This window comes from Streptomyces sp. NPDC029041 (genome assembly GCF_040637515.1).
Lineage (GTDB): Bacteria > Actinomycetota > Actinomycetes > Streptomycetales > Streptomycetaceae > Streptomyces.
This window is the reverse complement of the sequence record NZ_JBEZWO010000016.1, coordinates 1-56,014: the sequence shown is the minus strand read 5'-3', so window position 1 is coordinate 56,014 and position 56,014 is coordinate 1. Positions and strand designations below refer to the sequence as shown.

50 protein-coding genes, 2 tRNA genes and 7 pseudogenes (1 of these 59 cut by a window edge) are annotated in these 56,014 nt (G+C 69.1%); 23 read left to right on the top strand and 36 right to left on the bottom strand.

Annotated features, from left to right (window positions below):
• Positions 1 to 419: the 3' end of a prephenate dehydrogenase/arogenate dehydrogenase family protein gene (locus AB0F04_RS32600; protein WP_362048243.1), read on the top strand. It extends 448 nt beyond the left edge of the window; 419 of the gene's 867 nt are visible here — the last part of the coding sequence; its start codon lies beyond the left edge, outside the window; it ends in the stop codon at positions 417 to 419.
• Positions 420 to 454: 35 nt separating this feature from the next.
• On the opposite strand, the gene pabB is transcribed toward AB0F04_RS32600, so the two are convergent.
• Genes pabB through AB0F04_RS32585 form a run of 3 tightly spaced genes read right to left on the bottom strand, consistent with a single transcriptional unit; the run spans position 455 to position 4,948 of the window.
• Positions 455 to 2,602 (bottom strand): aminodeoxychorismate synthase component I, encoded by a 2,148-nt coding sequence (gene pabB / locus AB0F04_RS32595; RefSeq protein WP_362048240.1) that lies wholly within the window; start codon positions 2,600 to 2,602, stop codon positions 455 to 457.
• 16 nt (positions 2,603 to 2,618) lie between these two features.
• Positions 2,619 to 3,830 (bottom strand): cytochrome P450, encoded by a 1,212-nt coding sequence (locus AB0F04_RS32590; protein ID WP_362048237.1) that lies wholly within the window; start codon positions 3,828 to 3,830, stop codon positions 2,619 to 2,621.
• 53 nt (positions 3,831 to 3,883) lie between these two features.
• Positions 3,884 to 4,948 carry an ornithine cyclodeaminase family protein gene (locus AB0F04_RS32585; RefSeq protein ID WP_362048234.1) on the bottom strand — a complete coding sequence of 355 codons (1,065 nt, stop codon included), beginning with the start codon at positions 4,946 to 4,948 and terminating at the stop codon, positions 3,884 to 3,886.
• Between the two features lie 190 nt (positions 4,949 to 5,138).
• Here AB0F04_RS32585 and AB0F04_RS32580 point away from each other — a divergent pair, with 190 nt between their 5' ends.
• The 3 genes from AB0F04_RS32580 to AB0F04_RS32570 are packed head-to-tail and all read left to right on the top strand — an operon-like array spanning position 5,139 to position 8,286.
• Entirely contained in the window at positions 5,139 to 6,788 is a 1,650-nt protein-coding gene (locus tag AB0F04_RS32580) for an AMP-binding protein (RefSeq protein WP_362048232.1), read from the top strand.
• The gene (locus tag AB0F04_RS32575; protein WP_362048229.1) at positions 6,785 to 8,047 is read left to right on the top strand and encodes a DegT/DnrJ/EryC1/StrS family aminotransferase; all 1,263 of its coding nucleotides are present in this window, start codon (positions 6,785 to 6,787) and stop codon (positions 8,045 to 8,047) included. The genes AB0F04_RS32580 and AB0F04_RS32575 overlap by 4 nt, the downstream gene beginning before the upstream one ends.
• A 53-nt stretch (positions 8,048 to 8,100) precedes the next feature.
• Entirely contained in the window at positions 8,101 to 8,286 is a 186-nt protein-coding gene (locus AB0F04_RS32570) for a 4-oxalocrotonate tautomerase family protein (protein ID WP_362048226.1), read from the top strand.
• Between the two features lie 91 nt (positions 8,287 to 8,377).
• Here AB0F04_RS32570 and AB0F04_RS32565 read toward each other — a convergent pair whose 3' ends face one another.
• From AB0F04_RS32565 to AB0F04_RS32550, 4 genes are all read right to left on the bottom strand, one after another.
• Positions 8,378 to 9,919 (bottom strand): MFS transporter, encoded by a 1,542-nt coding sequence (locus AB0F04_RS32565; protein WP_362048411.1) that lies wholly within the window; start codon positions 9,917 to 9,919, stop codon positions 8,378 to 8,380.
• Between the two features lie 94 nt (positions 9,920 to 10,013).
• Positions 10,014 to 10,673, bottom strand: coding sequence for a ScbR family autoregulator-binding transcription factor (locus AB0F04_RS32560; RefSeq protein WP_362048223.1), 660 nt, complete (start codon positions 10,671 to 10,673; stop codon positions 10,014 to 10,016).
• 12 nt (positions 10,674 to 10,685) lie between these two features.
• Positions 10,686 to 12,272 carry an acyl-CoA carboxylase subunit beta gene (locus tag AB0F04_RS32555; RefSeq protein ID WP_362048220.1) on the bottom strand — a complete coding sequence of 529 codons (1,587 nt, stop codon included), beginning with the start codon at positions 12,270 to 12,272 and terminating at the stop codon, positions 10,686 to 10,688.
• Between the two features lie 123 nt (positions 12,273 to 12,395).
• Positions 12,396 to 12,584, bottom strand: coding sequence for an acyl-CoA carboxylase epsilon subunit (locus AB0F04_RS32550; protein WP_362048408.1), 189 nt, complete (start codon positions 12,582 to 12,584; stop codon positions 12,396 to 12,398).
• Positions 12,585 to 12,939: 355 nt separating this feature from the next.
• Between AB0F04_RS32550 and AB0F04_RS32545 the strand changes: the two genes are divergently transcribed.
• The 4 genes and pseudogenes from AB0F04_RS32545 to AB0F04_RS32530 all read left to right on the top strand — a co-directional run.
• Positions 12,940 to 13,155, top strand: a complete 216-nt coding sequence (locus tag AB0F04_RS32545; RefSeq protein ID WP_362048218.1) for a hypothetical protein — start codon at positions 12,940 to 12,942, stop codon at positions 13,153 to 13,155.
• Between the two features lie 127 nt (positions 13,156 to 13,282).
• A complete protein-coding gene (locus AB0F04_RS32540) occupies positions 13,283 to 14,281 on the top strand; it encodes a ScbA/BarX family gamma-butyrolactone biosynthesis protein (RefSeq protein WP_362048215.1) in 999 nt (332 codons plus the stop codon).
• Between the two features lie 208 nt (positions 14,282 to 14,489).
• On the top strand, positions 14,490 to 15,161 hold the full coding sequence (locus AB0F04_RS32535) for a ScbR family autoregulator-binding transcription factor (protein ID WP_362048212.1): 672 nt from the start codon (positions 14,490 to 14,492) through the stop codon (positions 15,159 to 15,161).
• A gap of 101 nt (positions 15,162 to 15,262) precedes the next feature.
• Positions 15,263 to 15,469, top strand: a pseudogene (locus AB0F04_RS32530) (leucine zipper domain-containing protein); the annotation flags it as partial.
• Between the two features lie 334 nt (positions 15,470 to 15,803).
• Here the strand turns inward: AB0F04_RS32530 and AB0F04_RS32525 are convergent.
• A complete protein-coding gene (locus AB0F04_RS32525) occupies positions 15,804 to 16,091 on the bottom strand; it encodes a hypothetical protein (RefSeq protein ID WP_362048209.1) in 288 nt (95 codons plus the stop codon).
• 71 nt (positions 16,092 to 16,162) lie between these two features.
• Positions 16,163 to 17,179, bottom strand: coding sequence for an NAD-dependent epimerase/dehydratase family protein (locus tag AB0F04_RS32520; protein ID WP_362048206.1), 1,017 nt, complete (start codon positions 17,177 to 17,179; stop codon positions 16,163 to 16,165).
• Positions 17,180 to 17,618: 439 nt separating this feature from the next.
• Here AB0F04_RS32520 and AB0F04_RS32515 point away from each other — a divergent pair, with 439 nt between their 5' ends.
• Positions 17,619 to 18,455, top strand: a complete 837-nt coding sequence (locus AB0F04_RS32515) for a hypothetical protein (protein WP_362048203.1) — start codon at positions 17,619 to 17,621, stop codon at positions 18,453 to 18,455.
• Positions 18,456 to 18,716: 261 nt separating this feature from the next.
• Here the strand turns inward: AB0F04_RS32515 and AB0F04_RS32510 are convergent, their stop codons facing one another.
• The 5 genes from AB0F04_RS32510 to AB0F04_RS32490 form a co-directional block, all read right to left on the bottom strand.
• Positions 18,717 to 19,094 carry a DUF6009 family protein gene (locus tag AB0F04_RS32510; protein ID WP_362048200.1) on the bottom strand — a complete coding sequence of 126 codons (378 nt, stop codon included), beginning with the start codon at positions 19,092 to 19,094 and terminating at the stop codon, positions 18,717 to 18,719.
• Positions 19,091 to 20,605, bottom strand: coding sequence for a phage/plasmid primase, P4 family (locus AB0F04_RS32505; protein ID WP_362048197.1), 1,515 nt, complete (start codon positions 20,603 to 20,605; stop codon positions 19,091 to 19,093). Before AB0F04_RS32505 ends, AB0F04_RS32510 begins: the two co-directional genes overlap by 4 nt.
• The gene (locus AB0F04_RS32500) at positions 20,602 to 21,633 is read right to left on the bottom strand and encodes a bifunctional DNA primase/polymerase (RefSeq protein WP_362048405.1); all 1,032 of its coding nucleotides are present in this window, start codon (positions 21,631 to 21,633) and stop codon (positions 20,602 to 20,604) included. Before AB0F04_RS32500 ends, AB0F04_RS32505 begins: the two co-directional genes overlap by 4 nt.
• A gap of 695 nt (positions 21,634 to 22,328) precedes the next feature.
• Entirely contained in the window at positions 22,329 to 22,640 is a 312-nt protein-coding gene (locus AB0F04_RS32495) for a replication initiation protein, RepL2 (RefSeq protein WP_361311843.1), read from the bottom strand.
• Complete coding sequence (locus tag AB0F04_RS32490; protein ID WP_362048194.1) at positions 22,640 to 23,092, bottom strand: MarR family transcriptional regulator; 453 nt, start codon at positions 23,090 to 23,092, stop codon at positions 22,640 to 22,642. The genes AB0F04_RS32495 and AB0F04_RS32490 overlap by 1 nt, the downstream gene beginning before the upstream one ends.
• A gap of 2,253 nt (positions 23,093 to 25,345) precedes the next feature.
• Between AB0F04_RS32490 and AB0F04_RS32485 the strand changes: the two genes are divergently transcribed.
• From AB0F04_RS32485 to AB0F04_RS32475, 3 genes are all read left to right on the top strand, one after another.
• Complete coding sequence (locus tag AB0F04_RS32485; RefSeq protein WP_362048191.1) at positions 25,346 to 25,921, top strand: hypothetical protein; 576 nt, start codon at positions 25,346 to 25,348, stop codon at positions 25,919 to 25,921.
• Positions 25,922 to 26,066: 145 nt separating this feature from the next.
• Entirely contained in the window at positions 26,067 to 26,390 is a 324-nt protein-coding gene (locus AB0F04_RS32480) for a hypothetical protein (RefSeq protein ID WP_362048188.1), read from the top strand.
• 11 nt (positions 26,391 to 26,401) lie between these two features.
• A complete protein-coding gene (locus AB0F04_RS32475; protein ID WP_362048185.1) occupies positions 26,402 to 26,572 on the top strand; it encodes a hypothetical protein in 171 nt (56 codons plus the stop codon).
• Between the two features lie 249 nt (positions 26,573 to 26,821).
• On the opposite strand, the pseudogene AB0F04_RS32470 reads toward AB0F04_RS32475, so the two are convergent.
• Positions 26,822 to 27,039 (bottom strand): annotated as a pseudogene (locus AB0F04_RS32470) (HNH endonuclease); the annotation flags it as partial.
• A gap of 1,218 nt (positions 27,040 to 28,257) precedes the next feature.
• Between AB0F04_RS32470 and AB0F04_RS32465 the strand changes: the two are divergent.
• From AB0F04_RS32465 to AB0F04_RS32455, 3 genes are all read left to right on the top strand, one after another.
• On the top strand, positions 28,258 to 29,514 hold the full coding sequence (locus AB0F04_RS32465; RefSeq protein WP_362048182.1) for a ParA family protein: 1,257 nt from the start codon (positions 28,258 to 28,260) through the stop codon (positions 29,512 to 29,514).
• Positions 29,511 to 30,596: a ParB/RepB/Spo0J family partition protein gene (locus AB0F04_RS32460; RefSeq protein WP_362048179.1), complete on the top strand. Its 1,086-nt coding sequence runs from the start codon at positions 29,511 to 29,513 to the stop codon at positions 30,594 to 30,596. The genes AB0F04_RS32465 and AB0F04_RS32460 overlap by 4 nt, the downstream gene beginning before the upstream one ends.
• Positions 30,597 to 30,877: 281 nt before the next feature.
• Entirely contained in the window at positions 30,878 to 31,705 is an 828-nt protein-coding gene (locus AB0F04_RS32455) for an SAM-dependent methyltransferase (protein ID WP_362048176.1), read from the top strand.
• Positions 31,706 to 32,246: 541 nt separating this feature from the next.
• Here AB0F04_RS32455 and AB0F04_RS32450 read toward each other — a convergent pair.
• Together AB0F04_RS32450 and AB0F04_RS32445 are read right to left on the bottom strand one after the other, a co-directional pair.
• Entirely contained in the window at positions 32,247 to 33,116 is an 870-nt protein-coding gene (locus tag AB0F04_RS32450; protein WP_362048173.1) for an alpha/beta hydrolase, read from the bottom strand.
• Between the two features lie 101 nt (positions 33,117 to 33,217).
• Positions 33,218 to 33,373 carry a hypothetical protein gene (locus tag AB0F04_RS32445; protein ID WP_362048170.1) on the bottom strand — a complete coding sequence of 52 codons (156 nt, stop codon included), beginning with the start codon at positions 33,371 to 33,373 and terminating at the stop codon, positions 33,218 to 33,220.
• Positions 33,374 to 33,855: 482 nt separating this feature from the next.
• On the opposite strand from AB0F04_RS32445, the gene AB0F04_RS32440 reads away from it, so the two are divergent.
• Both AB0F04_RS32440 and AB0F04_RS32435 read left to right on the top strand, forming a co-directional pair.
• On the top strand, positions 33,856 to 34,527 hold the full coding sequence (locus AB0F04_RS32440) for an aminoglycoside phosphotransferase family protein (RefSeq protein WP_362048167.1): 672 nt from the start codon (positions 33,856 to 33,858) through the stop codon (positions 34,525 to 34,527).
• Positions 34,528 to 34,766: 239 nt separating this feature from the next.
• Positions 34,767 to 34,840 (top strand) — tRNA-Ala (locus AB0F04_RS32435).
• Positions 34,841 to 34,852: 12 nt separating this feature from the next.
• On the opposite strand, the gene AB0F04_RS32430 is transcribed toward AB0F04_RS32435, so the two are convergent.
• From AB0F04_RS32430 to AB0F04_RS32375, 12 genes and pseudogenes are all read right to left on the bottom strand, one after another.
• A complete protein-coding gene (locus AB0F04_RS32430) occupies positions 34,853 to 35,764 on the bottom strand; it encodes a transposase (RefSeq protein WP_362048402.1) in 912 nt (303 codons plus the stop codon).
• 59 nt (positions 35,765 to 35,823) lie between these two features.
• Positions 35,824 to 36,351 (bottom strand): annotated as a pseudogene (locus tag AB0F04_RS32425) (transposase family protein); the annotation flags it as partial.
• Between the two features lie 781 nt (positions 36,352 to 37,132).
• Positions 37,133 to 37,516, bottom strand: coding sequence for a DUF6009 family protein (locus tag AB0F04_RS32420; protein WP_362048164.1), 384 nt, complete (start codon positions 37,514 to 37,516; stop codon positions 37,133 to 37,135).
• Between the two features lie 190 nt (positions 37,517 to 37,706).
• Complete coding sequence (locus AB0F04_RS32415) at positions 37,707 to 39,236, bottom strand: phage/plasmid primase, P4 family (protein WP_362048161.1); 1,530 nt, start codon at positions 39,234 to 39,236, stop codon at positions 37,707 to 37,709.
• Positions 39,233 to 40,291 carry a bifunctional DNA primase/polymerase gene (locus tag AB0F04_RS32410; protein ID WP_362048399.1) on the bottom strand — a complete coding sequence of 353 codons (1,059 nt, stop codon included), beginning with the start codon at positions 40,289 to 40,291 and terminating at the stop codon, positions 39,233 to 39,235. The genes AB0F04_RS32415 and AB0F04_RS32410 overlap by 4 nt, the downstream gene beginning before the upstream one ends.
• An 865-nt stretch (positions 40,292 to 41,156) precedes the next feature.
• Positions 41,157 to 41,379 (bottom strand): annotated as a pseudogene (locus tag AB0F04_RS32405) (transposase); the annotation flags it as partial.
• 273 nt (positions 41,380 to 41,652) lie between these two features.
• Positions 41,653 to 41,754: pseudogene (locus tag AB0F04_RS32400) on the bottom strand (DUF397 domain-containing protein); the annotation flags it as partial.
• Between the two features lie 14 nt (positions 41,755 to 41,768).
• Positions 41,769 to 41,876, bottom strand: a pseudogene (locus tag AB0F04_RS32395) (IS5/IS1182 family transposase); the annotation flags it as partial.
• 108 nt (positions 41,877 to 41,984) lie between these two features.
• The gene (locus tag AB0F04_RS32390) at positions 41,985 to 42,146 is read right to left on the bottom strand and encodes a hypothetical protein (RefSeq protein ID WP_362048158.1); all 162 of its coding nucleotides are present in this window, start codon (positions 42,144 to 42,146) and stop codon (positions 41,985 to 41,987) included.
• Positions 42,147 to 42,549: 403 nt separating this feature from the next.
• Positions 42,550 to 43,665 (bottom strand): amidohydrolase family protein, encoded by a 1,116-nt coding sequence (locus tag AB0F04_RS32385; protein WP_362048155.1) that lies wholly within the window; start codon positions 43,663 to 43,665, stop codon positions 42,550 to 42,552.
• A gap of 602 nt (positions 43,666 to 44,267) precedes the next feature.
• Positions 44,268 to 44,405, bottom strand: a pseudogene (locus tag AB0F04_RS32380) (IS5/IS1182 family transposase); the annotation flags it as partial.
• Between the two features lie 63 nt (positions 44,406 to 44,468).
• Positions 44,469 to 45,407, bottom strand: a complete 939-nt coding sequence (locus AB0F04_RS32375) for a LysR substrate-binding domain-containing protein (RefSeq protein WP_362048152.1) — start codon at positions 45,405 to 45,407, stop codon at positions 44,469 to 44,471.
• Positions 45,408 to 45,478: 71 nt separating this feature from the next.
• Here AB0F04_RS32375 and dapA point away from each other — a divergent pair, with 71 nt between their 5' ends.
• On the top strand, positions 45,479 to 46,405 hold the full coding sequence (gene dapA, locus AB0F04_RS32370) for a 4-hydroxy-tetrahydrodipicolinate synthase (RefSeq protein ID WP_362048149.1): 927 nt from the start codon (positions 45,479 to 45,481) through the stop codon (positions 46,403 to 46,405).
• A gap of 179 nt (positions 46,406 to 46,584) precedes the next feature.
• Entirely contained in the window at positions 46,585 to 47,226 is a 642-nt protein-coding gene (locus AB0F04_RS32365; RefSeq protein ID WP_362048146.1) for a maleylpyruvate isomerase N-terminal domain-containing protein, read from the top strand.
• 383 nt (positions 47,227 to 47,609) lie between these two features.
• Here AB0F04_RS32365 and AB0F04_RS32360 read toward each other — a convergent pair whose 3' ends face one another.
• Positions 47,610 to 47,975, bottom strand: coding sequence for a hypothetical protein (locus AB0F04_RS32360; RefSeq protein WP_362048144.1), 366 nt, complete (start codon positions 47,973 to 47,975; stop codon positions 47,610 to 47,612).
• 223 nt (positions 47,976 to 48,198) lie between these two features.
• Here AB0F04_RS32360 and AB0F04_RS32355 point away from each other — a divergent pair, with 223 nt between their 5' ends.
• The 3 genes from AB0F04_RS32355 (at position 48,199) to AB0F04_RS32345 (ending at position 50,349) form a co-directional block, all read left to right on the top strand.
• Complete coding sequence (locus tag AB0F04_RS32355) at positions 48,199 to 49,092, top strand: alpha/beta hydrolase (protein ID WP_362048141.1); 894 nt, start codon at positions 48,199 to 48,201, stop codon at positions 49,090 to 49,092.
• Between the two features lie 475 nt (positions 49,093 to 49,567).
• Positions 49,568 to 50,131, top strand: coding sequence for a hypothetical protein (locus AB0F04_RS32350; RefSeq protein WP_362048139.1), 564 nt, complete (start codon positions 49,568 to 49,570; stop codon positions 50,129 to 50,131).
• 20 nt (positions 50,132 to 50,151) lie between these two features.
• Positions 50,152 to 50,349, top strand: coding sequence for a hypothetical protein (locus tag AB0F04_RS32345; RefSeq protein ID WP_362048137.1), 198 nt, complete (start codon positions 50,152 to 50,154; stop codon positions 50,347 to 50,349).
• Here the strand turns inward: AB0F04_RS32345 and AB0F04_RS32340 are convergent.
• The 3 genes from AB0F04_RS32340 to AB0F04_RS32330 form a co-directional block, all read right to left on the bottom strand.
• On the bottom strand, positions 50,331 to 50,915 hold the full coding sequence (locus tag AB0F04_RS32340) for a YrhB domain-containing protein (protein WP_362048134.1): 585 nt from the start codon (positions 50,913 to 50,915) through the stop codon (positions 50,331 to 50,333). The two genes, AB0F04_RS32345 and AB0F04_RS32340, sit on opposite strands and share 19 nt — an antisense overlap.
• 167 nt (positions 50,916 to 51,082) lie before the next feature.
• Positions 51,083 to 51,155, bottom strand: a tRNA-Gln gene (locus AB0F04_RS32335).
• A gap of 78 nt (positions 51,156 to 51,233) precedes the next feature.
• Complete coding sequence (locus AB0F04_RS32330) at positions 51,234 to 52,607, bottom strand: hypothetical protein (RefSeq protein WP_362048131.1); 1,374 nt, start codon at positions 52,605 to 52,607, stop codon at positions 51,234 to 51,236.
• 321 nt (positions 52,608 to 52,928) lie between these two features.
• On the opposite strand from AB0F04_RS32330, the gene AB0F04_RS32325 reads away from it, so the two are divergent.
• Positions 52,929 to 53,558, top strand: a complete 630-nt coding sequence (locus AB0F04_RS32325; RefSeq protein WP_055607563.1) for a class I SAM-dependent methyltransferase — start codon at positions 52,929 to 52,931, stop codon at positions 53,556 to 53,558.
• A gap of 116 nt (positions 53,559 to 53,674) precedes the next feature.
• Here AB0F04_RS32325 and AB0F04_RS32320 read toward each other — a convergent pair whose 3' ends face one another.
• The 3 genes from AB0F04_RS32320 to AB0F04_RS32310 all read right to left on the bottom strand — a co-directional run bounded on the left by AB0F04_RS32320 (position 53,675) and on the right by AB0F04_RS32310 (position 55,940).
• Positions 53,675 to 53,869 (bottom strand): hypothetical protein, encoded by a 195-nt coding sequence (locus AB0F04_RS32320; protein ID WP_362048128.1) that lies wholly within the window; start codon positions 53,867 to 53,869, stop codon positions 53,675 to 53,677.
• 62 nt (positions 53,870 to 53,931) lie between these two features.
• Complete coding sequence (locus tag AB0F04_RS32315; protein WP_362048125.1) at positions 53,932 to 54,657, bottom strand: site-specific integrase; 726 nt, start codon at positions 54,655 to 54,657, stop codon at positions 53,932 to 53,934.
• A gap of 134 nt (positions 54,658 to 54,791) precedes the next feature.
• Positions 54,792 to 55,940, bottom strand: coding sequence for a hypothetical protein (locus AB0F04_RS32310; protein ID WP_362048122.1), 1,149 nt, complete (start codon positions 55,938 to 55,940; stop codon positions 54,792 to 54,794).
• Between the last annotated feature and the right edge of the window lie 74 nt (positions 55,941 to 56,014).

The window sequence follows — 56,014 nt, the reverse complement described above, 5'->3', positions numbered from 1 at the left end:
GGTGGGGCGCCCGGGTGGTGGAGATGCCCGCGCCGGAGCACGACAGGCTGACCGCGGCGCAGCAGGCGGCGACGCACACGGCCGTCCTCGCCTTCGGTCTGGCGCTGGGCACGCTGGGCGTCGACGTCGGGGCGCTGCGCGCCACGGCGCCGCCCCCGCACCGCACGCTGCTCCAGCTCCTCGCCCGCATCTCGTCGGGCTCTGCGGAGGTGTACTGGGACGTCCAGGCGGGCAATCCGCACGCGCTCGCCGCCCGTGAGGCGGTGGGCCACGGCCTGGAGCGGCTGGGGCGGGCCGTGGCGAGCGGTGACGCGGCGGCGTTCGAGACCCTGTTCGCGGAGCTGCGGGCCACGCTCGGGGACCGGCACCGGACCGAACTGGCCGAGGCCTGCGCCGAGGCCTTCGCCGGGCCGCGCTGAACGCGAGGGCGGCCGGGCCCGCGCCCCGGAAGCGGTCACCGCACGCTGCCGGCCAGCAGCTTGCGCGCCCCGGCCGGGGCGGCGGCCTGTGCCTGGCGCAGCGCGCGCAGCGTGGTGCGGGCCTTGAGCAGCATCTCCTGCACCTCGTCGTCCGGGTCGGACAGCGCGATGACCGCCCCGCCGACGCCGATCGTGGCGGCTTCCTCGGTGGCGACGATCGTCCGGATGACGATGCTGAGGTCGACCGCCCCACTCAGGGCGAAGTAGCCCAGAGCGCCGGAGTAGACGCCGCGCGGCCCGCCTTCGAGACGGTCGATGAACTGCATGGTGCGCACCTTCGGTGCCCCGGTCATCGACCCGCCGGGGAACGCGGCGCGCACGGCCGCGGGCCGCGACACCCCATCCGCCAGTCGCCCCCGTACGGTGCTCACCAGCTGGTGCACGGTCGCGTACGACTCGACGTCGAACAGCTTGGGCACACGGACGCTGCCGATCTCGCAGACCTGCCCGAGGTCGTTGCGGACCAGGTCCACGATCATCAGGTTCTCCGAGCGGTCCTTCTCCGCCGTGGCCAGTCCCCGGGCGACGGCCGCGTCCTCGGCCGGGGTCGCCCCACGGGGCCGGGTGCCCTTGATCGGCTTGGACTCCGCGGTGCCCGCCGCGTCGATGCGCAGGAACCGCTCGGGCGAGGAGGAGAGCACGGCGCCCTCGGGGAACTGGAGGTACGCGGCGTACGGCGCCGGGCTGATGGCACGCAGCGCCCGGTAGGCGGTGAGCGGGTCGATCCGGCCGGGCACGCGCAGCAGGTTGGTCAGACACACCTCGTAGGTCTCGCCGTCGCGGATGAGTCGCCGGCATTCCTCGACCAGCTCCCGGTACTCGGCCGGCTCGTGCCGGAACTCCACGTCCAGGGGCAGCAGTTCCGCGTCGGGCAGCAGCCGGACGGGCGGGCGGGGCACGGCGGTGGCGAGGGCAGCGGCCGCGTCGGCGAGCCAGTCCTCGGCCGCGCGGGCGCTCGCCGGGTGCCCCGGGCCGCTCAACGCGAGCAGCCAAGCGCGGTCGTCGGCGTGGTCGATGGCGACCATCCGGTCCGCGAACACAAAGGCCCCGTCGGGCAGCTGGGCCGAGTGGGCGTGGTCGCCGCCGGCGTCGGCCTTGGCCTCGTACCCCAGGTAGCCGACGTATCCGAGGTTGAACTCGAAGGGCAGGTCCGGTGCCGGGGTGCGGCGCGCCGCCAGCTCCCGCTCCAGGTACTCGAAGAGCGTGCCGGTTCGGCGCCGCACCGCGCCCGCGTGGTCGCGTATCCGTACGAGTCCTTCGGCCACGTCGTAGGTGAGCGTCTCGCCGAGGGGGCCCCGGGGCGCGCCCAGGAAGGTGAAGCGGGACAGGCCCGGGTCGACCCGGCTGCTGTCCAGCCAGAAGCGGGCCGGAGCGTCACCGAACAGTTCCTCGAACGCGGCGTCGGCGTCCGGAACCTCGGCCAACTCCCGTACGTGCAGACGCAGTTCCGCAGGGCCACCGGTCAGGTCCCGGCCGGGGGCCGCGGGCGCACCGGCCACGCCCGGCACCTCCACGCCCAGCGGCGCCTGGTTGCGGGCTCGCAGGCTCAGGTCGCGGAAGTTGGCGAGCAGCCGGTGGCCGTACTCGCTGCTGATGGATTCCGGGTGGAACTGCACGCCCCAGCGCGGCGCCCGGCGATGCCGTACCGCCATCAGCAGGCCGTCCCCTGTGGTGGCGGTGGCCTCCAGGTCCGCGGGCGGGGCGTGGACGGTGAGCGAGTGGTAGCGCACCACGCGCAGCGGCGAGGGGATCCCGGCGAACAGGTCGCGCCCGTCGTGCTCGATCATGCTGGTCCGGCCGTGCACGGGTTCGGGGGCGTGTCCGACTTCGCCGCCGCCGAGCAGGCACAGCGCCTGGTGCCCGAGACACACGCCGAGCAGCGGCAGGTCCCAGGCCTCGATGACGCGCCGGCTGAGTCCGAGGTCGGTGTCGGTGCCGGGGTGGCCGGGGCCGGGCGAGACGACCACGTTGTCGAAGTCCCGCGGGTCGAGCGCCGTGAACCCGGCGTGGTCGTCGTTCTTGACGACCACGGGCGGGCAGGCGTTCACCTCGGCCAGCATCTGGAAGAGGTTGTAGGTGAACGAGTCGTAGTTGTCGATCAGCAGGGTTCGTACGGTGCGCACGGCTGCCCCCTCGGTCTCAGGCTCGGCGTACGGTCAGCGGGAGGTTCCGCACACCGAGCAGCCCGTCGCGGTGGTAGCGCAGGCGCGCGCCCTCGGTGACGCGCACGTCGGCGAAGCGGTCGAGCAGTGCCTCCAGCGCGATCCGGCCCTCCAGGCGGGCGAGCGGGGCGCCGAGGCAGTAGTGGATGCCGTGGCCGAAGGCGATCTGCCGTCGGGCGTCGCGTGCGGGGTCGAAGCGCTCGGGCTCCGGGAAGAAGCGCTCGTCGTGGTTGGCCGACAGGAGCGAGGGGACGACCATGCGGCCGGCGGGGACGGTGACGCCCGCGATCTCGGTCTCGCGGGTGGTGACCCGGGCCATGACGGTGATCGGCGGGCGAAGCCGCATGACCTCCTCGATGACGGCGGGGACGAGTGTGCGGTCGGCCCGCACCCGGGCGGCGACCTGAGGGTTCTCCTCCAGGCACAGCACCGTGTTGCCCAGCATCATGGACGTCGAGACGTGCCCGGCCATCAGCAGCAGGCCACCGAACTCGATGATCTGCCGGTCCGTCAGAGTAGTGCCGTCGACCTCGGCGGCCACCAGCTTGGAGATCAGGTCGTCGCCCGGGTTCCTCCTGCGGTCCTCGACGTGCCCGAGCAGATACTCGTGCATCGCCTTCATCGGTTCCTTGACGAGCTTCTCGTAGTCCTCACCCGCCCCGTCGCCGAACTGCATGTCCGCCGGGTCGTCGACCTGCATCGACAGCATCCGGTCCGACCAGGAACGGAACAGGGCACGGTCCTCGGCCGGCACGCCGAGCAGCTCGGCGATCACGATGACCGGCAGGGGGTAGGCGAAGTCCGCCACCAGGTCGAACGAGTCGCCCTCGATCCCGTCGAGCAGCTGCCCGGCGAGTTCCACGATCCGCGGCTCCAGTTCCGCGACCGTGCGGGGGGTGAACGCCTTGCTGACCAGCTGGCGCAGCGTGCGGTGCACCGGCGGGTCGATCACCGAGAGGATCTCCTCGGTCAGCGCCTCGGAGCCGGGGCGCAGCCGGTGCAGCTCGGAGGAGAAGACCTCCGGGTCGGATGCGACGCCGAGCACGTCGGCGTGCCGGTAGACGTGGAAGACCCCGTATTCGTCCTCGTGAACGGGGTGCTCGTCGCGCATCCGGCGCAGCCAGCCGAAGAGTCGGTGTCCGCCGTCCTCGATGGTCGGCCGGGGGGCGGGCAGGGTCTTCTGGGCCATCGAGCGGTTTCCTTCGCGGGGGGAGTCGAATCGTGGTGCGGGAGGGGTCCGGTTCAGTGCCCGACCGGGGCGGCGACGGGCAGCGAGTGCAGCGCGTACGGGTCGAGGGCGTCGGCCGGGTGGTGCTCGATCTGGAGGCGGCGGCCGAGGCCGTGCTCGGCCGCCGCCTCCAGGAAGACCTCCATGGCCAGCGCGTCCTCGAAGGCGAATCCGGTCGAATCGAACACGGTCAGCGCGCCGCGGTGCTCGTGGGCGAGGGCCGGCTCGGCCACCAGCCGGGTCAGGCCCGGGCCGGTCAGGTGCGCGGCGAGCTGCTGGCACTCGCCTTCCCGGTGGGCCTGTTCGGGGTGGTCGGCGGTGACGAAGGCCCGGCGCAGCAGGGACAGCGGCAGTTCGGTCTTGCCCACGAGGTCGGCGCCGACGGCGTTGACGTGCAGATGCTCGCGGTAGCTCCCCTCCGGCAGCACCGGACCGCAGCCGACGGGGACCGCGGTGGCGGTGGTGATGATGTCCGCCTCGGCAGCGATCGCTGCGGGGTCGGCGCACTCCACCGCGAGGCCGGTGAACGCGGCGCGGCGCGCGAAACTCTCGCGGTGCGCCGGGTCCGTGTCCCACACCAGGACCCGCTCCAGCGGAAACACCAGCGACAGCGCGTGAAGCTGGGTGACCGCCTGGGCACCGGCGCCGATGAGGCCGAGGGTCCGGCTCCCGGGAAGGGCCAGCAGCCGGCTGGCGACGGCCGAGGCGGCGCCGGTACGGATCGCGGTGAGCAGCACGCCGTCCATCAGGGCGGTGAGGGCACCGGTGCTGTCGTCGTAGCGGGCCACGGTGCCGATGATGGTGGGCAGGCCGAAGTGCCCGGGGTTGCCGGGGCTGTAGCCGACGGTCTTGAGGGTGATGCTGTCGCCCGGGTCGCGGTGCGGCATCCACTCGAAGATGCCGGGCACCGGCTCCGTGCGCTCGAACCCGCCTCGCGGGGGCGACAGTTCACGGTCGCCGCGGCCGATCTCCGCGAAGCCCTCGGCGAGCCGGTCGATGACCCGGACCATCAGGGCGTCGCGTCCGACCGCGGTCACGATCTCCGCGATGTCGTGCCTGCTCAGGACCCAGGTCTCCATGGGGTGCTTCCCTCTTCCCGCGCGCTCGGCATGGCTTTCCCTCAGCCCGTACGTCCGCATCGTGGCCGTACGGGCTGACGCCGGGCTGATCGCCGCCTGACGCGCCGGGCCGCCGCGGCACCCGCGCATCAGCGGCGTGTCAACGCCCCTGCGGACACTGGCCGGGACCCGAACGGCGGAAGGACGGACGATGCTGGACGGATGCGTGCCCTGGCCCGAGGAGCTGGCCTCGCGTTATCGCGAGGCCGGGTACTGGCGGGGCGAGACGCTCGGTGCGCTGCTGCGGCGGTGGGCCCACGAGTACCGCGACCGGGAGGCCCTGGTGGGTGCGGACGGGCGGCGCCGCATCACCTATCGCGCCCTGGACGAGTGGTGCGACCGCCTCGCCGCGGGGTTCGCGGCCCGTGGCATCGCCCCCGGCGACCGGGTCCTGGTGCAACTGCCCAACACCCCGGACTTCGTGGCGGTCTGCTTCGCGCTGTTCCGCCTGGGAGCCCTCCCGGTGTTCGCGCTGCCCGCGTACCGCGACAACGAGATCCGGCACCTGGCCGAGCTGTCCGGCGCGAGCGCGTACATCGTGCCGGACACCTGCAACGGTTTCGACCACCGGGAACTGGCCCGCTCGGTCCGCGACACACTCCCGCAGATCTCCCAGGTGTTCGTCGCCGGCGACCCGGGCGGGGCCGAGGGCTGTGTCGCACTGGCCGACGTGGACGCCGAGCCGGTGGACCTTCCCGAGCCGGACGCCTCGGACGTCGCGTTCTTCCTGCTGTCCGGGGGGACGACAGCGCTGCCGAAGCTGATCCCGCGCACCCACGACGACTACGCGTACCAGACGCGGATCACGCGCGAGATCTGCGGCCTGGACGGCGACACCGTCTATCTGGCGGTCCTGCCGGTCGCCTTCAACTTCCCCTGGGGCTGCCCCGGCATCATCGGGACGCTGGGGGCCGGCGGGCGTGTCGTCTTCGCCGAGACGCCCCAGCCACTGGCCTGCTTCCCGTTGATCGAGCGGGAGCGCGTCACGCTCACCTCGGTGATCCCCACGATCGTCCATCTGTGGCTGGCCGCCGTCGAGGAGGGACACGACCACGACCTCGGCAGCCTGCAGGTTCTCCAGGTGGGCAGCGCCAAGCTGCAGGACGAGGTGGCGGCCCGCATCGAGCCGCTGCTGGGGGTGCGGCTCCAGCAGGTCTTCGGCATGGCCGAGGGCCTGCTGACGTTCACCCGGTACGACGACCCGCAGCAGACGATCCTGACGACACAGGGCCGCCCGGTCTCCCCCGCCGACGAGATCCGCGTGGTGGACGCCGACGGCGCGGACGTCCCGGACGGCGGGATCGGAGAACTGCTCACCCGGGGCCCGTACACACTGCGCGGCTACTACCGGGCACCCGAGCACAACGCCCGGGCCTTCACCGAGGACGGCTTCTACCGCTCCGGCGACCTGGTGCGGCGCACCCGCGACGGGAACATCGTGATCGAGGGCCGGGTCAAGGACGTCGTCATCCGGGGCGGCGACAAGGTCTCGGCCACCGAGGTCGAAGGTCATCTCACGGCTCACCCGGACGTACAGCAGGCGGCGGTGGTGGCGATGCCCGATCCGGTGCTGGGCGAGAAGGTGTGCGCGTACGTGATCGCGGCGCCGGGACGGCCGGCCCCCCGGCTGCCGGTGCTGCGTGAACTGCTGCGATCCAGGGGCCTGGCCGCGTACAAGCTGCCGGACCGCGTCGAGGTCGTCGACTCCTTCCCGCTGACCGGCCTGCACAAGGTCGACAAGAAGGTGCTGCGGGCCCGGATCGCGGACAAGCTGGGGCGGCTCGCGGAGGTGGCGGCATGAGCGCCGTGGCCCTGCAAGGGGGCAGCTACCGCGTGCCGTTCGCCCGCCGGGGCAGCGTCCTCGGCGAGGCCGATCTCGCGGCCCTGACGCAATTGGTGCAGGCCGAGGGAACGTTGACGTCCGGTGTGTGGCGCGACCGGTTCGAGGAGCGCTTCCGCGAGCGGATCGGCGCCCGGCACGCGCTGACCGTCACCAGCGGAACGGTCGCCCTGGAACTGGCCACCCGCCTTCTGGACCTCGCCCCGGGCGACGAGGTGATCGTGACCCCGCAGACCTTCCAGGCCACGATCCAGCCCCTGCTGGACCATGACGTACGGGTCCGCTTCTGCGACGTGGACCCCGACACCCTGAACATGGATCCCGACGTCCTGGAGACGCTGGTCACGGAGCGCACCCGCGCGATCTTCCTGGTCCACTACGGCGGCAACCCGGCCGACATGGACCGGATCACGGCGATCGCCCGGCGGCACGGGGCGATCGTGGTGGAGGACAGTGCCCACGGCCTGGGCGCCCTGTACAAGGGGCGCCACCCGGGCGCCCTCGCCGACATCGGCTGCTTCAGCTTCCACTCCACCAAGAACATCACCACGCTCGGCGAGGGCGGCATGATCACCCTGGCTCGCGACGAGTGGGCCGAGCGAGTGCTGCGCATCCGCGACAACGAGGTGGACGGCGTGTACACGCCCCGCACCACGGCGGAGGGCGAGCGTCCCGCGCTGCTGCCGTGGATGAAGTTCGCCGACTCCGTCTACCGGCACACGGCGGTCGGTATCCGCGGTGCGGGCACCAACGCCACCATGTCCGAGGCCGCGGCCGCCGTGGGGGTGGTGCAACTGGGCTCGCTGGACCGCTTCGTGGCCCGGCGCCGGTGGATCGCGAGCCGCTTCGACGAGGCACTGTCGGCGTTCCCCGGTGTGCGCCTGCACCGCGCGGAGCCGGACAGCAGGCACGCCTACCACCTCTACACGTTCTTCCTGTCCGGAGGGCGGGAGCTGCGCGAGCACTTCGTGCGGGCGGTGGACCAGCTGGGCGTGGAGATCCAGCTGCGCTACTTCCCGCTCCACCTGTCGCCGGAGTGGCGGCTGCGCGGGCACGGCCCGGGCGAGTGCCCGCAAGCCGAACGCGTGTGGTTCGAGGAGCATATGAACCTGCCGTGCCACCCGGGTCTGACCGACGACCAGGTCGAGTACGTGGTCGCGTCGGTGACGCGGGCGCTGCGGGAGGCGTACGAGAAGGCGAGCCTGGCCCGGATCGCGTGACCCGGCCGCGTCCGCCCCGACAAGACCTCCGAGCGAGAGGAAAGCAGCCGGACATGCCCTTCATCGATGTCAAGATCTACGACCGCCGACTGACACCCGAGTCCGAGCGTGCCCTGATCGAGCGGCTCACGCAGGCCACGGTGGACGTCCTGGGCGAGGAGGTGCGCGAGCAGACCTGGATCACGCTCACCGGGATCCCCCCGCAGCACTGGGGCATCGCGGGGAAGCCGGGGACGTAGCATCCGGCGCGAGCCGGACACGACGAACGCGCGAGGCCCCGGGGTGATGGACCCCGAAGCCTCGCGCGTTCGTCGTGTCCGGCCGGTGCGGCTATCCGACAGCGGCCGGGGTCTTTGCCGCTTCGTGCCGGCCGGCGGCCCGGTCGGCCACGTGCAGCAGGGTGCCGGCCAGCAGGCCCCCGGCGAAGACCGCCGCCGCGCCGATGAGCTGACTGGTGCTCACCGCGTCCGCGAACGCGTCGTGGACCTGCCCGACGAGCCGGGGGTCGTCGCCGGCGTCCGTGAGCGCCACCGCCAGCGACCCCGACGCGCCCACGCCCGCGGGGAGCAACGCCGCGAACCGGGAGCCCAGGACGGCGCCGAGCACCGCCACCCCGAGCCCGCCGCCGAACTCGGTGAGCGTGCCCTGCACACCCGCCCCGACACCGGCCTTGGCGGGCGGGATCGACGACATGATCGAGACGGCCATCGCGGGCATGGCCAGGGCGATACCGCAGCCCATCAGGACGAGACCGACGAGCATCCCGCCGTAGCCCGCGTCGGAGCCCGAACCGAGCACCGCCACCGCGCTCAGCCCGGCCGCGAGCAGCGTCATCCCGAGCGCGATCGAGCGCGCCGCGCCCAGCTTGGCGAGCAGCTTGGCGCCGATGCCCGCGAGGTTGAGGCAGACGATGGTCAGGGCGAGCGGCGCGGTCCGCAGACCGGCCTGGAGGGCGTCGTAGCCGAGCACGAGCTGCAGGTGCTGGGTGAGCAGGAACAGCGAACCGGCCATGCCGAGCGCCACGAGCAGCCCGCCCGCCATCGCCCCGTTGAAGCGGCGGCTGCGGAAGAAGCTCATGTCCAGCATCGGGTGAGGCACCCGCAACTCCCAGCGTACGAAGGCCAGCAGCGCGAGCACCCCCACCGCCGCGGGCACCAGGACCCGAGCGGAGCTCCAGCCGTGCTCGGGCCCGGAGATGATCGCGTACACCACGCCCACCATGCCGATCGTGGACAGCAGCGCGCCGACGAGGTCGGGCCGGTCGCCCTGCGGGTTCTTGGTCTCCGGCACGAGCCGGGCGGCGGCCAGCAGGCCGAACAGCGCGACGGGGATGTTGATGAGGAAGATCGAGCCCCACCAGAAGTGGTCGAGGAGGGCCCCGCCGATCAGGGGCCCGGCGGCGAAGCCGAGCGAACTGACCGCGCCCCACAGGCCGATGGCCCGCGGCCGCTCCTCGTCGTCGAACACCTGCATGATCACCGCGAGGGTGGTGGTCGCGAGCAGCGCGCCGCCGATGCCCATGCCGGCACGGGCTGCGATGAGCTGCCCGGAGCTCTGGGCGAGGGCCGCCACGGCGGAAGCGAGGCCGAACAGGACGAGTCCGGTGAGCAGCATCAGCCTGCGGCCGTAGCGGTCGGCGACGCTGCCCGCGGTGAGCAGGAGTCCGGACTGCACCAGGGCGTAGGCGTTGACCATCCACTGGACGTCGGCCGTGCTCGCGCCCAGGTCCTCGGTGAGCACCGGGATGGCGACGTTGAGGACCGTGTTGTCGAGCAGGACGACGAGTTGGGCCAGGCAGATCACCCCCAGGACGACCCAGCGCCTCGGGTCACGTTGTGCCGATGTCTCCGGCTGGGTGCTGTGCAAGGAAATACCTCCTGGGGGGATGGGGTTCGCCGGTCGGCACGGGTCCGTGGTGGACGGGTGCGACCGGACCTGTGGCCCGGTGTTCCGGGCCGGCCGGGCGTCAGGCCTTCTGATCCGCCGCTTCGGTGCGGGCGGCGTCCTTGGTTCGCGCAGGGTGGGCGCCCTCCGCCGTGAGCGTCCCGAGCGTCGCCGGGGCGGCGAGCAGGGGCAGGAGCAGCTGCCAGAACCGGGTGAGGGTGCGGCGCGAGAGCCACTCCGCGTCCCGCACCCCCAGCACCTCGAACCCCACGGTCGCGGCCACGACGGCGAGCGTCACGTCCCGCGGGGGCACGGCGGCCAGGACGCCCTCGTCATCGGCCCGCCTGACGGTGCCCTCGACCCACCGGCTCCACGCGCGTCTCAGATTCCGCCCGTCCGCGTGCAAGGACTCACCGCTCAGGCCGAAGCCGGCTCTCAGGACCACGTCCTCGCGCAGCGCGCGCGCCAGTTCGTGGGTGGCGTCCACCAGGGTCTGCAGGGCGTTGGGCCGGCCGGCGCAGCGCTGGGTGACACGGTCCAGCCGGTTCCCGGCGTTCTCCTCGACGGCTCCCGCGAGCGCCGCCTTGCTGGCGAAGTGGAAGTGCAGTGCCCCGTTGCTCACACCCGCCCGGCTGCTGATCGCGGTGAGGGATGCCACGGTGAAACCCTCGCGGTCGAAGACCTCGGCGGCCGACTCGATCAGTGCCTCGCGCGTGCGCAGGGCACGTTCCTGTTTGACCATCACGGTGCTCCGTTACTGCGGCGGGTTGCCGTGCTTGCGGGACGGCAGGTCGGCGTGCTTGGTGCGCAGCATCGCCAGTGACTTGATCAGCACCTCGCGGGTCTCGGCGGGGTCGATGACGTCGTCGACCAGACCGCGTTCAGCCGCGTAGTAGGGGTGCATCAGCTCGGACTTGTACTCCTTGACCATGCGCGCCCGCATGGCCTCGGGGTCCTCGGCCTCGGCGATCTGCCGGCGGAAGACGACGTTGGCCGCGCCCTCGGCGCCCATCACGGCGATCTCGTTCGTCGGCCAGGCGTAGGTGAGGTCGGCACCGATGGACTGGCTGTCCATGACGATGTAGGCACCGCCGTACGCCTTCCTGAGGATCAGCGAGATGCGCGGCACGGTCGCGTTGCAGTACGCGTACAGCAGCTTCGCCCCGTGCCGGATGACCCCGCCGTGCTCCTGGTCCACACCCGGCAGGAAGCCCGGCACGTCCACCAGCGTCACGAGCGGGATGTTGAAGGCGTCGCACATCTGGACGAAGCGGGCCGCCTTCTCGGAGGCCTCGATGTCCAGCACACCGGCGAGCGTCTGGGGCTGGTTGGCGACGATGCCGACCACGTGGCCGTCCAGGCGCGCCAGCGCGCAGATGACGTTGCGCGCCCAGTGCTCGTGGACCTCCAGGTACTCGCCGTCGTCGACGATCTCCTCGATGACCGCGGCCATGTCGTACGGGCGTTGGCCGTCCGCCGGCACCATGTCGAGCAGGCCGTCCGAGCGCCGGTCCGCGGGGTCCGAGCCGCGCAGTCGGGGCGGGGTCTCGCGGTTGTTCTGCGGCAGCAGCGACAGCAGGTAGCGGACCTCGGCGATGCAGGTCTCCTCGTCGTCGTAGGCGAAGTGGCACACGCCGGACGTCTCCGCATGCACGTCCGCTCCGCCCAGGCCGTTCTGCGTGATCTCCTCGCCGGTCACCGCCTTGACCACGTCCGGGCCCGTGATGAACATCTGCGAGGTCTCACGGACCATGAAGACGAAGTCGGTCAGGGCAGGGCTGTAGGCCGCGCCGCCGGCACACGGGCCGAGCATCACGCTGATCTGCGGGATGACACCGCTCGCCTTGGTGTTGCGCTGGAAGATGCCGCCGTAGCCGGCGAGCGCGGAGACGCCCTCCTGGATACGGGCGCCCGCACCGTCGTTGAGGGAGACCAGCGGGGCACCGGCCGCGATGGCCATGTCCATGATCTTGTGGATCTTCGTGGCGTGGGCCTCGCCCAGGGCGCCGCCGAAGATGCGGAAGTCGTGCGCGTAGACGAAGACCGTGCGGCCCTCCACCGTGCCCCAGCCGGTGATCACACCGTCGGTGTACGGCTTCCTGGCCTCCAGGCCGAACCCGGTGGCCCGGTGCCGGCGCAGCTGCTCGACCTCCCGGAACGAGCCCGCGTCCAGGAGGAGTTCGATGCGCTCCCGCGCGGTCAGCTTGCCCTTGGCGTGCTGCGCGCTGGTCGCCTTCTCGCCCGGCCCGGCCAGCGCCCGCTCACGGATCTCGTTGAGCTCGGCCACGCGCCCGCGAGCGCCGGCCGACCCCGTCCTGCTCGGCACGGGGGCAGTCGTCATCGACATATCTGGTCCCTCCCCGGGACAAGCCGAAGCGGCCCCCGCCCGGCTCATGGGAATAGTAACAAACCGAATGCGCGGTTTATATCCAGCCCGGAGGAATGCTCCGGCCAGGGCCCGGCCTCAGCGCCAGCCACCGGGCGCCGCATAGCCCGCCGGCCGGTCCCACCAGGCGGCGGGTACGGCCACGGGCTCCTCGCCCACCTCTCGGCAGCTCCTGCGCAACGCGCCCAACACCGCTGCTAGAGCGGCCAGTTCCTCCTCGCTCGCATGTCCGCGCTCCACCCGAAGCAGCACCTCTGCCCGCTCCATCCGGCCGCCCCCTTCCAGGGTTTGAGGCAAGGGTGGGCCCGGACACTCAAGAACGGCTCCGGATCCGCTTGAGAGCACTCCCCCCTCCGGCCACCACCCCGCCACCCGGCCGAAAACATGCGCCGCACGACTGCGCGGCATCCACCGTCCGCCCCACCCGGCCCGGTGAAAGGCCTGGTAGGACCCCCTCGGTGGACACACGAGGCGGAAGTGCCCTACGGGGAGAACAAGCCGTTCGACAGGGCCCGTAGCCGGAATGGCTCCTACCGCTAGAAACTAAACCGGCTGGTATGTATCTTCTCGGCCTGAGGACGCACACAAAAACTTCGCACACCGCAGCCCAGGGGGAACCGACATGTCTGCGAGCACGTTCCGCGTCGAACACCCGATACCCGGCGCACGCCGCACCGAGGACGACAGCACAACGTGGGCGCGGATCGTCGTGCCGCGTTTCCCTTCCCCGACCACCACGGTTCCCGGGGAACCGGTCCACCTCGCCGGCGTCACCGAAGCGCTGCTCACCGACTGGGAGCGTGCGGACGACACCCACTTCACCGTGGCCGCCCCGTGAAGCCGCCGGCACGGCTTCTTCACCACGAGTTCGGCGTCCCGCTCGGCCACCGGTTCCTGATGTGGCACCTCGAACTCGACGCCAGACCCGCCCACCACTCGAATTTCCGTCTCGTCCAGGGGGAGCGATGACGATCACGAGCACGCTTCGGATCGAAAACCCACTCGTCGACCAGCGTCCGGTGCAAGCCACCTCCTCACCTTTCAGGATCGACACCCTCCGCCACGCCGGTCTGACGACCACGGTGCCCAGGGAACTGGTGCACCGTGCGGCCAACGCCGAGGTCATGCTCACCGGCTGGGACCGCCTGGACGACACACGGTTCAACGTGCGCGCCCAATGGCCGCGCAGCCACAGCTTCTTCACCCCCATCAACGGGGTCTACTACGACCCGCTGATGGCTGCTGAAACGATCAGGCAGATCGCTCCCCTGCTCTGCCACGCGGAGTTCGGTGTTCCTTTCGGCCACCAGTTCCTGCTGGAGCAGCTCGACCTCACCGTGCACCCCGAGCAGCTCCCGATGTACCAGGTACCCGCCTCGCTGGATCTCGAGGTGACGTGCACCGACGTCAAGATGCGAGGCCGCCGCCTGAGCGGTCTGTGCTACGAGACCGCGGTGCTGCGCGAGGGGCAGCTGGTGGCGACGGGGCGGCTCTCCCTGACTCTCATCGCTCCCTCGGTCTACCGCCGTCTGCGTCCGGAGCGGGTGTTCAGCAGCGAACACCGCCCCCTGCCGCTGACGGCCCCGGTGGCACCGCAGAGCGTGGGGCGCACATCGCCGGCCGATGTGGTCCTCTCGCCCACCGAGGAGACAGACCTCTGGCAGCTGAGGGTGGACACCCGGCACCCCGTGCTCTTCGACCACCCGGTCGACCACGTCCCGGGAATGGTGCTCCTCGAAGCCGTCCGCCAGGGCGCGACCGCTGTCCTGGGAGACTCCTCCTTCCTCCCGCTCAGCATCACCAGCGAGTTCAGCAGTTACGTGGAGCTGGACGAGCCCTGCCTGATCGGGGCACGCCGCCTGCCCGCGGACGCGCCCGGCGGCGCCGAGGCCGTGGAGGTGACGGGGCATCAGCACGGTGAGCGGGCGTTCATCGCCACCGTGACCGCGGCGACGCACGGCTGAATGAGGTGAGGCGGAGGTCCCTGCACCCCCGAGGGGTGCAGGGACCTCCGGGCTCCCCCCTTCCGCAGACACTCACGACCTTCATCGGTGGACACCGCAACCAAACCGGCTTTGCTGTTCCGCGGGCATGGGCCCGCTGATAACATAAAGACCGGATGGTTTGATATCTGGAGGCTTTCCAGAGCACGTCGATCGACCGGAGGACACCATGGCCGAGCAAGAGCGGGCCATCCGCACGCGCATGACCATCTTGCTGGCTGCGGCCAAGGTCTTCGAGGAACGCGGGTACCTGGCGGCGACGATCTCCGAGATCCTCTCCGAGGCCAAGGTGACCAAGGGAGCGTTGTACTTCCACTTCCCCTCCAAGGAGGACCTGGCTCAGGCCGTCCTCACCGCCCAGCATCAGGAATTCGGCATTCCCGACCACCCGTCCAAGCTCCAGGAAGTGGTGGACATCCTGCTGCGGTACACCTACCTCCTGCAGATCGACCCCATGGTGCGGGCAGGGGCGCGGCTGTCCATGTCCCAGGTGGCCGACGGGCTCGACCGCGGCGAGGCGTTCAACCCCTGGGTCGAGAGGTTCCAGGAGCGGCTGGAGAAGGCTCAGGCCCAGGGAGAACTGCTTCCTCACATCGTGCCGGCCGAGACCGCCAACGTCATCGTGGGCGCGTACTCCGGCGTACAGACCATGTCCCAGGTGATCAACAGCCACCAGGACCTCCCCGCACGGGTGACCACGATGCTGCGTCACCTGCTGCCCAGCATCGCGGTCCCCTCGGTGCTGGCGTCAGTGGACCTCAGCGAGGACCGCGGGAGGAAGGTCTACGAAGCCGGGAAGAAGGCCTACGAAGAGACGCAGGCTCACGCCCCCGCCCACTAGGTGTATTGCCCACGAGCGTTGTTGACGCCGGCCGGGCTCGATCATGGCGAAGGCCCCCGTGTGTGGTGGAGGTGTCGAATCTTCACCGCACGGAGGCCTTCGTGTCCCACCGTAAGGCTGCCCGACTGACCCTTCACGGCAGGCGGCTGCATAAGTGGATCCGGCGCTGGCGGTCCGAGGGCGAGAGCGGACTCATCGACCGTTCCAGCCGTCCCCACAGGACACCGCACCGGACCGCCGCCACCACCGAAGCCCGCGTCTGCCGGCTGCGGCAGGACCGCAAGCCGGGCCCGGCACACATCGGACCGAGTCGTGAGCAACTGGTGGTCCGGGTGAGGTCTTTGATCCAGATCATCGGGGCTCGTAGGTGGAGGCCGGCGAGGTAGCTGTCGGAGGTCTTGCTCGTATCGGGCGGCGATGCCCCGCCGGGCCTTGAATGTGCGTGCCTCCTCGGCAGCAGCCTTCTCCAGTGCGGTGATGACGTCCCCGCCCAGGTGCGTCCCGGCGGCATCGTGCTGCGCCCGCACGATGGTGGAGTCGATGCTGACCAGGGACAGGTCCACCTCGCCCCGCTTCACCGCTTCCGGCGTCCCGCCCCTGCCGGAAGCGGTTGTGCACGGTCGACCAGGCACCGAACCCGGCTCAGCCGAGACCGCGGTGGGCGGCCCACAACGTCCCGGCGCGTCTGGCCGCGTCGACAACCAGGGCCGCCAGTTCTGGTTCGTCGGGGACCGGGAACGAGACATATGCGCCCCGACCACCGCCGACTGGTCGGCCGTAGGCTTTCGCGGCGAGGTGACCGTCCGGGAGAAGCCGGATGGTGAGTGTGGTCAGCTGGAACTCTTCACCACGTCGAGTGTCCGTCCAGCGGAGCGCCTGCGGGATCATGACGTTGATCGCCAGAGCACTCACTTCCAGGTCGCTGCTCATGGACGGATGCTCTCACGCGAGCCGCACAGGCGGGGCGAAGCAGGCAGTGTGATCACAACTCGATACGCGCCCTAGTCGCGCCTCGCGAGGTGGGCCGTGTACCAGTGCGTGGCCTCGGCGAAACGTTCCTCGAAGCCCAGCCCCGGGGCCACGCCGGTGCGGGCCCACAAGGCGTCGCTGTCGTACCAGTGGTCCTGAGTGAGCAGGGTGTACTGGTGATCGGACAGTTGGGACGCGGCGCGGGCCAGCCTGGCCCGGTGCTCCGGAAGGGACATGTCCCTGCGGGGGAGGGGAAGGCCGAGCCGACGGTGAAGGGTGAGCAGCACCTGCTCCATGGACACCGGCCGGGGATGGGCCGCGTGGTACACCCGTGCCCGGTCCGTGGCCTCGGGAGCGGTCACCAGACTCGCCACGCAGCGCGCCAGGTCCCGGACCGCGATCATGGAACTGTGTGACGTCGCACCGGATGGCCAGGCCGCCACCAGGGTGAGCAGACGGACGATCGTGGGGATGAACCACACGTCGCCGACACCATGAACCAGATGCGGGCGCAGCACGGTCCCCCCGGAGTCGAGAACGGCCTGTTCGGCCTTGAGCCGTGAACTGCTCGCGGGGGACGCCGGGTTCGGGGTCAGGGTGTTCTCGTCCGCTCCGCGATGCGGACCGGCGCCGTAGACCGAGGCCGTACTGACGTAGACGAAGTGCTCGACGCCGGCCCGGTGGGCCTCCTCCAAGAGGGCAAGGGTGCCATGGTGGTTGACCGTCTCGCAGAGAGCGGCATCCCGCCCCACGTACGTGGCCGTGTGGACGACGGTCACCACCCCCGCGCACAGTCCGCGCAGTGCACCGGGCTGCGCGAGGTCGGCAGGCACATGGCTCACGCGGTGCCGGTGGGACGAGCGGGGCGGCCGACGCGACAGGACGCGTATGGCGGGCGCACCCTCAGCAGCCTCCCGTGTCAGCAGTTCCTCGACCACCGCACTTCCGACGAAGCCGTTGCCGCCCGCCACCAGGACCGTGCCCGCACCGCGCCGCACCGAGGTCGGCGCGCCGGTGGCCGGTTCCGTTCCGCTCTTCAGCACGCTCATGCCTCTTCTCCCTGGAGCACCGGCACTCGTGCCGCCGACGTGACATGTGGTCCCCTGCGCCGACAGTAAAATATACCGGGCGGATGGTTCTTTTCAATGCCGGCTCCGTACCCCGTCCGTCGCCGATCGCAGTCGCGGGATCCGGGCGGTGGTCCCCGAGAAGCCCGTGCCGGGCGGCCGACCGGCACGGCCACCCGTCACAGCAGGACCCGGTCAGCTACCTCCGCGGACTCCACCTGTACGGCGCGGCCATCTGACAGCGCGGCCTCACATGAGGGCCTCGGTACGGTGCGTGGTCAATGCTGACGGGATCGATGTCACGGGGTCGTGGCGTCGGGCCGAAGGACCGCGCGCATGCGGAGGCCGTGCAGTGCCACGGCGAGCGCGGTCGCACGCTCGCACGGCTGTAGATTCCCTGCACGACCCGAGGAGATCCGCGATGCCCGACCGCCGCACAGTTCTGTTCGTGACCGACCTCGCCTACCAAGCCCGGGGGCGGCGCTACTGCGACGAGGACATCTTCCTGACCTCCCGACTGCGGGACGCCTTCGACATCGCCCTGTGCCACCCGCTGGATGCCGCCGCGCTGATGGACGGCTTCGACGGAGTCGTGGTCCGTAACAGCGGACCCGTACTGCACTATCAGAAGGAGTACGACGCCTTCCGGGAACAGGCGACGACCCGCGGGACCCCGGTCTACAACCCGCTGTCGGGCCGGGGCGACATGGCGGGCAAGCAGTACCTGCTGGACCTGACGGCCGCCGGGTACCCGGTCATCCCCACCATCGACAGGCCCGAAGACCTGCACCTGCTGCCCGAGGTGGGACAGTACGCGGTCAAGCCGAAGGCGGGCGCGGACTCCATCGGCCTGACCTTCGTCCCCGGCGGGCAACTGGGCGAGCTCGCCTACGGCGACATCCTCGTCCAACCGCGCATCGATTTCCGGTACGAGGTGTCCTTCTACTTCGTCGACGACACTTTCCAGTACGCCCTCAACGCCCCCGACCCCGAGCGGCGTTGGGTCCTCGAACCCTACGAGCCCACCGACGCCGACCTCGCCTTCGCCCGGCGCTTCATCGACTGGAACACGATCGACCACGGCATCCAGCGTGTGGACGCCTGCCGCACCCAGGACGGCGAACTGCTCCTCGTCGAGCTGGAGGACCTCAACCCGTACCTGTCTTTGGACCTGGTCCCTGAACAGACCCGTGATTCCTTCGTGGAGAGCATGACGTCCTCCCTCCACCGGTTCCTGGACACGCTTCCTCGCCCGTGAGGCGGCATCCGGTCCCTGGTCCTCCCCTCGAAGACCAGGAGCCATCGGCTTCTCGGGGTGCCTGATGTGGAACGACATGTCGGCGAGCAGTACACGGCACTGGGCCGTGCGTCCGGCCCCAGCCGTTCACCGCAGCCGCAGCCCCGCACACCCTCTCCCCGGCCGGCCCGGCGCCATCGGACACCCGGCGGGGCCCAGGCCCCGGAGCTACTCGAATCCGGGGAGACGAAACAGGCACTCAACTGGCGACATGCCCTGGCACTACGCAACCGGCCACGACACCGGCCCTCCCTCCGACCGCTCGGTCTTGTGGCCCTTGCTCCCCGGCGAGAGCGTGCGCGGGTCCACCGCCTCGGCCGGCGCGCCCCTCGCATACAGACCCTCAGGGTCGGTGTCGCGGTCGTGCGGCAGCAGCCAGAACACCCGGCGCCGGAACGTACCCGAGGAACGCGACGGCTTCGCGCCGGGCCCCAGCAGCGCGTACCCGACCATGCGCCCGTCACGGTGGTACGCGGGCCTGCCGCGCCGCGTCGGCAGCCGGTCCAGGCTCTGGCGCACGTAGTCGAGATCGCCGATGTCCTCGAGCCAGACGAGGTCGACCTCGTTCTCGATCTCGCACTCTTCGATGAGGGCGCTCATGCTGTCTCCTCGTCGGCGACCAGTCCGATGCCCGGGTAGTACTTGCGCTGGTTGGACAGGATCATCTCCTTGGGAGAGGCCAGTCCCACCACTTCTCGGACCCGTGCGGCGAAGGCACGCGACGAGACGGCCGGGGAACCCTCATTCTGGCACCAGTCCCTGTAGGCCGCGTAGAGCCTCGCTTGTTCCGCCCTGAGACCGCCCTCCATCCGGCAGGACTCACCGAGGAATCGCCCGGTGTGGTCCTCGGTCTCCGCGTAGGCGTTGGTGGCGATCCGGACGCGTTCCGGCCCGGTGAGGTCCCTCTCGCCGCTCAGGTACCGACGGGCGCCCAGGATCAGCCAGTTGAGGATGCCAGGGCCCTCCTCGGTGACGAGGATGTCGGCCAGGTTGTCGATCTTGCGGTTGTCGGGCACCACCCGCTCGAACGGGATCAGCCGCATCCGGCGCCAGAACGCGAACCCGCCCGTCCCGACCTCCGGCCGGTGGTTGCCCAGCAGCCACAGCTTGTGTGTGGGCTCGAAGCTGAAGAAGTCCTGCCGCATACGCCGGGCCTTGATCCGGTCGCCGCCCGTCAGCAGCTTCACCCGTGCCTCGTCGAAACGGTCCCCCGGCTTCACCTCGCTGCACACGATCACGCGCCGGCCGTGCAGTTCGGCCAGATCGGTCGGATGCCCCTCGTAGGGCCGGGCCATCAAGAACCCCGGCGGCGCGGCGTCGGCGTAGTCCCCCAGCAGCTTCATCAGCACGTCCAGGAGCACCGACTTGCCGTTCTTGCCGGAGCCGAACAGGAACGGCATGACCTGCCCGCCGACGTCCCCGGTGATGGAGTAGCCCAGCAGCAGATGCAGGAAGTCGATCATTTGGGCGCCCTCGTGGCCGTCACCGAAGGTGTCGGCGAGGAACCGGTCCCAGCGCGGGGTGGGCATCGGCTGCGGTGCCGCGGTCGTGGAACGGGAGTGGAAGTCCCGGTTCGGATCCGGCGTACGGATCGCCCCGGTCCGCAGGTCCACGATGCCGGCCGGCGTGCACAGCGCGTACGGATCGGCGTCCAGCCGGGAGGCGTTGAGCACCATGCCCGGAGCGGACCTGGCCTGGGTGAGCATCGCGTTCATGCCGCTGGTACTCAGCGCACGGCTGCGGTGCCGCTGCAGCGCCGCCGCCGTGAACACCCCGCGCGGATCGTTGCTCGCGAGGGACTCCGCCAGGTCACCGGCGGCCCACATGACCGTGTCGTCCTCGTCGGCCTGCCAGCGCGTGGTGTCCCAGCGGAACCAGCCGAGGCCGGGCACATGACGGTAGTCCTGCGAGTACAGCTTGACGAACAGCTTCGCGTTGCCGCGGTCGCTGAGCGTGTCGGGCAGCAGCCCGTCGGCGGTCGCCTCGCCGCCGCCCGCAGCGGCGGTGGGGACACTTGTGCCGCTCTGCCGGGGGGCCGGGGCGGGCTGAGCGAGGATCCGCATGGCGACCGTTCGGGCGTCGAAGAGGGTCCCGTCATGTCCGGAGGTCATGTTCGCCCTCCCAACGACAGGGGACGGAGCCGGCCGGCGCTCAGGCCGCTGCGGATGATGGCCCGGTAGCGCCGCTCCTGGCCGGGGCGGGCGTGGTCGGCCGCCTCCGCCAGGGCTCGTTCCGCCTCGTCGGCCGACAGGTGCCCTGCGGCCACGAGGCCTCCGGCGGTGTAGGCGGCGCGGTTCAACTTCTCGGAGAACGCCGCTCCTTCGGGTACGGCCGCGCAGTCGGCCACTTCGGTGAGCAGCCCGGCCAGAGCCCGCCCGGCGGCTCCACGGCCGCCTCCCGCCGCGATGACCGCCTGCCGGGCGCGGGGCGGCACCGTCCGGGGGGCGGGCACGCGCGCGGGCGGCAGGTGGCCGGTGCGCTCCAACTCGCGGGCGAGCCAGCCGGGCAAGGGAGCGGGCTCACGCACGGCCCCCACGGGCTCGTACGTTCCCGCCTCTGTCCGAGTGCCCGGGGCGACGATGTAGCCACCGCATGCTCGTACGTCGGTCTGCCAGGCCAGCGCGCGGCCGCGGCCCGACCCGGCGGAACTCTGCCACTGCTGCCCGAGAGGGGCCCGGTACCAGACGTGGAGGCCACCGGACGGCGTGCGTACGCGCAGCGTCGTGTCGTCGTCGGCCGGGCTGGTGACGCCCCGCAGGGCGGCCAGCACACCGAGGGTGTGGAACCCGTTGGCGAGTCCGGTCAGATCGACATCGTCCGGGATCCCGATGCCGGGCAGCAAACGGTCCCGCTCGGGCAGGCACCTCTCGTGGGCGTCGATATCGATGATCACCAGCCCTGCGGGGCCGCAGGCGACTCCCACGCCCAGTCCGGGGTGGGCACCCCACCACTGCTCGATCCTGGTCCCGTCCAGCGTGGCGGCACGGAATCCATGGCACCAGCGGCCCGCGGCGGGACAGCCGCAGCCCATGGAGGTGTGGCCGGATTCCCGGCAGGACGCACAGTTGCCCGCCGGCGTCTTACGGCCCGGAGCAAGGGGATGCACCGGCCAGCCCCGGCCCGCACACCATCGGGCAATCGCCAGTGAACGCGAGTTGCCCGTCCGCTCGCCACCCGATCCCCGTGAGTCGCTCCGTAAAAACGGCAGCTCAGAAGCCATGCGCATCCCCCATGAGCGACTCAAGCGACTGAACGACTGGAACAGAGTAGCGAAACGCCGATGGCAGAAGGAAACACCTGAGGAAACTGAGACACAACGCGCTCTCGGGGTGGCGAGCGACTCAGAGAGCGGCGCAGCGACTGGGGTTGTCCGGGTGACTTCTTCAATCGCTGAGCGAAACCGCAGGTCACAGACCTCCAGCAGGACCAGGCAGCGACTGAAGCGACTCAAGCTCCTATATATGACTCCCACGCGCGCACACGAAGGACAACCCACTCACCGCATATACCCGCACCTCGGGTCGCTTCAGTCGCTGCCTGGTCGTGGCAACTGCTCTGACCTGGGGTTTTCCACGAAATCCGACAGCGACCGGCCGTGCGTTCCGTCGCTGGTCCTCAGTCGCTGCCGCGGGCTGCACGACGAGGTGCCCCCCTGCCCGGATCTCCGGACGGCGACTCGAGCGACTCTCGAGCGAGACCGGAGATGCGGACGCATCCCCTGCCGGCTCGGCGTTCGTTCTGCAGGACCGTTCCCGTTGCCCGGAGGTCAAGGGGAACGGTCCTGCAGAACGCTCCTCATGTACTTCACGTCAATGAGGAGCGTTCTGTGGGACGTCAGGTCGCGCGGCGGAGGTGGACGACGACGTTCTCACCCATGCGCTTGGGGGCGAGCCGGTAGTACCTGATGTGGCCGAGCCTCTCGGTCTCCTCGAGCCAGCCGGCCTCGATGACCTGCTTGCGCGTGCGGGAGAAGACGGGCGCGGCCATGCCGACGAGTTTCGCCAGGTTGGCCGCGGTCTCGAGTACGGCTCCGGACCGGTCGGTCGGATGCAGGGCGTAGAGCATGACGACAAGACGCTGGTTGGCGGTCATGCCTGCTGTCTTCTCAAGCAGCTGAAGGTTCTTCTGCTTGTCGTCGCTACTGATCACTGAGCCTCCCACCGTGCAGGCACGTTCTCGTCGAATCCGGGGATGTCCGGCGGGTTGCACGTCTTCACCGCTTCACGCTGCTCGAGTCCGGTTCCGTGAAAGGCGATGTACGGGCTGATCCGGTAGAAGTTGTAGTTGCCGATGCGTCCGCGGACGATCAGGATGCGGTGCTTGGCCAGCTTCCTGTTGATTTTTCCGACAGCGTCGGTGGACATCCCCACCCGCTTGCCGATGTCGGCCCCGGTGGCCCGCAACGGTTCCATGCCCTCGGGTGAGACTCCGATCCACCACAGGACGAGGAACTTCTGACTGGGCGTGAACGCCTTGGATTCGGTGATCGCCTCGACGCGCGCCTTGTCGACCTGTGTGTGCCTGCCGGAGAAGGCGTACGGGGCATAGGGCACCGCCTCGCCCGTCTCGGCATCGACCAGCCTTCGTACTGCTCCCAACGGGCCCTCCGTAAACGGGGGTTGTCTGACGGTTCATGAGAGGCGGCTTCGAGGCCGACCAGATGAACTTAACGTACATGAGCAGGAAGTCAATCAACCCTGCCTGCCGACCGTGTCGCCTGCTGAATCGCTCATGGTTCACCTCTGCCGGATGCGACCGCGCCGCTGCCCACTCATGTACGTCACGTCAATCTGCCACGACCACAGGATCGTGGTACCCAGATCCTTCAGCCGTGGTGCCAGTCCCCAGGATCGTGGTCCCGGTCTGTCAGATCGTGGTGTGCGGTTCACGGAACCGGGTGCCAAGACCGCAGGATCTGTTCACCCAGATCCTCTGATCGCCCTCTGCTGTCGTAGGAACTGCCTGCCAGTTCCTACGGTCTTGGTCGTTCGAGGTGTTTGCGCAGGTCAGATGCTGTTTGGCAAGCGCGCTCTCTTACTTCGACAGGAGCCGCGCCGTTCACCGGAAGGCCCACGCAACCCCTGCACTCGTGCACGGCCGGACGGCGTGCTCAGCTCGTCACCACCGTCGAATGCCACCACTTGCGGGGAACGAACGGACCTCACGCCGCCACGGCCGAGCCCCGTTCGGGCCCGCGGTCACCATCAGCACTACCCACACCGAGGGTGCTCGTCTCACGGAACCCCTGCCCACTCGTACCCGTCACTTCCCGGCGCGTACGGGCCTGTGCCACGACGAAACGGATTCGCGCCGGGATGTGGCGGGGCAGCGGGGTCCAGGGGCCGGCGAAGGCCCCTGGTACCACGCCGCCCCGCCACATCCCGCAACTCGTCGTCGGCCCGCAGTCTCATGACGGCCTGTGGCTGCTGCGGCCTGGGTCGTGACCCGCACCCGACCTGCTGCCGGTACCAGCAAGAGACTTCTGCGCGAGGCATGTTCCCGACAAACGAGGCTGCGCCCCGCTCGTCCGAGTTGCCGCCACCAGTGGAGTCCGCCAGGTACTTGGCGGCGTCCCAACGCGGCGGCAGGAAGAACAGGTCACCCTTGAGGTCGCCGGTGAGCTGGGCGCCGGGTGGCGATGTGAGGGTGACGGACGGCTGGTGAAGGGCGGCGATCGCGCTCGGCGGGACCCTCGGATCGGGCGATCCACGCGGGGAGGCGTAGCGCGCCCCCGCGTGGCCGACGAGACTTAACAGGGGCCGGCGCACTCAAGCGCTGATCGCGATGAACACTCGGTCGGTATCCGTCAGCCCGTCCAGCACGAGACCTGCACCCGCTGCGCGCAGCTCGCTCGCGGAGGTTCGGCCCGTGGCGACCGCCACCACTCGAACGCCGGCTTCATGCCCCCGGCGACATCCTCCGCAGTGTCTCCCCGGAACACAGCGTCCTGCGGGGCCACATCCGCTCGTCTGAGAGCCGTACTCAGCAACTCGGGACGCCCTTCCCCGTCCTCTCCGTACACCCCGTCGTCAAGCCGCAGACAGACGCCTGCTCGCGCAACGCCACCCCTGTCACCAACGCCGCCCCCCTCTTCACCGACTCCGGTCCCCCGCAGCGGGCACCCTGCGCTGAGAGAGGCAGCAACGAGTAAGCGCATGGGCTGCAGCAGACCTCCCGATCGGGGACCGCCCCGCATCAAGTCCTACCGCGGCGGGCATCGTGGTGCCGTCGCTGTCCATCCTGTTCGCCCTCGCACACGAGTTGGGGGTGAGGGCCACCACGTCCTGCGCGTGAAGGTGAAGGGCTGCGGCTCGAGGAAGAAGCCCATCCCACCCGTGGCCTGGGATGCGCTGCAGGACAACCTCAACGGCCGCGCGAGGGCTGGCTGTTCAAGCGACTGGCCGCCGAGCAGCGGCGCCGCACGACTCAATGCCTCATCGGCTCTCGCGCACAGAAGCTGCGCGGCCAGCCCCCGGCTACCTCGCGCTCTCGCCGCATCTGATCGCTGCCCCCTGACGTGGGGCACCGGCCGCGCGCATCGATGCCCAAGCTCCAGAGCAACCCGGTCATGCCCACCATCGTCCTGCTCGTTTTGGTCTTCACCCTCGTCTGCGGGGCGCTCGTCCACTTCGCGTACCGCCACCCGGCTTCCCGGGGACCGGTGTGAGTCATCAGAGTCAGCACCTGCCTGAGCTGCAGCATCACCGCCGCTCAGGCCACCTTCTTGCCGCCTCAACTATGGACAGGCGAGACGCCTGATTCTCTCTGGTCTATACGGAGAGGGGCCCGGAGGGGGGACACTGCCTTTGGAGACCCGGAAGAACCGGGTAAGAATCCGTCGGAAGGTCCCTGTGAAGATCACCATTGAGGGCGCGAGCGAGGAGTTCGCGGAGAAGGTGCTCGCGCTCGCCGCGCAGCAGGGCGCGGAGCTGACGGTCGCCACCGTGCAGACCGGCTGGACCGTTGACCGCGCCGAACGCTACCTCCGTTCCCTCCCCGCCGGCGCCCGCCGGTTCGCCGAGATGGTCATCGTGGACGGCGACGGCTACATCGACGCGGACCAGCTGCGTGCCGTGCTCGGCAAGCTCAACGGGCCGACCGTCGCCCTGTCCCGCGCGATCCCGCGCGGCGTGAAGGCGGGCTGGTGGCCGGAGGGCACCCCGCCGCCGATCAACCCGGTATCCGACCCGGACAACCCGAGCTGGCGCCAGAACATCGCCTACCGGATGGACGCGGGGAACGTGCCCGTCTTCCGGGAGGCCCTCGTCCGCATGGCTACCACGCAGAGGGGCGCCGAGCACGAAGCCGAATCCGTCACTGCCGGTGTCTGGGAGGGCGATGCGCCCAGCGCGCTTGCCCCCGCGCCGGGCTGGGGATCGGCGGATGACGTGCCGCTCGTGACGCTCGACGAAGACGAGGACCGGTGACGACCAGCTTGCGGGGCTAACCCCGCGCTCCAGCACAGTCGGCGCGGCCCGGCCAACCGGCGGGCCGTACCGGCTTGATGGAGGTCACCTGTGTTCCCCGCCTGCAGCGCCGTCCGCTCCGTTCACATCTCGGAGTGAGGCACCCATGTTGCTGCTCCTCGACGCCGTGCCCGACCTGCTCAGCGCCATCGGCGCCGCCGCCGTGATCGCACTCGCCTCCGCCGCCTGGCGCCGCCTGTCGTCCCGGAGGGCGGCCGCGAGCGCCGCGTTGGACGAATCCCGCACGCTCCGCCGCTACACCCTGCTGCGGACCAGCGGCCCGGACGGAGCCCCGGAGCAGTACGAGACGACTCGGCCTGCCGGCACCGTCATCGTCCACCGGGTGGACGGCCTCTCGCAGCGCTTCGAGCTGACCGACGTCCCGCTCGGCGACGGCACCTTCGCCGCCGAGCCCTTCGATCACCTGTAGAAGGAGCCCTCGTGCCCGACTTCCTGCCCGCCGTCGGCTTCGCCCGCATCAACGACGCGGCCCGGCGTCACGCCTTCTCCATCGCCACAGCCGAGGAACACTTCGACCGTCATGCGACTCGCGCACCACGCCGTGCACGCAGCGGCAGCCTGAGATCATGGCCGGCGCGCAACCGATCGTGATCCATCCGCAGGACGAGGACGAGGACGGGGGCCGGCGGGCGCGCATCGACGGCGCGACCGTCGGCCGCGCGTTCTCCGTGCAGGACGCCGCCCGGTACCTCCAGGAGGCAGGCCTCCTGGAGGCCGACGAGATGGACGTGGTCCGGTCCGGGCTGATCGAGCGGCGCGGCGGCGGGGCCCGTGGCCTGGAGCCGCTGAGTCGTTCCATCCGGGCAGCCCGGCCGACTTCCGGGGCCTGCCGGACTGCGGTGAGGGCTCGTATGCCCCAGCCCGGTCCGGGCAGGCCGTGGCCACACTCTGCAGAGCGGCTTCCTCGGGTTCACCGGCGGTCAGGCCCCAGCGGAGCTTCGTGCGGCGGGAGGCAGCCACCCGACCGGGTCCTGATCAGCCTTACTGCGGTTCGGGCGGGCGGTGACGGCGGCAAGGGACTCCTCGGCTCCCTGGTCGTTGGCGTACCGCTCGCGGCGCCGAGACCGAACGCTGAAGTCACGACGATGTGGTCGTAGTACCTCTCCCAGGCGCTTCCGGTGGGCCCCGAAGTCCTGGCGCAGACGCCAGCCGCAAGGTAGCGGTCAGGACTTCGTGACCTTGGTCTTCTTCGGCTGACGGCGGACGGGCGACTCCGGCACGAGTGACGAGCCGTCGGCCATGACGGCGCAGATCGACCCACAGCACGTGCCTCGTAAGCCCCGGCTGGCGATCTGCGGCGCCGAGGCCCAGGCCCGGCGCACCGAAGGACTGCAACCGGAAGTCGTGCTGGTCGCTCCAGAAGGGGCAGAGGTGCGGTGTCTGGTGAGGGCGCGAAGGGCCGTAGACACCTGATGGGTGAGCACTGCAGTCCGCGCAGGCGCAGGAGTTGCAGGCCTGGTCTGTGAGTGGACGTCCAGACAAGGTGCCGTCACCCCGGGTCGATTGGAACTTGAGGCGGACAGGGGTCCCGCGGGTAGGGGGGCCCGCCGATCCAGCGGCTTGTGCGGCCAGCGTCGGCGCCGTGGCCCTCCCCCGGCCCAGGGCGCTCCGGAGACAGCGTTGGGCACCGCCATGACCGTGTCGACGGCTTCCAGCGCCTGGGACCGAGCGCGTGCCCGCATCCGCTTGGGGGCTATTACGCCGTAATAGATCCTGGGCAGAGGTGAGGGCTCCAGTACGGCCAACTCTCACCCTGCGCCAGGTATCGCTGCGCTGACCCCGTGGATGCCACCCTTCGTGCCCGTGAACCACTCTCGCCCGCGCTGAGGACCAGCGGAGGTGTGTGCGGCCAGGTGTTCGACGCGGGCTTCCAGTTGCTGACGGCAGCGCTCCCCCGGACCTGTGGCTATTACGCCGTAATAGATGCCTGCCGGGCCTAGTGCGGCTGCCCCGTCAACGAACCGCTTCGGCATGGCCTGCTCATCGCAGCCAGACCAGTCTGCACAGGCCGAGAGAGATGCAGGCTTCGTCCGTGAGCGGCCCCGACGAGGCAGACGCCCGGCCTTTCGATTGAAGCCCGAGGCCGGGCAGGGTTTTCTGCAGGCAGCAGGTGTACGAGCAGTCCACCCCTCCCGAGTGGGTGCCGCGCAGTCGCAGGGGGGCTATTACGTCGTAATAGCCCGCGGGCAGGCATGAGAGCTCCCTGACGGCCCAACAGGAATAAACTAACGCGTCAATGACGACAAAGGATCATGGACGTTAGTATGGTGTCCTCCATGAGTTCGCCTGCCACTTCCAGCGACCGCGAGAAGGTCGTGTCCAAGCTGCCGGGATGGCTCCGGCAGAACCTCAAAATCAGAGCCGCCCAGCACGGCATCGAGATCCAGGCCGCCGTCGAGCAGGGCATCGCCGACTGGTGCACCCTGGCCTCCTCCCCTGCCCAGGTCGACACCGCCGGCGCGAGTTCCTTCTCTACCTTCCTCCCTCACGGACAGTGGGAAGGGTTCACGCGCACCGCATCCGACCGCCGCGTCTCCCTTGCCCAAGGCCTCGCCCAGGCCGTCCAGTTGTGGCTCGACACCAACCCGGCCCCTGACGTCGAACGGCCGTCCATCACCCGGCGCATCATCGTCTGCAACCAGAAAGGCGGCGTCGGCAAGACCGCCATCACGGCCGGCCTCGGCGAAGCCCTCGCCGAAGACCCCAACGCCCTCCACGCCGTACGTGTCGCCAAGGCCCTCACGAAAGCCCTGCGCGCCAGCGAGGTACACGACGAGCAGGAGACCGACCCCCTCGACGTGGAAAACCTGCCCGGGCTCGGACAGCGCGTGCTGCTGGTCGACTTCGACCCCCAGTGCCACCTCACCAATCAACTGGGCGCCTCTCCCCTGCCGATGAACGGCGACAGCCTGACCAACCACATGGCAGGCGACGCAAAGGGCGATCTCCGCGACCTCATCGTCTCCATCGATGACGACGCCTTCGGAGGACGCCTCCACCTCCTGCCCGCCTGCAACGACGCCTTCCTCCTCGATGTGCGCCTGTCCGCAGTACGCGCCCGCGAAGCCGCCCTGGAACGCGCCCTCGCCCCCCTCGAAGACGACTACGACGTCATCGTCGTCGACTGCCCGCCCAGCCTCGGCCTCAGCATGGACGCCGCTGCGTACTACGGGCGCCGCCGCGACAGCGAGGCACCCGGACAATCCGGCGCGCTGATCGTTGTACAGGCCGAGGACAGCTCCGCCGACGCCTACGACCTGCTGACCACTCAGATCGACGACCTGCGCGCCGACCTCCAAGTCGACATCGACTACCTCGGCATCGTCGTCAACCTCTACGACTCCCGCCGCGGCTACATCGCCACCTCCTCACTCCAAGGCTGGGTCGACATAAAGGACCCGCGCGTCGTTGGCCTCATCGGCGACCTCAAGGAACAGAAGGAAGCAGTACGAGTGAAGAAGCCCCTCCTGTCGTACGCGCCGAAATCGCAGCAGGCGATCGGCATGCGAGCCCTGGCGCGGGAGGTGTCGTGAGCAGCAAGGCCAGCCAGCTGGGAGCCGGCCGCTTCGGCGGTGGAGCGCGACCTGTCAGCGCCCGCCGGCAGGCCGTCGCAGCGGCGACCGGCGTGCCAACCGAGGGCGTCGCACCTCCCACGGAACTCCCCCCACACCGGATCAGCCTCAACCCCGACAACCCCCGCTCCAGCCTCGGAGACCTCACCGATCTCGCAGGCAGCCTCCAGACCCACGGGCAGAAACAAGCGATCACGGTCATGAACCGCGACGCCTACATCAAGGCCAACCCCGAGCGGGAAGCCGACCTCGAACCCGACACCACCCACGTCGTCATCGACGGCAGCAGCCGACTCGCCGCCGCCCGCGAAGCCGCCCTCACCACCATCAAGGTGATGGTCAGCGACGACCAGGGCGGCAACTCGGAAGAGCTCCTCGAAAGCGCCCTCGTCGCCAACATCCACCGCCAGGACCTGTCGGAGCTGGACGAAGCGCGAGCTCTGCAACGCCTCCTCGCCATCCACGGCAGCCAAACCGCTCTGGCGAAGAGGCTTCACCGCTCCCAGGGCTGGGTGTCACAACGACTCGCTCTGCTCAGCCTCACTCCAGAACTCCAGGCCCGTATCGGTGAAGAGCCCATCGACCTGCTGCGCGCTGTGGGCAGCAAGCCCCCCGAACAGCAGGAGACGGTGCTCGCCGGGCTCAAGCAGGAACGAGCCCGCAAGGAGGCAGAGAAGCAGGAGCGCAAACGAAGCAAGCAGACCCAGGCTGCTGCTCCGGCCACCCGGGAAGCCGAGAAGACCGACGGCTATTACGGCGTAATAGACGATGACGGCTCCGCTGTGCCGCCCACGCCCTCTCCGAGGCACGGGGCTGCTGAAGGGCCGGCCCGCACAGGAGAGGGTGCGCCCACTCTTCCCGTCCAATCCACCGCCGTTGAGACCACAGCTGCGGGAGGCGAGCCGCAGCTCAAGCGGTTCCCCTACGACGACGGCGCATCCGCGGCCATCTACTTGATTCACAAGATGCCGCCGGATGAGTTCGACAAGATGCTGGACCGGCTCATCAAGCACAGGGACAGCAGGGCCGTCTCGGCAGGTTGACCTCTCATGCGAGCCGTCGCACTCTCGACGCGCGGGCCGGTCTCCCGACAGCCGGAAGCCTGGCCCGCGCCCCGGCTCGGCGCCTTCGCGTTGCCCCTGAAGAAGGATGAGGGGGCCGCAGCGGGTGTCCTCCGCCGCGTTTCCGGCGTCGCCGGCCCCCGATCGACCGGTCACCCACGTTCCTGAGTGAGCAAGGGTGTCGGAACACCCCGCGCTGGCGGCGGGAGGATGAGGCCGCGGACTTCGACTTGCCGCCCACGACACACTCGCCCCGGGGGAAGATGGGCGCCATGACGGATGCAGGCTCCTCCATCGACCCCACCAAACCCAGCATCGCCCGTGTCTACGACTACCTGCTCGGGGGCAAGGACAACTACGCCGTGGACCGGCAGGTCGGCGACGTGTTCAAACGCGACCTTCCTGGTTCGGTGGCCATCGCCTTCGCCAACCGCCAAGCTTTGACCCGTGCGGTCGAGGTGATCGTGACGACCACCGGCATACGGCAGTTCATCGACCTGGGAAGCGGCCTTCCGACCGCCGACAACGTCCATCAGGTCGCGCAACGACACGCTCCGAGCTCTCGTGTCGTCTACGTCGACATCGACCCCCAGGTACTGGTCCACGGCCGTGCACTGTTGGAGGAGAACGACCGGACCCGGGTCGTCCCCGTCGACGTACGCAACCCCGAAGGCGTCCGCACCCACCCGGACACCCAGGAAGTGATCGACTTCGACCGCCCCGTCGCCGTCATGTTCAGCGCCATCCTCCACCACGTGAACGACGAGGAAGACCCGGCCGGGATCGTCCGCTACTGGCGTGACCACGTTCCCTCGGGGAGCTACTTCTTCGTCAGCCACTTCCGTTCCGGTGACAACACGGAGACGGCGGAGGCCGAGAGAGTCCTCCAGGAGACCTTCGGCCGGGGTCGCTGGCGCACCGACGAGGAGATCGCAGCTCTGCTGCACGGCCTGGAGATCCTCGACCCCGGGATCGTCCCCGCGTCCCTGTGGCACCCCGTCATGGCCGACGGCCCGTGGAACAGCAGCGGCGAACGAGACCTCACCGTCTGGGAGCACCTCATCGCAGCCGTGCTGGCGCGCAAACTCTAGCCCTCGACGACCGAGGCACCTGGCTGTTCACCTTCTCGACCACGTCACAGCAAAGGCTTCCGACCCGGACACCATGATCAGCATGCCCGGGTCGATGTGCCCCTCAGCAATGTCGAGGCTATTGAAGTCGTACGTCGCGTGGCTCGGGAAGTTGTAGATGTCGCCGTCCGCGGGGCGTAGTACGAGTAGGTGCTGTACTTGCCGTCGCCCTGACCAACCGCCGCGCAGGCGATTCCGGTCTGCATCGGTTCCCACACGGGCACTCCCGTGATCATGCGCGCACGGCAAGCGAGGAGCGCGCAGAAGCAATCGGCTGGAACAACGCCCCGCATCCGGCGCCTGCCTCAGCAACCACCTACAACGTCATCCGCCACATGTAGTCGGCACAAGCACCGCCGTGCACCTGCGGCGCTCGAAGACGGCCCAGTGGCGGCGTACGCCCGAATAGAGCCCCGTAAGTACGACCGCGCGTGCCCAGCTCTCATCGTGCTCGAGGCCAGCGCAGCCGGGGCGGGGAAAGCTGCTCGGTCAGCGGTCTGGCTTACGAGGCGCCGTCAAGGACCTGGCGCAGTCGATGCGCGAACTCGTCCGGCTTCCCCGCATATCCGAACTCCCCGTCCATGAAACCGCCGTGATGGCTCGGGAACACGGTCACCCGCTGTCCGAGCAGTTCAGCGGTCGCGACGGCGGTGCGTCCGGTCAGCACGTCTTCGGACTCCTCGCCCACAGCGATCACGACGCGGGTCGGCGCAGCCGCGATCGCGTCGGCATCCGGCCGAAAGCCGCTGACCGCCCAGGACCGGTCGGACAGCAGCGGATCGTCACGTGAGCCGTCATCCTCCGGGGGCATCCCGAACGCGGCGGGATCGGCCTGTGGCTGTGCGAAGTACGCGTCGGTGAACTCTCCCTTCCACGAGGTCATCGCCACGAACGCAGCCATCCCGGCACCCCCTCCCCGCTTTTCGTAGGCCTCCCGGACTCCGTCTCGCGCCCGCACGGCTGCCGGGCCGTCCGGCAGGAGGGTGATGAGGGGCGGCTCGTGCGCGACCAGAGTCGTCACGTCTGCGGGATACCTCGCCACGACCGCGAGCGCGGTGACCGCTCCCCCACTGCTGGCGAACATCTCGACCGGCCCGACCCCGAGCGCCTCGATGACGGCGTGCACGTCTTCGGCTTGGGTCTGCGGCCTGTGATCGACCCGCCCGTCCTTACGAGTGCTGCGACCGAGACCGCGCGGGTCATAGGTGACCACGGTCCGCTCAGGAAAGCGCGCGGCGAGTGCGACGAAGCCACTGGCGTCCATGGGCTGTCCGATCATGAACAACGGCGCGCGTCCGTCCGCGGCCGGCAGCGGCCCACGAACGTCGTAGACCAGGTCCGCGCCGACTGTCTCAAGCGTGTAAGTCTCCATACCTGTGCAGACCGGCGCCGTCTCCGAAACTCATCGACGCGGCCGAGCCGCTTCATCTCGTTCGGGTGCGAACGCCGAGGGTGTGTTCATGGCCGGTGTCCTCACTTCTCGGCCGCGCCGTCGGCGATGCGTGCCAGTTGCACGCGGTACAGGACGTCCCGTGTACGCGGGTCGGCCGCCCACTCGGCGCCGACCAGGGACGCCAGGAGGTAGCCAGTGCGGCGCGCAGGGTCGGTGTGCAGGCTGGTCGGCTCCACCTTGCGGCGGGTGCCGTCGGTGAGATCCGTGACTGCACGTAGGTGTCTCCAGGCCGGCAGGCGTCGACGCGGTACCGGTAGCCGGAGCGGTCCTGGGCGACGTACTTCTGACCGGGCTCGATCGGCATGGTTGGTGTCCTCTGGCCGACGGCCTCGATGGCGTCGGGGCCGTCGTCGAGCGGCAGGTGCGAGTCGTCGACGAACGGCAGACCGGGCATCGGGTGGTCGGTGCGCAGGCCGTTGGCGAGCGGGCCGAAGTGCAAGCTGGCACCCTCGTCCTCCGTTCTACCGACGGACAGACGCAGATGGCTCTGTCCACGAGAACGGACAGCAGTTGTTCACGGGTTGGAAGGCACGCGAGCCGGGACCTGGAATCGAACTGCTCACGGGTTTCCACAGCACCGACCGATGCCGGCGGACTACGCGCGGGCGAAGCGCGTGTGGGGTAGCCGGAGAGCTGCCCTGTGTTTGATGATCAGCGGATGCGTCCGCTGAAGCACGGCTACACCAACCGCATTGTCGGCGATGGCACCGTCGTGGAGAAAACGTACGAGGGCCCCGAAGCAGACCTCAGGCTCCGTCGGGAGCACGCACTGCTGACCCGGCTGCAGGGCCGGTTGCCCGTGCCGCCGGTGCAGGGAAGGACGGAGGCCATGCTCACTCTTGGCTTCGTGGCCGGTGCACCTGGCCAGGAGCTTCTTGCCGCCGGTCAACCAGAAGCTGTCCTGGCGAGCTGCGGAGAATTGCTGCGACGTATCCACGGAACCGCACCAAGCGTGCTGACGGAAGACGCGCCCAGAGCGGAGAAAGTGCTGGTGCACGGTGACTTCGGGCCCAACAATGTGCTGCTCGATCCCGACACCTTGAAGGTCACCGCGGTGGTCGACTGGGAATTCGCCCACCTGGGGGACCCGGTCGAGGATCTGGCCTGGTGCGAGTGGATCGTGCGCACCCACCACCCTGAGCATCGCACTGCACTCGGCGACTTCTTCGGGGCCTACGGCGGGGAGGTGCCGCCCTGGCGGGTCCGCAGGGCGGCCATGCTGACCCGGTGCGAGGAGCTGCGGCGGTTCTGCGACCGGTGGGAGCCGAACGGTCCGGGCGTGAGGCTATGGCAGGGGCGTGCCGCAGCCACAGCGGACTGGCAGGAGTAGCTCGGTATCCGGGCACCGGCAGAGCGGGCCGAGACTCTGGATGCCAACGGAGCGGAAGCACTGCCGGTTCTCGAGAACATCGAACACCATGCTGCTTGCCTGCCTCCCGAAGTCATGAACGACTGCTGCCGAAACTCGGGTTCTGGCTCAGGTTTTGTGGTGTCGTCGCGTCGCGCTGAGTGATTAGTCCTCAATTCAGAGCGCTGGGGTCAGGGGGCTCGTATGATCGCGGGCGGGATGGGGCTCGTAGCGCAGCGGTTGTCGCGCCTTCACCGCATGTGGGAGGACGCCGGTTCGAATCCGGCCAGCCCCATCCCGCTCTGGCTTATGCCAGCAAGACGCGTTTCCGTAGGAGTTGCAAGCTCGCGCGCCCGAACCTCTGACGCTTGAACATCTTGATCCTGTTGACGTGTCCTTCGACGACGCCCGAATTCCACGGCAAGGTCAGGCCGGCGATGACAGCATCACGGTCGCGTTCCAGCCCTGCGGCAAGGGTGTGGAGGCTGGGAAGGTCGTTCTGTCGGACGGCATCGATCCAGTCCGGCAGGCGGTCGCCCTGGCGCTCGTTCAGCATTGTCGCGAAGGACCGAACGTGGCGGGTGAGGGCGGCAATCTCGGGACAGTTGGCCTGGACGTTCTTCAGGTGGAGGTGTTCGGTCTTGGAGAGGGTTTCGGGGCGGCGGAGAATCCATCCGGCGACGGCCCGAGGTGAGGGCGGCCGTGCCATCACCAATCGTGGCGAGGTGCGTTCCAGGCGGAGGTAGGCGCGAACGCGCTGGTAGCTGCCCTTGTAGCCGAGCGGGACAATCTCTTCCCACAGTTTCCAGGCGTTGGTGCCGCCCTCGTTCCAGCGGTCGTCGAGGTAGGTCTTGTACTCGTCGAGCACCGAGGCCCGGGCCTGCCACTGACCGGTGAAAAGGTCTTCCGGCTTGGCGGCGTTCGCGTAGAGCTTGACGGTTCGGCTCGTCATGCCGAGTTGCCGCTGGATCGCGCGGCGGCTGTGTCCTGCCTCGACCAGGGCGTGGATCGTGGCGTGCGTGGTCCGGGTCCGGTCAGCGAACCGGTGGCCAGTCGGCCATGGCGAGCGAGACGACTCCTGCACGAGGTCGAGCTCCGTCTCGGCCGGTGCAAGTGTCTCGGGAATGAGGGCTCGCAGACATTGGCGATGCTGGATGACGCTTCGCTCGGTGGCCTCACTGAGGTTGTGCCAGAGGTGCCACCGGTCCGCGACCTGCATGCCTGCGAAGCGCCAGCCGTGGCGCCCTCCGCGAAGAACGGCGCGCGGTCTCGGCAGACGACCTCGACTCCAGGTCGTTGGGCCAGCCACGCGGCCAGGCTCGACGACTCCCGGTCGGGCAGCAGGTCGACGGGGCGACGGGTTTCGACGTCCACAAGGACGGTCCCGTAGTGGCGGCCCTTGCGGGTGGCGTACTCGTCGACGCCGACCACCCGCGGAGCTTGCACTTCCGGCTCGGGAAGGGTGTGGACCAGCCGCAGGACCGTGCTGCGGCTGACCGGTACACCGACGATGTCGGCTAGGCGGGCGCCGGCCCGACCCGCGTGGGCGAGACCGATCGCGCCCAGCATTGAGCGGAGCCGCTCGGTCCGCTGGCCGTGCCTTCGGGTCAGGCCGGGTATCTGCTCGACGAACGTGAGGCGTCCACACGCGACGTTCCGGCAGGTAAACCGGCGGACTAGCAGCTGGAGTACGACGCTTCGTCCCGCACGCTGAACATCAACGGGAAACCGCAGGTAGGAGCCATGAACCTGGGCAGACCACGCTCCGCAGCCCGGGCACGAGGCGCCTGCGGCCGTGCATCGCACATCGACACGCACAATCGCGACGTTCACGTCCACCGACAGCACCGCGATATCTGCGATCGACGGGAACAGCAACGCCTCCAGCCGGAGCAAGATCTCATTCACAGCTCCGAACTTTCGGCCCAGTCACTCGCGCCAATGCTCGTACTGAGGCAAATTCCCAAGGCATCAGAGGGGGTTCAGCCGTCACTCACACTGCACGAGTCACACAACCTGAGCCAGACCGAAACTCGTGAACAAAGCCACGCAGACGGCATCCGCAGTGGCCGAACAGTTCCTCGGCACGATCTGAGGCCAGTTCCTGTGACCCTGAACCCAGGACGCGTGGCCGGTGCCGGCCGACCGCAGTGGAGCCGCCGGCCCGGGCGACGATGGGAACGATCTGTCCTCAGACCCCGCACCGGCGGACAGGGCTGGAGTAGCAGCCGCCGCAGACCGGCCCGTCAGAGGTCAGGGCGTTGACCGACGGGGTGCTTGGCCCCGCCCGACGCTTAGCCCTGCCCCGATGCTGGCACTCCCTCTCCGCACCCACCGCCTCAGTCGCAGCGCGCCGGGCCGCCTAGGCGCGCGGCTCGCACAGCGTGCCGTGGCCCGAGCCGAACTGCCCCTGCTGGGTCTGAGGAAGGACGCGGGTTTCGGCTTCGCCCCACCTCCAGGTCATCAACCGGCTATGAGCGGACAAGCACCACCCCACCCGGTCAACCAACATGCGAGCGCCAACCGGGGTGATCAGCCAGTGAGTCGAGCAGTACTGCAACCAGCGCTCTACGCCGCGCAAAGAAGGTCAGGCACGTGAACCGGTTATGGCGGCAGGGCCCCTCTGTGATCGGGGGGTCTTCTCCCCTACCTTCCTTACGTCGATAGTGCGGGGGTCGACGGCCTCTCCGGGGGCGCCTTCTTGGTAGAGGCCTTCGGGTTGGGCGTCGCGGTCGTGTGGGAGGAGGAAGAAGACGCGGCGGCGGTAGAGGCCGCTGTCAGGGTCGGCTTCGGCGTGGTCGTCAAGCTCGGCGTAGCCGACCATGCGACCGTCGCGGGCGTAGCGGGGTTTGTTGCGGCGGCGGGGGGTCTTGTCGAGGGCCTGGCGCACGTAGTCGAGGTTCTCGGGGTCTTCCAGCCACACGACGTGTGCTTCGTGGGTGAGATCGCCCTCGGTCAGTAGCGAGCTCATAGCTGGTTGCCCTCCTTGGTGTGCCGGGCCGGACGGCGGTCCGCCTCGTGGTGTGGTGTGCCGCCTGTTGTAGAGCCTGCCCTGGCGGCTTCATGGTAGGCCGGGCCGATGAGGGCGGGTAGGGGCGTCTGGGTGCCCTGATGGGCGGGGCGGTGGCGCGGTGGTTCGCTGTGGTGGTGCGGGGGTCGGTTCATGAGGGTGTGTCCAGCAGGGCGAGGCCGGGGTAGTACTTGCGGCCGTTGGATTTGATCATGTCGGCGGGTGAGGCGAGGCCGACCTCTTGCCGGACGCGGGTGGCGAAGGCGCGGGCGCCGGCGGGGCGGATGCCTTCGCCGCTGCTGCACCAGGAGGCGTAGGTGGTGTAGAGGAGGCCTTGTTCGACGCGTAGGTCGGGCTGGGCTTCGCGGTCGCGGGTGCAGCATTCGGTGAGGAAGCGGCCGATGTGGTCTTCGGTGTTGGCGTACGCGGTGGTGGCGATGCGGACGCGGTCGGGGCCTTCGAGGTTGTCGCGGGTGGTGAGGTAGCGGCGGGCGCCCTCGATGAGCCACTGCAGGATGCCGGGGCCTTCGTCGCGGACGAGTTCGAAGGCCAGGTTGTCGATCTTGCGGTGGTCGGGGACGGTGCGTTCGAAGGGCAGCAGGCGGATGCGGCGCCAGAACGCGAAGCCGCCGGTGGACACTTCGGGGCGGTGGTTGCCGAGCAGCCATAGGTGGTGGGTGGGGCTGAAGGAGAAGTAGTCCTGCCGCATTCGCCGGGCTTTGATTTTGTCTCCGCCGGTCAGGAGCCGGACGCGGGCTTCGTCGAACTTGTCGTTGGGCTTGAGTTCGCTGCAGACGATGAGGCGGCGGCCGTGGAGTTCGGTGAGTTCGGTGGAGTGCTCGGAGAACGCGCCGCGGTCCATGAGGAATCCGGGTGGGGCGGCGTCGGCGTAGTCGCCCAGGATTTGGATCATGGTGTCAAGCAGGACGGACTTGCCGTTCTTGCCGTGTCCGTGGAGGAAGGGCAGGACCTGCGCGCCGACATCGCCGGTGATGGAGTAGCCGAGAAGCAGGTGCAGGAAGTCGATCATTTCCTGGCCTTCGGCGTCGTCGCCGAAGGTGTCGTGCAGGAAGCGGTGCCAGCGCGGGGTGGGGGTCTGCTGGGGGGCGACGCTGGTGGCGCGGGAGTGGAAGTCCCGGGTGGGGTCCGGTTTGCGGAGCAGGCCGGTGTTCAGGTCGACGACGCCGGCGGGGGTGCACAGGGCGTAGGGGTCGCCGTCGAGGGTGTCGGGATCGACGGAGAGGTCCGGGGAGGCCTTGGCCTGGGTGAGGAGCGCCTTCATTCCGGTGGTGGACAGGGTGCGCTTCTTGTGGTGGTGGAGCTCGCGGTCGCTGAAGACGCCGCGCGGGTCGCTGTCCGGCATGTCCTCGGCCATCTCTCCCGCGGCCCACAGGGCGGCTTTCTCGCCGCCGGTGCGCTTCCAGCGGTAGCCGTCCCAGGAGAACCAGCCCAGGCCTTCGACGTGGCGGAACTGGTCGCGGTAGAGCTTGACGAACAGTTTGGCGTTGCCGCGGTCGGTGAGCGTGCCGGGCAATGGGGCCGGCTCCGCCCAGGAAGGGGTGGCTGGGGAAGCGTTGGCCTGGGCGGGCAGGGCTGCGGGCGCAGGGGCGGCCTGTTCGAGGTCCAGCATCTGCTGAGCGGCGGCGCTGGCGTCGAAGCGCGGGGTCTCGGCGCTGCTCATGAACGTCCTTCGAGGTGGAGCGGGCGGGCGGCCCCGGCGGCGAGGGCGTCGTCGACGATGCGTACGTTGCGGGCACTTTGCCAGGGGCGCGCAGCCTCGGCAGCCTCGAGCAGCTGGGCTCGCACGGTGCGTTCGTCCAGATGCCCGGCTGCCGTGAGTCCGCCGGCGGTGTATGCGGCCTTGTTGAGCTTCTCGGTGAAGGCCGCGCCTTCACGCGTGGCCGCGCACTCGGCGACCTCCAGGAGCAGGGGCTCCAGGACACGTTGCCCGCCGGCAGCGGTTCGGGGACGGCGAGCGCGGGGGACCTCGGACTTGGGGCGGACCGGCGGGCGCTGGATCACGTGGCCGGTCCTCACGAGTTCTTCGCCGAGCCATTCCGGCAGAGGCGCAGGCAGTCGGGTCGGCCCTTCGCGCAAATAAGTCCCCTGGGCGGTGCGGGTGGTGGGAGCGACGATGTAGCCGCCGTCAGCCCGTACGTCGACCTGCCAGGCAAGGGCCACCTTGGAGCTGGATCCGGTCGAGCAGCGGAACCGTGTGGCTGGGTGGGGGTTTCGGTACCAGACGTGCAGGCCACCGGAGGGGGTACGCACCCGCAGCGTGCTGTCGTCGTCGGCGGGGCTGGGTTGCCGGCGTAGTGCCGCCAGGAGCGCGAGGGTGTCGAAGCCGGACGCCAAACCGTCCAGGTCGACTGAGTCGTGGATGGCGATGCCAGGCAGGAGGCGGTTGCGGTCCGGGACCGGCGCGGAGTGCGCGTCGATATCGATGACGATCAGGTCCGCTCCCCCGCAGGCCACGCCGACGCCCCAGGACGGCGTGCGGGACCACCAGGCGTCGATGCGCGCGGTGTTGGTAGTGGCGGCGTGGAACCCATGGCATGGACGGCCTGCGGGAAGGCAGGGGCAGTCGGCTGGCTGGTGATGCTGATCCTTGCAGGCTGCGCAGTTTCCTGCGGGCGTCTTACGGCCCGCTGCAAGGGGGTGGACAGGCCAGCCCTGCTCAGCGCACCACCGGGCAACGGTATGCGGTGTGGCAGGCTTCGCAGGGCCTGCGGGCACTCTCGTCGCACTGGGGCCGGGCACGCGTCGTCCTTCTTCGAAGTTTGCGTTATTCAGTTCCTTCAGTCCCTGATGCGCCCCACTGGTGCAGTGACCGCGTGCCGTAGTGAGGGTCTCGAGGGACTGTAGGGACTGTGTTTCGGAAGAGAGTCTAGGACCCAGGAACGATGGTGGGCGGCAGTTCCCCCGCGTGGCGGCCCATCAGCTTTTAGAGTCCCTACGGTCCCTTGAGTCGCTCCACGGCACAACCGATGGGAGCAATGTCCCAATTGGGAGTGGCTGGAGGGACTGCACTTCCACACAATCGGCAAACCCATGCTCTGTCGCGCGGCGAGGGACTGGAGCCCTGGCACAGCCGTGAACAAGGCCGGCCTTATCGCTGGCGATGCCCCCAGGCTGCTGCAACCGCCGACCCGCCGCAGAGCGGCAGGGACGAAGCCGTCGGCCGCAGCCCTTTGGTCCCTCACCACAGTCCCTGAACATTTTCGCAGGTCAGAGGCACTGCGAACCACTCGCAAGGGACCGTAGGGACTGGGATCCTCAATTATGAGCTAGCTACAACCTGTAGGTAGACAGATGCGCCCGCGCGTACCCGCACACAAGACTGGCTCATAATTCGGAATGAGAGTCCCTTGAGTCCCTCGACTAAGCCTCATACCCGTTTGACCTGCATTTTTGTCCAGGGACTGAGGAGCAGGGACCAAAGAGGACACAGTCACTGATCGCCAGGTCGTTCCGCGGGGCCACCGTCCACGCAGATGTTTCCGACAGGTAGCCAACATCCCCCGTCGGCTGCAACCCCACCAAGGCCCCTGACCGGCCCTGCAAACGGGCTCCTGAGCCCGCGAAGTACCTCAGGCGCTTCACGTTTGACGATGCTCTCGGGTCGTTCCACGATTTTGCCCACGTCGTAGCGGGTGGCGGGCCGCTGGTTCTTCGGATCACGTGCCCTTCCACGCCCGCGATTTGAGGGTTCCGGCGCGCGGGCCGGGCAGTGCAGGTGCAGACGGAGGGTCCGAAACCCCCGGCGGACTCGGGCCGGGCGGGGTGAGCCGCCGGGGCTCTGCGGGCTTCTCCCATGGCCGCCGCCTGCGGCGGCGGGATTGCGCGACACCGAATGCGCTCACACCTCATCAGCAGAGGCGAACGGCTGCTGCCTGCGAGCCAGGGCAAGACCCGGGGCGGGTTCGTCGCCTACCCGGGCCGCGCACTGCCGCAACGTGAAGGAACTGAGCCCGCCTCGGCCGTCGCCACCCAGTCCCTGCTCCTGGCCCGACGCACCCCGCTGCAGCGACGGGCGGACGGCCCACCGACAGCGCACGATCAGCCGATACACGCCGCCAGGTGCAGGAACGCCGACCAGCGGCGGGGGAGAGGGCGAGGCTGGGGCGGGTGGTGTCCATGGAGTCGCGCCCGTGGACGGCGTGCGGGCAGGCGGCGACCTCGACGCAATTGCTGCCCTGGTCACTGAGGTCTTTCAGCGTTGCTGCTCCAGAGTGAGCACGGCCGCGGAGATTGACGACATTCGATTCGGACTGCACCGGGAAATGCGGAAGATCCCACAGGACTTCAGTAGTGCAACGCCGCATCGACCGGTTCAACCTTTACTGAGAGCCCGTTGATACAGGCTAGTCAGCGGGGACGGCTTCCCGCCCGGTGGGCAGTGGAGGGAAGTCCGACCCCGCCGCCTCTCTCAACTGCAGGATGAATTGCGCATGTCCGGTGCGGCGGACTGCTCCTGTGTCGTCTCGCCGGCCTTCGTGCCTGCGAGACGCTTGGCCAGGTCCTGAGCGGTGTGACCGATGAACTCGTCGCGCAGGCTGTAGTTGGGATCCTCCTCACCGGAAACGGCCAAGCCCAATGGGATCGGCGAACTCGAGCCCGTCGGCACCGTCCAGGGCCGCAAGGTCGTCGAACGTCTCGCCGCAGGCCAGTCAAAGGAAGGAGACTCGCACTCCTGGTCGTCTCCGATGCCGGATACGATGCCCGCGTCGCCCGTCTCTTGACAGCCTGGGCGGTGCGCCTGTCCCCACAGGCCGCGAAGACGCTGACCGCCCTGCCTGAGCACGCGACGGAGACGGTCCGCGACGTCCTGGGGACATCGCGATGCGCTCCCCGTGGGGCTGGCCCCAGTGGAACACCGGCGACCCGGAAGGCGAGGACGTCCGCGCTGCGTTTGTCGGCCAGCTCTCCGTCGTCTACGTGCTCAACCGGCTCACCCGACGCCTGTCCGTCCTGGACATCATCTCCTTGGTGAATCAGCGGTACAGCTCTTGGGCGCGCCTCAGCGCGGGCAACAGGCGGAGCGCGTTGTCGCGGTTGATGCCGCGTCGTTGGCGGTCGGTGAAGACGGGGTCGGTCTCGATGGCCGGCACTGTGAAGTCGGTGATGATGTCTGCGGAGGCGGCCGGCCAGTCGGTGCCGAAGAGGATCCGGTCGGCGCCGGCGGTGGCCACCAGAGTGCCCGAGGGGGCCGACGGGCCCGCTGTGTCGTAGTAGAAGCGGTGGAGGTAGTCCCGTACACGGGCAGCGTCGAGGGGTGGAGTGCAGAAGCCGCCGAAGGCCTCCATGCGGGTGGCGATCTGAGGGAGGAATCCTCCGGCGTGCGGCAGGACGACTGACAGGTGCGGGTAGCGGTCGAGTGTCCTGGTACGGATCAGGTTCACAGCAGCACGCGTGGTGTCCAGCAGGAAATCGCACATGAAGTTCGGAATTCCGGGGACGGTGGGCACGCCGGGTGTTCCGCCCGGGAGGTCGAGCGGATGCGTGAAGAGGACCGCGGCGCGCTCGTCGAGTTCGGCAAGGAGCCGGTCGTACGAGGGATCACCGAGGTAGACACCGTTGTAGTTGGCTTTCACGCTGGCTCCGACGGCACCGAGCTCGTCGAAGGCGTGGCGGAGAGCCCACGTGGTCACTTCGGGATGGTCCAGGACAGCAGGAGCGAGGACGGCGAAACGGCCCGGGTATAGGGCCACCAGGTCGGCCATCGCCTCGAAGACGACGGCGAGACCTTCCCTGGCCTGCGCCGCGGTGCGGTACCGGTCCTGCATGGTCGGGTTGAGGACTGCCGTCGCGATTCCTACCCGGTCCATCAGCGTCAGGGTGGCGTCCAGATCCCAACGCGCCCACCACAGCAGCTCCTGCCGCTGCACCAGGCCCTCACGCTCCGCCCAGTCGACCCATGCCGGAGCGGTGAAATGGTGGTGGACGTCGATCCTTGCCCGGCCGGCGTCATCGCCGCTCCCCGAGCCCCGCGGCACCGCTTCCCCCCTGGCCAGGGCGCTGGACGCGCCCGTGGCAGCGACGGTGGTCGCCAACGCCCCGCCGGCGATGAGCAGACTGCGCCGGCGCATGGCCCGGGTCGATTCGGACATCCGCGTTCCCCATCCGTAGCGCCATCGGTTTGCCGCACCACGATGGGCCGTCGGCGGGCCCACGTTCACCACGGCGTGCCCTGTTCGAGGTCGGTTCGCTCAGACGGACGCGGTCCAGCCCACCGTCTGCCACGAAATCCCAGGCCAGGATCCCTTCAGGTCCGGCTCACGTACGAAGTCGTGGGCCGTCGCGTCCGACGGCCCACGTTCCGGGTGATCAGCAGCATGGCGGTCGCGGTGTTCATCGCCTTCCTGTTCGCCGGCACCATCCACCTGGATCAGCTGCGGCTGGAAGGACGGTGCCAGCTAGCCATCGCTCCCTCAGGCATGCCCCGACGCGGGGTGCGGCTGGTGCGCTGGACACCGCGTCAGACCCTGGCGGGACAGCACCACCGGCGCGCTGCACGCGCCAGGACCTCAGGCGACTGGACTCCCGCGCCGCGAGGGGGAGCTGTGCTGGAGCCAGCCTGCTAGCGCCGGTGTACCGGCAGCTGCGTAGGGCTTTACTGATCGTTTCAGAATGAGGTTCGCAGGCGGCGGAGGCGTATGAGGCTGAGGGCCAGTTCGAGCAGGCCCTGGTGGAGATCGGCGCGTTGTCAGAACAGCACGTACACGACGCCGGCGAGTGCTGCCCGGTCTCGAACAGGCAGCCGGCCGGGGTAGCGGCGGCGCCGTTCAGGAGCGGGCGGCAGCGGGGCCACTCGCTCCCACAAGTCGTCAGGAACAAGATCAGCACGCACTCCGGACACCCTGCCGACCATGATCGCGAAGCACAAGAGCCGCGACTCACCTCACTGAAGCGATCAGTGAGGTGAGTCGCGGCCCGTGGCACCCACCGCTGTTCGCGCCGCCGCCACGAATGCTGCGATCGCCGGGTGGGTGCCGCCGCCCGCGCGGAAGGCGACCTTCGAGCGGCGGAAGAGGGGCAGCCGGGTCAGAACCACGTTCTCGGGGGCGTGTGCGGTGGCCATCTCCGGTACGAATCCGGCGCCTTGCCCGATGGCGGCCAGTGCCAGGACCGTACGGAAATCGTTGACCTGATGGCGGATGCGGGGCTGGAAACCGGCCGCCTGACAGGCGCGTACAGCCATCGCGTGGCCGGTCGTGCCGTCCCGGGCCGTGATCCAGGGGGCCGTGGCCCACGGTCCGAGCAGCTCCACCAGCGTGTCACCGCGGGCGGCGGCACCTCCTGCCGGGGCGGTGTCGGTGGCGGCGCCCGTGGCCAGGTACATGGGCTCCTCCAGCAGGGGCACTTGGTCAACCGTGGTGTCTGGGGACGCGGGCACGAAGTCGTAGTCGTGGACGAGGGCCACGTCGAGTTCGCCGGCGCGTAGGCCGTCGGAAACCCGCGCCGAGTCGATCTCCTGCACCATCGGTTCCAGCGCGGGATGCCGCTGGGCCAGTTCGGCCAGCGTGGCGGGCACGATCGCGAGGCCGCCAGAGGGAAACGTCCCGATCCGCAGCGGCCCGCCGATGCCCTCGCGTGCCCCGGCCAGCTCGGAGACCGCCAGTTCGAGGCGTTCGAGGACGGCGTCGGCGTGGGTGACGAGCGTGCGGCCCGCGGGGGTGAGCACCACCCGTCTGCCACTTCGTTCCAGCAAGGGTACGCCGGCCTCGCGCTCAAGCACGCTCAGCTGCTGGGAGACGGCTGAGGCGGTGAAGGTCAGCGCCTCGGCGACGGCCGCGATGGTGCCGCGTCGGTCCAGTTCGCGCAGCAGGTAGAGGCGTCGGACATCGAGCATAAGGTGAGCTTACGTGTAAGCGAAGAAACATGAACTGGATCTGTTGGGTTTGGGTCGGTCAGGCTGGGCGCATGAAGCCCGAAGCGAACCTCACCGGCCTATTTGTCCCTTTGGTGACCCCGTTCACCGACGACCTACGCCTCGCCCCGGAGGCGCTCGCCCGCCTCGCCGACGAGGCACTGTCGGCCGGCGGCGCTCGGGGACTCGTTGCCTTGGGTACTACCGCGGAGGCGGCCACGCTGACCACCGAGGAGAAGCGGGCCGTGGTCCGCATCTGCTCGGCCGCCTGCCGGGCACACGGAGCTCCGCTGATCGTCGGCGTCGGCACCAACGACACCGCCGCCGCCATCACGACACTGCGGGAGCTCGCTCAAAGCCGTGACGTCGCCGCGGCGCTGGTTCCCACACCGCCCTACACCCGGCCCGGCGAGGCGGGAACGCTGGCGCACTTCACGGCACTCGCCGAACACGGGGGCCTGCCGCTGGTCGTCTACGACATCCCGTACCGCACCGCTCAGCCCCTCAGCACCAGCACGCTGAACGCCCTCAGGCACCTACCGCAGGTCGTCGGGGTCAAGTACTCAACCGGTGCGATCGACGCAGCCACGATGGAACTGCTCAGCTCGTCGACCCCGGGCTTCGCGGTGCTCGGCGGCGATGACGCCGTCATCTCGCCACTGCTCGCGGCGGGCGCCCGCGGTGCCATCCTGGCGTCCGCCAATGTCCGCACCGCTGACTACGCCGAGCTCATCGCCCTGTGGCAGCGCGACGCCACCGGACCGGCCCGCAGGCTGGGAACCGAGCTGGCCCGGCTGTCCGCCACGCTCTTCGCCGAGCCCAACCCGACCGTGATCAAGGGGGTGTTGCACGCCCAGGGCCGTATCCCCAGCCCGGCCGTCCGGCTGCCGCTGCTGGCCGCCTCATCCGATTCGGTCCGGCGAGCGGCGGACCTAGCCACCGCCAGGACCCACCAAACCGATGCGGAGACCGCGGCCTGACACGGGCCCGTGGCCCCCGGAGGAACCCGGTGGACTTCGATGCAAGCCGATGGGGCCCGCCCGCTCCCGCGCCGCCACACTCCCCACGTGGGCGATTTCCCAGGCGGCGGAGGCGGCGGGGCCGATCCACAACGTCGACATGTCAGCGACTGTGATGATGAGATTGCGACGATGCCCGAATGACTGATGAGATCCGGAAGACATACCTGCAGGCGGCCGAGAGAGCGGTGCACCTGCTGGCCACAGAGCAGGTAGCCCGATGCTGGGAGACCGAGTCCGTGCTCCCCGGGATGTCAGTGGGTGGGCTGGCTGGCCACCTTGCGCGTAGCGTCCTCCAGGTCGAGTGGTTCCTCGACGGTCAGGTAGTCGGTGCGGAGCCGGTGTCACCAGTTCGGTACTACGCGCGGCTCGCAGATACGTCGTTGCCGGACTCTGCGCTGAACGTCGGGGTGCGTGCCCGCAGCGAGGAAACTGCCGCAGCCGGTCCCGCTGTCGTCGCTGAGCAGGCCCGGGCAGCGTGGGTGCGGCTGTCGCAGCGGCTGGGCATGGAGTCGGCCGATCGGCGGGTGGCTGTCCTTCACCGGCCGGGAGAGGAGATGTTGCTCGACGGATACCTGCAGACCCGCTGTGTCGAGCTGGCGGTTCACCTCGATGACCTCGCGCTCAGCGTCGACGCGCCATGCCGAGTGCCTGATGCTGCGCTCGCCATCGCGGTGGATGTGCTCGTTGCCGCCGCCCGGGACCGGCACGGCGACCAAGCCGTGTTGCATGCGCTCGCCAGGCGTGAGCGTGACGTTTACCAGGCCCTGCGTGTGTTGTAGGTCTACCGCACTACAGGCGGACCATCCCCCAAGGCCAGGCAATCGGCGTTCTGCCGCCGGTGCCAAGGGGGCCCCTTCAGGTAGTCGCGCGAGCACCAAGTAGGTGACGGCCATGGCTCCCTCATAGCGGTCTGCAATCGGTGATCTTCTGAGCCTAGCTGGCGAACACGCCCTCAACGCTGCCCCAGCGGCCGTCCATCCGCGCGCCTCGATGCGACCCGGCGCGGGCGGGAGATTCGCGACAGGGGGCTCCGCCGGGGCCGTGCGGCCCGGTGCCGCGGCGGCTTCTGCGCGGGCGGACGGGTCGCGGTAGGGCCGCCCGAGGTGCGCGGCGAGGGGCGTGGGCGAGCCAGCCGACGACATCGGCCTGCGTACCCGCCGGCTCACCGCGTGAGTTCGTCCCGGGCGGCTTCGTCCCCGGTACGGGGCTCGGTGCGCTCCAGCGTGCCGAGCTCGCGCAGCGCCTGGAGCTCATCGGCCCGGGCAGCGACCCGGGCGGCTTCGCACAGTTCGGCCTCGCGGGCGGCGGCGGCCGCGGCTTCGGCCGCGAATGCGGCCCGGACGAAGCCGCCGGCGTCCGGGGCGTAGACGGTGCCCTTCGGCGCGGCGGCGAGCAGTTGGTCGATGCGCTCCCACTCCGCGAGCTCCGCCGGGCCGCCGATGTCGTCGGCCAAGTCCTTGTGCCGGGGCCCCTGCCGCGCGTCGAACCGGGCGTCCTCGAGGGCGGCCGCGCCGACGCCGGTGTCCATGCCCTTCGCCAGGCGCCGTATGACGCGGCGGCCGATCCGGGCAGGGGCGACCGGCTCGCGGGGCGCGGGGCCAGCTGACGGCGCACAGCGCGCCGGGGCGCTACAGCTGGAGTGTCCATCCCCCTTTGGGCAGTCGGCTCGTGGTTGCCCCTTGCGTGACCAGTGACGAGCCTCCATCATCAGGAATCCTGATACTTTAAACTTATAGCAATGGAGTCCCGTCATGTCATTCAGGCCCGGAATCCAGGCCAGAGGGGTTCAGCTGCTGCTCGGACGAATGATGAGCCGCGTGCACAAGGATCTGCGCTTCACCGACATCCCGAAGCGCACGGAATCCATCCGGGTGGAGACCGGCGCCGGACCGGTGACGTGCACCGTCTACCGCCCGTCGGCCGCCGCCGCAGTCCCTGCCCCCGTGTATGTCAACTTCCACGGCGGCGGGTTCGTGATCGCCCGCCCCCAGCAGGACGACCACATCTGCCGCTACATAGCCGCCACGGCCGGCTGCGTGGTGATCAACGTGGACTACGCCGTTGCCCCGCAGCGGCCGTACCCCGTGCCCGTCGCCCAGGCGTACGACGTCACCGCCTGGGCGGCCGAGAACGGCACCGCCAACAACTGGGACGGTTCACGGCTCGCCGTGGGCGGACACAGCGCCGGGGCCAACCTGACCGCCGCGGTCTGCCGCACCGCTCGGGACCGCGGCACCTTCACGCCCCGCCTCCACATCATCGACTCCGCACCACTCGACCAGCTCGCCGACCCGGCCACCAAGCAGTCACCCATCGCCAAGCCCCTGCTTACCCCTCAGCTCATGCGGATCTTCACCGCCGCCTACGTCCCTGATCCCGCCGACCTCACCCATCCGCTGGTGTCGCCCGGACTCGCCGACGACCTCGCCGGGCTGCCGCCCGCCCTGGTCATCACCGCGGAGAACGACCGCCTGCGCGACGAGGGTGATGCGTACGCCAAGGCCCTGGAAGCTGCCGGCGTTCCGGTCACCCACCGTTGCTTCGAGGGTGTCGACCACTACTTCACCCACACCGGCCCGGTACCGGCCGGAAAAGAAGCCATCGATCTGATGGCCACCACCCTGCGCACGGCACTCACCGCCTGAGCCCTGACAGGGACCGACAGCCCGCGAAGTGTCCGGCGTCAGGCTGATCACCCCGAACAGCGGCGCTCAGGGCGGTCAGAGAGCCCGGTTCTTCCGCGCCGGACATGTCGCGCAGGCGGCTGGCCGTCAGGACGCCGTGCTTCTCCAGCCATGCCGTCTGGGCTGACGCAGACGCCGCCAACACGGTGAGCGCCTCCATCAGGAGGCGACGGCGCGACGCGGGATCAGGACTCTCCATGTTCCGATCGTCCCACGGCTCCACAGAGCAGGAGCACAAGCCTGTTCGACCGACCCCGACGACCGACTCAGACGCGCGCTGGAGCTGCTGACCTGGCTCGACGAACAAGGCATCGCGCTGCCGGACCTCAAGCAGACCCACCTCGGACAGTGGCTGGTCAGCGGCCCTCCGAACCGCAGAGACGTCAGAGTTTTCGTCCTTTGGACTAACGAGCGCGGTCTCACCTCAAGCCTCGAAGTGCCGATCCGGTCCCCCGAAGACCCGGCAACCTTCATCGAGGACGACGACCGCGTCGAACAGCTCAGGCGCTGCGTCAACGACGCCACGCTCCCCCTCGACGTCCGGGTTATCGGCAGCCTTGTCCTGCTCATGGGACTACAGGTCACACGCATTCTTGAACTGACCATCGACGACGTCGTCGTTCAGGACTCGGCTGTCCAACTGAAACTTGATGGGGGCTTCCTGAAGCTGCCTCCCCGGCTGGCTCACCTAGTCCGGCAGCAGCTCCATCACGCCGAGGACGTCTGGGAATCCAACCGTGCTGCCAGCACAATTCCGTGGTTGTTCGCTGGGCTGAACCCGGCCCGCCCCATCCAGTCGCAGTACATCTACCTGAAGCTCAGGCGCCTCGGGCTGGGCGACCTTGCACGGCCGCAACACTGCCCGCCTTGCGCTGGCAGCCGACGTGCCTCAATCCTTGCGGCTCTCACCGGGACCAGCATCGACAACGCAATGGACTGGACGAACTTCGTCAAATGCGACTGGACCGGCTACATCAGCAGTCGCCGAAGCGACAGCTAAGAAGTCGGTGTCTCTCGTTCGTGATCACCGGCATCATGGTCGTCGGTAGGTTCATGCGCGACGACAAGGTGGCGTGCGTCCTCATCACAGACACCCGGATGCAGCGCATCCACCACCCCTACGACGGTGGCGCTGACGTCTTTCTCGCCACGTCCGAACGGGACCGGGTGCGCGATCAGCATGCCGACTGGCTTTCCCGTCACCCCTCGGGTCTCTGACCGGCTCGGATCTCCGCCCCGCTGAGAATCGTCTCCACTGCAAGTACCGGGTTGAGAGGCTCCACGAGCTCTTTGGTGGCGAGGGCCACGAGACGCGCGGGCGCATCACCGCCCAGCAATGCGCTCACATATTCGATGGCCTCCGCAGGCGAGAACATCGGCAGGCTCTGGCGCAGTGTCCGCACAGCGTGCACGCGTCCGCGCGCGGCGGCGACTTCGCACAGCGCATCGTGTAGATCGTCTACTGCGGTGCGCACCGGCTGCCCACGTATACGGGCTCGATAGTCGGCCTCCCACTCCCCGGTTACCGCGGAGACGACGCCGACCCGGTGCAGTCCACCGTCGACACGGTCGACCAGGTAAGGCCCGTTACCGGCCAGCATGAAATCCGGGTTCCGGGTGCGCACGAACTCCTCGGAGGTCCAGGAGACGATCCACACCAGCTCGTGCTCCTCGACGTCGGCCACAGCCATCCGCATCGCGTCCACACCCGCAGCCCGCCACTGCTGATAGTCGCGCTCCAGCTGGTCCTCGACAGCCTGAACGGCGGCCTCTCGCTCGATCACGCTTGCAGCTTCCCGCACCGACCCGTCTCTCGACCAGCGAATTTGCCCGCCCCAGGGGCATGTACGAGGGGTCTGACGGATGCTCTTAGCCAGGAACACGACAGCAACGGAACAGTGCTCTGCGCCAGTAGCCGGGGACGTTGTGTTCTGGAAGGTATGAGGAGAGGCGACGAGGGCAGGATTCGAACCTGCGTCCACCCGGGATCAGAGCCGGGCGCTCCTCCGCAGAGCTTCCTCGTCGCCACCGTGATCATTGCCTGGGCCGCTGTGCGGGTCAACTGATTTGCAGGGGCGGACACGCGCGGAGATTGCCGTCGGTCACGTCCACTCCTGGGCGGCAACACGTTTTCCCTTGCCGGAGAAGACTCCTGCCGAACGGAGAGCGCTGGCCATGAGCGGGTCGGCGACGGCGACGCCGTGTACCAGCTCGGGTGTCCGCCGGAAGGCGACGGCCTCAGCCGCTGGCCTGGGAGCCGTCCAGGCGCCGGCTATCGGGTCTACCCGATGCCGGGCGCAAGCTGCTTCGACGAGCGAACGTGGGCATTCCTTCTCACCCCGCAGTACCTCCCAGGGCAGAGGAAGGTCCGCCCAGACGTAGGTGTCCGGGTGCAGCCCGCCGCCGCTCATGCGGTGCCAGTACGCCACATCGGCCGCCATCAGGCGGGGCACCTTGCCAGGGCAAATCCGATCCAGGATCTCGTCCTGCCCCAGCTCGGTTAGCAGCGCGAACCAGTGGGCCCGGGCCGTATTCCATGCCTGTGCGGCCTGGTTCCACGTCGACGAGTCATCGCCACGGCGCACGATCATCGTTTCTCGTTCCAGCGGATGCCGGTTCCAGGCGTCCTCCAGTAGACCGGCGGTCTGGCGCAGGAAGCCGTTCCACCGAACCAGCAGCTGGGTGAGGTCCTGGTCGGACACATGGGCCAGCACTTCAGCTGTGGGGTGCACATGCGCGACCGCGTACCAGCAGGCCCGCTCGGGGCAATTCCTCAGGCGCTGGAACAGGGCCTCGGCGACCTCGTCGTAGACCTGACGCTGGCGACCGTTGGTGAAGACGCTGCGCATGTAGCCGCGCGCCGTGACGTAGGCGATGAAGGCCGCCGTGTCCGGGTCTGTGGCGAACAGCTCGTACGGCAGGACGTGGGCGAGGGCACCTTTGCCGGTGATGGCCACTTCGCGTCGGCGCTGCTCGTGGATGAGCCGGGCCAGTTTGGCTTCCATCCGGCGCAGTAGCCGGAAACGCTTGTTGTACTGGCGTTTGGAAATCTCCCCCAGGCCCGCCGTCGTGCGCTCGGTCCGGTTGAGGCGGTCCATGCCAAAGTCGTTCTGCCCGTACGAGCGGCCGATCTCCTCACCCGCTCGCCGGATCACCACCTCGATCTGTGCTGGATCATCCCCGGCGTCTTCCGGAAGGTCCGGCACGCTCACGAACAGCTGTGCCGCGCGGGCAAGTTGGCGCTGTGTGCCAACCGGACGGGCGAACTCCTCCCGCATGGAGGTATAGCCGTGCCAGAGGTTGCGCAGCGAGTGCTCAGCCGCTTTGGCAAGCGCCACCTCGGTCGCTGTATCGAGGTCAGCGCCCTGGGCGGCGTACAGATCCTGGATGAGCCGGGCCACATCTTCCGGACGCTTGCGCAGTGTGAGCGAGGCGTGCAGTTCACGGAGGAGCTGTTCGAATGTGGGCGACGGCATGAGGCTCACCTTGTCATCACCACGACCGGGTCTCCACTGCTTATCCGCACACCGCAGTCACAGAGTTGGTCTCGGCGTACCCCTCGATGGCCGCCCTTGAGCCCCGAACTGCCTCGCCGCTCTGCGTTGCTTGCGCCCAGGAATACGACAGCTCAGGAACAAGTGCGCTGCGCCAGTACCGCTGAAGACCCTCGGTTCCTGCCTTCTCCGAACTACCGGGGCGTCCCGTGGTCAGGTGACAGGACGATCAGTCCTGCGGGGAAGGGGCCGGTATGGGACCGGAGAACTGCTGTGAACGACACGGGTGTTAGCTTCCCTCCCGTGTTAAAACACCAGGACGAAACCAGGGCGGCCTACGACGGGGTCGTCGAACTGTATGCGTCGATGTTCGCTAATCGGTTGGAGACGCAGCCGTTCGCGCGGAACATGATCGGCACCTTCGCCGAGCTCGTGCGTGGCACGGGGAACCTGCGGGCAGCCGACGTCGGGTGCGGGCCCGGCCATTTGACCGCCATGCTGCACGACTTGGGGTTGGACGCCTTCGGGCTCGACCTCTCCCCGGCTATGGTCGCCCACGCCCGGCGGGCCCATCCGGCGCTGCGATTCGACGAAGCACGAATGGAGGCCCTGCCGGTCGAGGACGGCGCGCTCGGCGGAGTGCTGGCCCACTACTCGATGATCCATACCCCACCTGAAGAATTGCCCGCGCTGCTCGCTGAGCAGGTGCGTGTCTTGGCACCAGGGGGCCTGCTCCTGGCGTCCTTCTTCGGAACCGAGGGGCCGGAGCCTGTCCGCTTCGACCACAAGGTGGCGCCTGCCTATAGCTGGCCGGCGGAGCAATTTGCCGAGTTGCTGGCCGGGGCCGGACTCGTCACGGTGGCTCGGTTGCTCCACGACCCAGCGTCCGAGCGGGGCTTCCTCGACACCCACCTGCTGGCCCGCCGCCCGTAGAGCGTAGCCCGTGGCCGGGGGCGGGGTGGTGTAGATCATCCGCTTGGACGAAGCTCGTCCAAGCGCCGCGTTCTGTGGCGGTGTCCGCTGAGCACGCCGGATTGACAGCCGTTCAGTCACGCAGGCCCCGGCGGGGTGGCCGCCGCAGTGGTGCGAGCAACGATCTCCCGGAAGGTAGGAATTCCCAGGTCGACAGACTCCTGCTTCCGGGAGATCTGCGCGTCGAGTTGGGCTAGCTTCTCCTCGGCGCGGGGCAGGCTGCTCTGCAGCCCTTCGATCTCGCCGAGCCAGCCTTCCCTTTCGGCTTCCAAGATGCGCGTGAGGAGGTTGTCGCGGATTTCGACAAGCCGGGGACGTTCTGTCGCGTGGACGATCAGGGCGGGGCATCGGACGCAAGCGTGTTCGTGAGCACAGTCAGTTCCGTATGCGCGGCCGCAGTCGCCCAGGGCGAGCTTGCGGCGCTCAAAGTGTCCGAGGAACTCTCCCATTCCTCAGGGGTGACGGTGCGGTATTCGTCGGCAGGCCGCAGAGCCCGGCGCCGGGCGATGAACGCTCGGTGTGCCTCGATGGCATCAGTGGGGTAGATCGCGGCGTATCCCATCGTCGTTCCGATGTGGTCGTGACCAGCGATGACCTGGGCGATGTGAGGGGGCAGGCCCTTGAGGATGGAGTCCGTGATGAAGATCCGGCGGAAGTCGTGGGGCTGGAAGATGAGGGGGTCACCCGCGCTGTCCGTCAGACCTGAGGCCAACAAGGTGACGTCGAGTCCCCGACGGATCGTCGCTCGTGACAGCGGACGCAGGTAGCCGCCAGAGCGATCCTGGAACAGGAGAGGCATCGGCGGGTTCCAGACCCGTTCGTAGTGGTCGTAGCTACGGACAACGGGGACTCTCCCGTCCGAGCCTCTGACTCGAGAGACGACCGTGCTCAACACGTCCGTCAGCTCCGGCGTGACCAGGACAAGTCGCTCTTGGTCGGTCTTCGACGGGGCGATCTGCAAGAGCGGAACGGTCTGTCCGGTGGTGGGGAGCTTGTAGCTGACGATGCTGTGGTGCCCCAGCTCTAGGAGTTCCTCGATGCGGATGCCGGTGTGCCGCAAGATCTCGATGGCAGCCCACCCCCAGGAATGTGCTGCGTTCCTCACCCGCGAATGAGCGCCGGGTGCCCTTCGCGTCCCAGGCATGGATCGGGCGCCCGTCAGCGCATTTGCTGAAGCGCGGGACTCTGAAGGTCTCACCAAGCACGCTGAAATCCGAACCGAGCGGGGCAGCGTTGAGTGCATCGAGGCGCATGGTGGCCTCTTTCAGCAGTCTTCACCAGCGTGGGCAGGGCCGGCAGGCGCTCGCGAGTACGTTGGTCCATGCGGGCCTTGAGCTGCTTCTCAGCCTTTCTTCCCGAGCACTCGGCTTCGCTGATCGGGCAGGGCGCCACCCAGGCGGCCCACTGGCCGGGGTCCTCCACTGCCCACTCCGCCAGGTCCAGGTAGAAGGCTCTGACCTGGGTTTTAATCCTGATCGCACCTCGGCGTGGCTCTGTGAACTCCCGAAATGATCCATCGGGCAGACGCTTGCGGACGGTCTTCGTAGCCAGGCGGACCTTCCAGGCAGTGATCACCTCGGCAGGCAGCCGAAGAGAGTCGATGCCCGGATGATGCCGCTCCAGGTCGCCCCAGAACCGAAGCGCCAGCGAGATCGTGAGCGCCTGCAGCGTCGTGAAGTCGAGCCCTACGGACCGATGGGAGAGGTGGGCGACCAAGAGATCGCGGATCGGACGGCACTGCAGTTCGTAGCGGTCGACAAGGTCCGCCGGGGTGAGTTGCCCCGTACGGTTCGAGATCCGGAACAGCGTGTGCGGTGCGTCTGCTGGAAAGAGACCCAAGTCGCGTAGCCAGGTGTAGGCAAGCTGGATCCGTCCATTGCTGTTCCTCGGATTCTTGCTTTGCCAGAGCAGCAGGTCGCCGACGACGATGTCCTCGATGGCGCCGCCCCGGCAGGCCATGATCTCCGCAATGGTCTTCAGCCCGGACGAGATATTCGCAGCCGAGATGTTGGTCGGCAGTGAAGCCCTCAAGCGGGCGAACCCCTCGGGGTCGCGTGTGGTCTCCAGAGCCGGCCGAAGATGCCGCGATCTTGACCCGATGAGGAACTCCGGGTCGGGTCTGACGGCATCCGCGCAGAGCAGCGCCAGCACCCCGACGAGAAGCGTTTCACGGCGCGATACTCGCCCTTCCGGGCGGGCCCAGGCTGCGAAGGCATCCCTCCACCCCTGCGACGCAATGTGCTGGCCGTGGGCAGGGCTCCTCTGCCAGCGCTGTTGCCAGGTTTCTCCCGGAAAGCGCTCCGCAGTGAACGCGCGCTTGCTGCCCCCGATGCCCCACCTCATGCCACGCCCTCGCCGTCTGCGCCAGCAGATCCAGCGTCGGCACCAGCACCAGCACCCGCCCGCGGGGCACCAGC

What these genes read in the sequence shown, in the direction of transcription:
- AB0F04_RS32590 (WP_362048237.1), bottom strand. Translation starts at nt 3,830, where the DNA reads ATGGCCCAGAAGACCCTGCCCGCCCCCCGGCCGACCATCGAGGACGGC.
- AB0F04_RS32585 (WP_362048234.1), bottom strand. Translation starts at nt 4,948, where the DNA reads ATGGAGACCTGGGTCCTGAGCAGGCACGACATCGCGGAGATCGTGACC.
- AB0F04_RS32580 (WP_362048232.1), top strand. Translation starts at nt 5,139, where the DNA reads ATGCTGGACGGATGCGTGCCCTGGCCCGAGGAGCTGGCCTCGCGTTAT.
- AB0F04_RS32575 (WP_362048229.1), top strand. Translation starts at nt 6,785, where the DNA reads ATGAGCGCCGTGGCCCTGCAAGGGGGCAGCTACCGCGTGCCGTTCGCC.
- AB0F04_RS32570 (WP_362048226.1), top strand. Translation starts at nt 8,101, where the DNA reads ATGCCCTTCATCGATGTCAAGATCTACGACCGCCGACTGACACCCGAG.
- AB0F04_RS32560 (WP_362048223.1), bottom strand. Translation starts at nt 10,673, where the DNA reads ATGGTCAAACAGGAACGTGCCCTGCGCACGCGCGAGGCACTGATCGAG.
- AB0F04_RS32555 (WP_362048220.1), bottom strand. Translation starts at nt 12,272, where the DNA reads ATGACGACTGCCCCCGTGCCGAGCAGGACGGGGTCGGCCGGCGCTCGC.
- AB0F04_RS32550 (WP_362048408.1), bottom strand. Translation starts at nt 12,584, where the DNA reads ATGGAGCGGGCAGAGGTGCTGCTTCGGGTGGAGCGCGGACATGCGAGC.
- AB0F04_RS32545 (WP_362048218.1), top strand. Translation starts at nt 12,940, where the DNA reads ATGTCTGCGAGCACGTTCCGCGTCGAACACCCGATACCCGGCGCACGC.
- AB0F04_RS32540 (WP_362048215.1), top strand. Translation starts at nt 13,283, where the DNA reads ATGACGATCACGAGCACGCTTCGGATCGAAAACCCACTCGTCGACCAG.
- AB0F04_RS32535 (WP_362048212.1), top strand. Translation starts at nt 14,490, where the DNA reads ATGGCCGAGCAAGAGCGGGCCATCCGCACGCGCATGACCATCTTGCTG.
- AB0F04_RS32525 (WP_362048209.1), bottom strand. Translation starts at nt 16,091, where the DNA reads ATGAGCAGCGACCTGGAAGTGAGTGCTCTGGCGATCAACGTCATGATC.
- AB0F04_RS32520 (WP_362048206.1), bottom strand. Translation starts at nt 17,179, where the DNA reads ATGAGCGTGCTGAAGAGCGGAACGGAACCGGCCACCGGCGCGCCGACC.
- AB0F04_RS32515 (WP_362048203.1), top strand. Translation starts at nt 17,619, where the DNA reads ATGCCCGACCGCCGCACAGTTCTGTTCGTGACCGACCTCGCCTACCAA.
- AB0F04_RS32510 (WP_362048200.1), bottom strand. Translation starts at nt 19,094, where the DNA reads ATGAGCGCCCTCATCGAAGAGTGCGAGATCGAGAACGAGGTCGACCTC.
- AB0F04_RS32505 (WP_362048197.1), bottom strand. Translation starts at nt 20,605, where the DNA reads ATGACCTCCGGACATGACGGGACCCTCTTCGACGCCCGAACGGTCGCC.
- AB0F04_RS32480 (WP_362048188.1), top strand. Translation starts at nt 26,067, where the DNA reads ATGTTGCTGCTCCTCGACGCCGTGCCCGACCTGCTCAGCGCCATCGGC.
- AB0F04_RS32465 (WP_362048182.1), top strand. Translation starts at nt 28,258, where the DNA reads ATGAGTTCGCCTGCCACTTCCAGCGACCGCGAGAAGGTCGTGTCCAAG.
- AB0F04_RS32455 (WP_362048176.1), top strand. Translation starts at nt 30,878, where the DNA reads ATGGGCGCCATGACGGATGCAGGCTCCTCCATCGACCCCACCAAACCC.
- AB0F04_RS32450 (WP_362048173.1), bottom strand. Translation starts at nt 33,116, where the DNA reads ATGGAGACTTACACGCTTGAGACAGTCGGCGCGGACCTGGTCTACGAC.
- AB0F04_RS32440 (WP_362048167.1), top strand. Translation starts at nt 33,856, where the DNA reads ATGCGTCCGCTGAAGCACGGCTACACCAACCGCATTGTCGGCGATGGC.
- AB0F04_RS32430 (WP_362048402.1), bottom strand. Translation starts at nt 35,764, where the DNA reads ATGCAGGTCGCGGACCGGTGGCACCTCTGGCACAACCTCAGTGAGGCC.
- AB0F04_RS32420 (WP_362048164.1), bottom strand. Translation starts at nt 37,516, where the DNA reads ATGAGCTCGCTACTGACCGAGGGCGATCTCACCCACGAAGCACACGTC.
- AB0F04_RS32415 (WP_362048161.1), bottom strand. Translation starts at nt 39,236, where the DNA reads ATGAGCAGCGCCGAGACCCCGCGCTTCGACGCCAGCGCCGCCGCTCAG.
- AB0F04_RS32385 (WP_362048155.1), bottom strand. Translation starts at nt 43,665, where the DNA reads ATGTCCGAATCGACCCGGGCCATGCGCCGGCGCAGTCTGCTCATCGCC.
- AB0F04_RS32375 (WP_362048152.1), bottom strand. Translation starts at nt 45,407, where the DNA reads ATGCTCGATGTCCGACGCCTCTACCTGCTGCGCGAACTGGACCGACGC.
- dapA (WP_362048149.1), top strand. Translation starts at nt 45,479, where the DNA reads ATGAAGCCCGAAGCGAACCTCACCGGCCTATTTGTCCCTTTGGTGACC.
- AB0F04_RS32365 (WP_362048146.1), top strand. Translation starts at nt 46,585, where the DNA reads ATGACTGATGAGATCCGGAAGACATACCTGCAGGCGGCCGAGAGAGCG.
- AB0F04_RS32360 (WP_362048144.1), bottom strand. Translation starts at nt 47,975, where the DNA reads ATGGACACCGGCGTCGGCGCGGCCGCCCTCGAGGACGCCCGGTTCGAC.
- AB0F04_RS32355 (WP_362048141.1), top strand. Translation starts at nt 48,199, where the DNA reads ATGTCATTCAGGCCCGGAATCCAGGCCAGAGGGGTTCAGCTGCTGCTC.
- AB0F04_RS32330 (WP_362048131.1), bottom strand. Translation starts at nt 52,607, where the DNA reads ATGCCGTCGCCCACATTCGAACAGCTCCTCCGTGAACTGCACGCCTCG.
- AB0F04_RS32310 (WP_362048122.1), bottom strand. Translation starts at nt 55,940, where the DNA reads ATGAGGTGGGGCATCGGGGGCAGCAAGCGCGCGTTCACTGCGGAGCGC.